Annotated in this window: 52 protein-coding genes and 4 pseudogenes (1 of these 56 running past the window's edge); 27 read left to right on the top strand and 29 right to left on the bottom strand. The window is 73.7% G+C overall.

Going from position 1 to position 56,687, the window contains the following annotated elements; genetic code table 11:
• A protein-coding gene (locus BJF79_RS61725; protein ID WP_262402615.1) for a hypothetical protein crosses the window boundary here: on the bottom strand, positions 1-402 show its 5' portion. It extends 114 nt beyond the left edge of the window; the window shows 402 of its 516 coding nt (coding positions 1-402); it begins with the start codon at positions 400-402; the stop codon falls past the left edge of the window.
• 92 nt (positions 403-494) lie between these two features.
• Here BJF79_RS61725 and BJF79_RS61720 point away from each other — a divergent pair, with 92 nt between their 5' ends.
• Positions 495-1,226 (top strand): SWIM zinc finger family protein, encoded by a 732-nt coding sequence (locus tag BJF79_RS61720; protein WP_262402614.1) that lies wholly within the window; start codon positions 495-497, stop codon positions 1,224-1,226.
• 385 nt (positions 1,227-1,611) lie between these two features.
• Positions 1,612-2,379: pseudogene (locus BJF79_RS67330) on the top strand (DUF6493 family protein); the annotation flags it as partial.
• Between the two features lie 1,448 nt (positions 2,380-3,827).
• Here BJF79_RS67330 and BJF79_RS26560 read toward each other — a convergent pair.
• Positions 3,828-5,306 (bottom strand): MFS transporter, encoded by a 1,479-nt coding sequence (locus BJF79_RS26560; protein WP_083733951.1) that lies wholly within the window; start codon positions 5,304-5,306, stop codon positions 3,828-3,830.
• Positions 5,307-5,392: 86 nt separating this feature from the next.
• On the opposite strand from BJF79_RS26560, the gene BJF79_RS26555 reads away from it, so the two are divergent.
• The 3 genes from BJF79_RS26555 (at position 5,393) to BJF79_RS26545 (ending at position 8,448) form a co-directional block, all read left to right on the top strand.
• A complete protein-coding gene (locus BJF79_RS26555; RefSeq protein ID WP_075901419.1) occupies positions 5,393-6,109 on the top strand; it encodes a TetR/AcrR family transcriptional regulator in 717 nt (238 codons plus the stop codon).
• 665 nt (positions 6,110-6,774) lie between these two features.
• Positions 6,775-7,878 carry a DUF6493 family protein gene (locus BJF79_RS26550; protein ID WP_143220182.1) on the top strand — a complete coding sequence of 368 codons (1,104 nt, stop codon included), beginning with the start codon at positions 6,775-6,777 and terminating at the stop codon, positions 7,876-7,878.
• A gap of 24 nt (positions 7,879-7,902) precedes the next feature.
• Positions 7,903-8,448 carry a methylated-DNA--[protein]-cysteine S-methyltransferase gene (locus BJF79_RS26545; RefSeq protein ID WP_075901415.1) on the top strand — a complete coding sequence of 182 codons (546 nt, stop codon included), beginning with the start codon at positions 7,903-7,905 and terminating at the stop codon, positions 8,446-8,448.
• A 4-nt stretch (positions 8,449-8,452) separates the two neighbouring features.
• Here BJF79_RS26545 and BJF79_RS26540 read toward each other — a convergent pair whose 3' ends face one another.
• From BJF79_RS26540 to BJF79_RS26515, 8 genes are all read right to left on the bottom strand, one after another.
• The gene (locus BJF79_RS26540) at positions 8,453-9,355 is read right to left on the bottom strand and encodes an oxidoreductase (protein ID WP_075901413.1); all 903 of its coding nucleotides are present in this window, start codon (positions 9,353-9,355) and stop codon (positions 8,453-8,455) included.
• Between the two features lie 130 nt (positions 9,356-9,485).
• Entirely contained in the window at positions 9,486-9,974 is a 489-nt protein-coding gene (locus BJF79_RS26535; protein ID WP_075901411.1) for a glutathione peroxidase, read from the bottom strand.
• Between the two features lie 74 nt (positions 9,975-10,048).
• Positions 10,049-10,213 carry a hypothetical protein gene (locus BJF79_RS57390; protein WP_187357063.1) on the bottom strand — a complete coding sequence of 55 codons (165 nt, stop codon included), beginning with the start codon at positions 10,211-10,213 and terminating at the stop codon, positions 10,049-10,051.
• Positions 10,214-10,491: 278 nt separating this feature from the next.
• Positions 10,492-10,650, bottom strand: a complete 159-nt coding sequence (locus BJF79_RS57385) for a hypothetical protein (protein WP_187357062.1) — start codon at positions 10,648-10,650, stop codon at positions 10,492-10,494.
• 85 nt (positions 10,651-10,735) lie between these two features.
• Positions 10,736-11,029 carry a hypothetical protein gene (locus tag BJF79_RS26530; RefSeq protein ID WP_075901409.1) on the bottom strand — a complete coding sequence of 98 codons (294 nt, stop codon included), beginning with the start codon at positions 11,027-11,029 and terminating at the stop codon, positions 10,736-10,738.
• A gap of 9 nt (positions 11,030-11,038) precedes the next feature.
• On the bottom strand, positions 11,039-11,968 hold the full coding sequence (locus BJF79_RS26525) for an LCP family protein (protein ID WP_262402613.1): 930 nt from the start codon (positions 11,966-11,968) through the stop codon (positions 11,039-11,041).
• 439 nt (positions 11,969-12,407) lie between these two features.
• Entirely contained in the window at positions 12,408-12,830 is a 423-nt protein-coding gene (locus BJF79_RS26520; protein WP_075901407.1) for a hypothetical protein, read from the bottom strand.
• Positions 12,830-14,296, bottom strand: a complete 1,467-nt coding sequence (locus BJF79_RS26515) for an AAA family ATPase (RefSeq protein ID WP_075901405.1) — start codon at positions 14,294-14,296, stop codon at positions 12,830-12,832. The genes BJF79_RS26520 and BJF79_RS26515 overlap by 1 nt, the downstream gene beginning before the upstream one ends.
• Before the next feature lie 214 nt (positions 14,297-14,510).
• Between BJF79_RS26515 and BJF79_RS26510 the strand changes: the two genes are divergently transcribed.
• Complete coding sequence (locus BJF79_RS26510) at positions 14,511-16,154, top strand: hypothetical protein (protein ID WP_075901403.1); 1,644 nt, start codon at positions 14,511-14,513, stop codon at positions 16,152-16,154.
• Positions 16,155-16,176: 22 nt separating this feature from the next.
• Here the strand turns inward: BJF79_RS26510 and BJF79_RS26505 are convergent, their stop codons facing one another.
• The 6 genes from BJF79_RS26505 to BJF79_RS26480 all read right to left on the bottom strand — a co-directional run bounded on the left by BJF79_RS26505 (position 16,177) and on the right by BJF79_RS26480 (position 22,040).
• Positions 16,177-16,983 (bottom strand): SGNH/GDSL hydrolase family protein, encoded by an 807-nt coding sequence (locus BJF79_RS26505; RefSeq protein ID WP_262402612.1) that lies wholly within the window; start codon positions 16,981-16,983, stop codon positions 16,177-16,179.
• 93 nt (positions 16,984-17,076) lie between these two features.
• Positions 17,077-17,706 carry a GTP-binding protein gene (locus BJF79_RS26500; RefSeq protein ID WP_075901437.1) on the bottom strand — a complete coding sequence of 210 codons (630 nt, stop codon included), beginning with the start codon at positions 17,704-17,706 and terminating at the stop codon, positions 17,077-17,079.
• A gap of 34 nt (positions 17,707-17,740) precedes the next feature.
• Positions 17,741-18,202: a DUF742 domain-containing protein gene (locus BJF79_RS26495; RefSeq protein WP_075901401.1), complete on the bottom strand. Its 462-nt coding sequence runs from the start codon at positions 18,200-18,202 to the stop codon at positions 17,741-17,743.
• A gap of 30 nt (positions 18,203-18,232) precedes the next feature.
• Positions 18,233-18,673: a roadblock/LC7 domain-containing protein gene (locus tag BJF79_RS26490; RefSeq protein ID WP_075901399.1), complete on the bottom strand. Its 441-nt coding sequence runs from the start codon at positions 18,671-18,673 to the stop codon at positions 18,233-18,235.
• 39 nt (positions 18,674-18,712) lie between these two features.
• Complete coding sequence (locus BJF79_RS61710; RefSeq protein ID WP_143220181.1) at positions 18,713-19,564, bottom strand: hypothetical protein; 852 nt, start codon at positions 19,562-19,564, stop codon at positions 18,713-18,715.
• Positions 19,485-22,040 (bottom strand): nitrate- and nitrite sensing domain-containing protein, encoded by a 2,556-nt coding sequence (locus tag BJF79_RS26480; protein WP_158079295.1) that lies wholly within the window; start codon positions 22,038-22,040, stop codon positions 19,485-19,487. The genes BJF79_RS61710 and BJF79_RS26480 overlap by 80 nt, the downstream gene beginning before the upstream one ends.
• A 722-nt stretch (positions 22,041-22,762) precedes the next feature.
• Between BJF79_RS26480 and BJF79_RS26475 the strand changes: the two genes are divergently transcribed.
• From BJF79_RS26475 to BJF79_RS26450, 6 genes are all read left to right on the top strand, one after another.
• Positions 22,763-23,740: an ABC transporter substrate-binding protein gene (locus BJF79_RS26475; RefSeq protein ID WP_075901393.1), complete on the top strand. Its 978-nt coding sequence runs from the start codon at positions 22,763-22,765 to the stop codon at positions 23,738-23,740.
• Positions 23,741-23,759: 19 nt separating this feature from the next.
• The gene (locus tag BJF79_RS26470; RefSeq protein ID WP_075901391.1) at positions 23,760-24,569 is read left to right on the top strand and encodes an ABC transporter permease; all 810 of its coding nucleotides are present in this window, start codon (positions 23,760-23,762) and stop codon (positions 24,567-24,569) included.
• Complete coding sequence (locus BJF79_RS26465) at positions 24,566-25,396, top strand: ABC transporter permease (protein WP_083733946.1); 831 nt, start codon at positions 24,566-24,568, stop codon at positions 25,394-25,396. The genes BJF79_RS26470 and BJF79_RS26465 overlap by 4 nt, the downstream gene beginning before the upstream one ends.
• A gap of 24 nt (positions 25,397-25,420) precedes the next feature.
• On the top strand, positions 25,421-27,025 hold the full coding sequence (mdlC, locus tag BJF79_RS26460) for a benzoylformate decarboxylase (protein WP_075901389.1): 1,605 nt from the start codon (positions 25,421-25,423) through the stop codon (positions 27,023-27,025).
• A gap of 30 nt (positions 27,026-27,055) precedes the next feature.
• On the top strand, positions 27,056-27,925 hold the full coding sequence (locus BJF79_RS26455; RefSeq protein WP_075901387.1) for an ABC transporter ATP-binding protein: 870 nt from the start codon (positions 27,056-27,058) through the stop codon (positions 27,923-27,925).
• A gap of 222 nt (positions 27,926-28,147) precedes the next feature.
• On the top strand, positions 28,148-29,407 hold the full coding sequence (locus BJF79_RS26450; protein WP_075901385.1) for a flavin-dependent oxidoreductase: 1,260 nt from the start codon (positions 28,148-28,150) through the stop codon (positions 29,405-29,407).
• A 4-nt stretch (positions 29,408-29,411) separates the two neighbouring features.
• On the opposite strand, the gene BJF79_RS26445 is transcribed toward BJF79_RS26450, so the two are convergent.
• The 5 genes and pseudogenes from BJF79_RS26445 to BJF79_RS26425 form a co-directional block, all read right to left on the bottom strand.
• On the bottom strand, positions 29,412-30,863 hold the full coding sequence (locus BJF79_RS26445; RefSeq protein WP_316043436.1) for a bifunctional 3'-5' exonuclease/DNA polymerase: 1,452 nt from the start codon (positions 30,861-30,863) through the stop codon (positions 29,412-29,414).
• 301 nt (positions 30,864-31,164) lie between these two features.
• A complete protein-coding gene (locus tag BJF79_RS26440) occupies positions 31,165-31,662 on the bottom strand; it encodes a DUF4234 domain-containing protein (protein ID WP_075901383.1) in 498 nt (165 codons plus the stop codon).
• A gap of 94 nt (positions 31,663-31,756) precedes the next feature.
• A complete protein-coding gene (locus tag BJF79_RS26435; RefSeq protein ID WP_075901381.1) occupies positions 31,757-33,259 on the bottom strand; it encodes a metallophosphoesterase family protein in 1,503 nt (500 codons plus the stop codon).
• A gap of 321 nt (positions 33,260-33,580) precedes the next feature.
• Complete coding sequence (locus tag BJF79_RS26430) at positions 33,581-34,462, bottom strand: diacylglycerol kinase family protein (protein ID WP_075901433.1); 882 nt, start codon at positions 34,460-34,462, stop codon at positions 33,581-33,583.
• A gap of 2 nt (positions 34,463-34,464) precedes the next feature.
• Positions 34,465-36,047, bottom strand: a pseudogene (locus BJF79_RS26425) (FAD-binding oxidoreductase).
• Between the two features lie 60 nt (positions 36,048-36,107).
• Between BJF79_RS26425 and BJF79_RS26420 the strand changes: the two are divergent.
• The 4 genes and pseudogenes from BJF79_RS26420 (at position 36,108) to BJF79_RS26405 (ending at position 39,785) form a co-directional block, all read left to right on the top strand.
• Entirely contained in the window at positions 36,108-36,716 is a 609-nt protein-coding gene (locus tag BJF79_RS26420) for a TetR/AcrR family transcriptional regulator (RefSeq protein WP_075901379.1), read from the top strand.
• A gap of 23 nt (positions 36,717-36,739) precedes the next feature.
• Positions 36,740-38,289: pseudogene (locus tag BJF79_RS26415) on the top strand (glycerol-3-phosphate dehydrogenase/oxidase).
• Positions 38,290-38,391: 102 nt separating this feature from the next.
• Complete coding sequence (locus BJF79_RS26410; protein ID WP_075901377.1) at positions 38,392-39,297, top strand: sucrase ferredoxin; 906 nt, start codon at positions 38,392-38,394, stop codon at positions 39,295-39,297.
• Between the two features lie 191 nt (positions 39,298-39,488).
• Positions 39,489-39,785 carry a WhiB family transcriptional regulator gene (locus BJF79_RS26405; RefSeq protein WP_075901375.1) on the top strand — a complete coding sequence of 99 codons (297 nt, stop codon included), beginning with the start codon at positions 39,489-39,491 and terminating at the stop codon, positions 39,783-39,785.
• A gap of 263 nt (positions 39,786-40,048) precedes the next feature.
• Here the strand turns inward: BJF79_RS26405 and BJF79_RS26400 are convergent, their stop codons facing one another.
• The 3 genes from BJF79_RS26400 to BJF79_RS26390 all read right to left on the bottom strand — a co-directional run bounded on the left by BJF79_RS26400 (position 40,049) and on the right by BJF79_RS26390 (position 42,783).
• A complete protein-coding gene (locus tag BJF79_RS26400) occupies positions 40,049-40,774 on the bottom strand; it encodes a phosphoribosyltransferase (RefSeq protein WP_083733941.1) in 726 nt (241 codons plus the stop codon).
• 68 nt (positions 40,775-40,842) lie between these two features.
• The gene (locus tag BJF79_RS26395; RefSeq protein ID WP_075901373.1) at positions 40,843-41,826 is read right to left on the bottom strand and encodes an aryldialkylphosphatase; all 984 of its coding nucleotides are present in this window, start codon (positions 41,824-41,826) and stop codon (positions 40,843-40,845) included.
• A gap of 39 nt (positions 41,827-41,865) precedes the next feature.
• A complete protein-coding gene (locus BJF79_RS26390) occupies positions 41,866-42,783 on the bottom strand; it encodes a YihY/virulence factor BrkB family protein (RefSeq protein ID WP_075901371.1) in 918 nt (305 codons plus the stop codon).
• A gap of 981 nt (positions 42,784-43,764) precedes the next feature.
• Between BJF79_RS26390 and BJF79_RS26385 the strand changes: the two genes are divergently transcribed.
• The 3 genes and pseudogenes from BJF79_RS26385 to BJF79_RS26370 all read left to right on the top strand — a co-directional run bounded on the left by BJF79_RS26385 (position 43,765) and on the right by BJF79_RS26370 (position 47,095).
• On the top strand, positions 43,765-45,432 hold the full coding sequence (locus tag BJF79_RS26385) for a nitrite/sulfite reductase (RefSeq protein WP_187357061.1): 1,668 nt from the start codon (positions 43,765-43,767) through the stop codon (positions 45,430-45,432).
• Positions 45,433-45,628: 196 nt separating this feature from the next.
• Positions 45,629-46,339 (top strand): phosphoadenylyl-sulfate reductase, encoded by a 711-nt coding sequence (locus tag BJF79_RS26375; protein ID WP_075901365.1) that lies wholly within the window; start codon positions 45,629-45,631, stop codon positions 46,337-46,339.
• A 20-nt stretch (positions 46,340-46,359) separates the two neighbouring features.
• Positions 46,360-47,095 (top strand): annotated as a pseudogene (locus tag BJF79_RS26370) (sirohydrochlorin chelatase).
• On the opposite strand, the gene BJF79_RS26365 reads toward BJF79_RS26370, so the two are convergent.
• Together BJF79_RS26365 and BJF79_RS61705 are read right to left on the bottom strand one after the other, a co-directional pair.
• Positions 47,092-47,736, bottom strand: a complete 645-nt coding sequence (locus BJF79_RS26365) for a DUF1177 domain-containing protein (protein ID WP_262402611.1) — start codon at positions 47,734-47,736, stop codon at positions 47,092-47,094. The pseudogene BJF79_RS26370 and the gene BJF79_RS26365 sit on opposite strands and share 4 nt — an antisense overlap.
• Positions 47,697-48,056: a DUF1177 family protein gene (locus BJF79_RS61705; RefSeq protein WP_262402610.1), complete on the bottom strand. Its 360-nt coding sequence runs from the start codon at positions 48,054-48,056 to the stop codon at positions 47,697-47,699. Before BJF79_RS61705 ends, BJF79_RS26365 begins: the two co-directional genes overlap by 40 nt.
• A 95-nt stretch (positions 48,057-48,151) precedes the next feature.
• Here BJF79_RS61705 and BJF79_RS26360 point away from each other — a divergent pair, with 95 nt between their 5' ends.
• From BJF79_RS26360 to BJF79_RS26350, 3 genes are all read left to right on the top strand, one after another.
• Complete coding sequence (locus BJF79_RS26360) at positions 48,152-48,949, top strand: IclR family transcriptional regulator (RefSeq protein WP_075901363.1); 798 nt, start codon at positions 48,152-48,154, stop codon at positions 48,947-48,949.
• 10 nt (positions 48,950-48,959) lie between these two features.
• A complete protein-coding gene (gene pepE / locus BJF79_RS26355) occupies positions 48,960-49,664 on the top strand; it encodes a dipeptidase PepE (protein ID WP_075901361.1) in 705 nt (234 codons plus the stop codon).
• Between the two features lie 89 nt (positions 49,665-49,753).
• On the top strand, positions 49,754-50,035 hold the full coding sequence (locus tag BJF79_RS26350) for a hypothetical protein (protein ID WP_075901359.1): 282 nt from the start codon (positions 49,754-49,756) through the stop codon (positions 50,033-50,035).
• Between the two features lie 69 nt (positions 50,036-50,104).
• Here the strand turns inward: BJF79_RS26350 and BJF79_RS26345 are convergent, their stop codons facing one another.
• Positions 50,105-50,719 carry an SDR family NAD(P)-dependent oxidoreductase gene (locus BJF79_RS26345; RefSeq protein WP_075901357.1) on the bottom strand — a complete coding sequence of 205 codons (615 nt, stop codon included), beginning with the start codon at positions 50,717-50,719 and terminating at the stop codon, positions 50,105-50,107.
• Between the two features lie 102 nt (positions 50,720-50,821).
• Between BJF79_RS26345 and BJF79_RS26340 the strand changes: the two genes are divergently transcribed.
• A complete protein-coding gene (locus tag BJF79_RS26340) occupies positions 50,822-51,652 on the top strand; it encodes a helix-turn-helix domain-containing protein (protein ID WP_262402609.1) in 831 nt (276 codons plus the stop codon).
• Positions 51,653-51,656: 4 nt separating this feature from the next.
• Here the strand turns inward: BJF79_RS26340 and BJF79_RS26335 are convergent, their stop codons facing one another.
• Entirely contained in the window at positions 51,657-52,343 is a 687-nt protein-coding gene (locus BJF79_RS26335) for a DUF1707 domain-containing protein (RefSeq protein WP_083733939.1), read from the bottom strand.
• A gap of 147 nt (positions 52,344-52,490) precedes the next feature.
• On the opposite strand from BJF79_RS26335, the gene BJF79_RS26330 reads away from it, so the two are divergent.
• The 4 genes from BJF79_RS26330 (at position 52,491) to BJF79_RS26315 (ending at position 55,743) form a co-directional block, all read left to right on the top strand.
• On the top strand, positions 52,491-54,143 hold the full coding sequence (locus tag BJF79_RS26330) for an acyl-CoA dehydrogenase family protein (protein WP_075901351.1): 1,653 nt from the start codon (positions 52,491-52,493) through the stop codon (positions 54,141-54,143).
• Between the two features lie 120 nt (positions 54,144-54,263).
• Positions 54,264-55,226, top strand: coding sequence for a serine/threonine-protein kinase (locus BJF79_RS26325; protein WP_075901349.1), 963 nt, complete (start codon positions 54,264-54,266; stop codon positions 55,224-55,226).
• The gene (locus BJF79_RS26320; RefSeq protein ID WP_075901347.1) at positions 55,187-55,615 is read left to right on the top strand and encodes a hypothetical protein; all 429 of its coding nucleotides are present in this window, start codon (positions 55,187-55,189) and stop codon (positions 55,613-55,615) included. The genes BJF79_RS26325 and BJF79_RS26320 overlap by 40 nt, the downstream gene beginning before the upstream one ends.
• Positions 55,597-55,743, top strand: a complete 147-nt coding sequence (locus BJF79_RS26315; protein ID WP_158079294.1) for a hypothetical protein — start codon at positions 55,597-55,599, stop codon at positions 55,741-55,743. The genes BJF79_RS26320 and BJF79_RS26315 overlap by 19 nt, the downstream gene beginning before the upstream one ends.
• Here the strand turns inward: BJF79_RS26315 and BJF79_RS26310 are convergent.
• The coding region (locus BJF79_RS26310) for a ferritin-like domain-containing protein (protein WP_075901343.1) at positions 55,736-56,687 on the bottom strand (952 nt) is incomplete at its 5' end. The genes BJF79_RS26315 and BJF79_RS26310 overlap by 8 nt on opposite strands.

The raw sequence follows: 56,687 nt of genomic DNA, 5'->3' as shown, positions 1-56,687 counted from the left end.
CACGCAGGCGGCCCCGGCCGCGGCGGCGCTGATCGGGCTGGCCGACGTCGCCCAGACCCGGTACCACCGGCCCCGGCCGACCGGATTCCGTGACCCGGTGGTCACCTGCAACGGCGACCGGCTCCGGCTGGAGTCGTTCTCGGCGTGCGGCGGCGTGTACGCGCGGCTGGACGTCCTGGAGGCGGCGATGGACGGCGAGGTGCACGAGCGCGGCACCACGAACGTGGACGTGAACGGGCCGCTGCGCGAGGCCCTCGCCCGGGTGGGCGGCTCCGACCCGCTGCACCTCGCGGTCGGCGAGGAGGAGCTGGCCGTCACCACCATGGACGGCGCCGTGGTCGAGAAGAAGGTGCCGCTGCCGGACCGCTGGCTCCGGGGGTTCGCCGAGGTGCAGGTGATCACGGCCGGTTTCGACCCGCGCGCCGAACTGTCCGGGCACGACGCCGTCCGGTTCCTGCGGTCGCTGCCGCGCGGCGCACCGGACGGCGTGGGCCGTGCCCGCCGGGCGGACGCTGCGGCTCGCGCCCCGTCCGGCACCGGGCGCGGTCTGCCTGGCCGGGGCGGACCGCCTGCGCACGATGCTCCCGCTACTGCGCTTCGCCCGCGCGCTGCGCGCCTATGGCCCGTCGGTCAAGAACGGAAGCGGACCCACGGCGAGCGTGTGGGAACTGGAGCTGCCGGGGATGCGGTACGTGCTCACGCTGTCCCCGGACGGCGCGCGCGGGTTCTCCGGCGAGGGCGCCGTGCTGGACGCGCTGGCCACCGACGAGGCCGCGGGGGACGCCGATCTCGTCGGCGCGCTCCTGTCGTTCGAGCCGCGCGTCGAGCCGGACCTGCTCGCCGAGCGCTCGGGGCTGCCGCTCGACCGGACGCAGGCGGCGCTCGTCCAGCTCGGGACGTCCGGCCGCGTCGGGTTCGACACGGCGGAAGCCGCGTTCTTCCACCGCGAACTCCCGTACGACCCGTCACGGGTGGCCGCGCTGAACCCGCGCCTGCGTTCCGCGCGCGCGCTGGTGGAGGACGGTTCCGTGCGGTTCACCGGCGACGACACCGCCGTGGTGACGACCGACGGGGGCGAACGGCACGTCCGGTTCGACGGCGACGGGGACGCCGCGTCGTGCACGTGCCCGTGGTGGTTCGACCACCGGGGCGGGCGGGGCCCGTGCAAGCACGTCCTCGCGGCCCGGATCGTCCGCCGCGACGCGTCCGTGGAGGTCGCGCGATGACCGCGTGGGACGGCGTCCGGGACGCGATCGACGCCAAGGACCCCGGACGGGTGATGGCGCTGGTGATGAAGCTGGACGACGCGGGCCGCCGCGAGGTCGCCGACGCGCTGCCCGGACGGCTGCGGGAACTGCGGGCGGCCGCCGAGTGGGGCATGCTCGAAGGCGGCCTGATCGAGCCGCTGCTGCTGGCGGGCGCCGCGCACGGCGGGGCCGCCGCCGCGGCGGCCTGGCTGTGCCGCCGGGAACTCGAGATCTGGCCCGACCGTTTGCAGCGTGGAGCGGCCAGGGACCTGGTCGAGATCACCGCCGCGCGCCCGCCGCGTGGCGCGCCGACGTGGGGCGCCGGATCGCCGACCGCATCCGCGTCTCCGACGACTGGGGCCGCATGGTGTCGCTGTGGCACATGTCGGCGACGCTCACCCTGTCCGCCGGGGCCGACGCCCCGGTGTCCGACGGCTTCGTCGTCGGCTGGACGCACGTCGCCGAGCCGTCCGGGCTCGCCGACGACCCGTTCCTCGACGCGCTCGTCCCCCGGCTGTTCGACGCGGACGGCGTCGGCCGGCACCTCGCCGAGGACGACGCCCGGGCCCGCTGGGGCGGCCGGGAGGGGCGGACCACCTGGATCGAGGCGCTCGCCGACCTCGCCCGCGCCGGACGGCTCGACCGCGCGGCGCTGCTCGACGGCTGCGTCGGCCGGTTCCTGCGCGGCGGCACGCCTCACGAACTGCGTTTCTTCGTCCACCTGCACGACCGGCTCGAACCGGCCGACGAGGACGCGGCGCGGCACGTCCGCGATCACGTGCGGCTGCTGCCGGCCGCGCCGTCCACCGTCGCCGACCTCGCGTTCCGGCAGGTCAAGCGGACGGACGAGACGGAACCGCTGGACGGGCCGCTGTTCGAGGAAGCCGCCGACGCGCTGCTCTTCCGGCCGGAGAAGAAGCTCGTCCGCGCGGGCCTCGGCTGGCTCGACCGGACGGCCCGCAGGCGCGGCCGCGTCGACGCGACGGTCCGTGCGGTCACGGCCGTCTTCGCGGCCGAAGACTTCGCCCTGCGGGAACGCGCCGTCAAGATCGCGGTGAAGCACGCGGGCCGCACCGGTGCGGCGACCCGCGACGCCGTCCGGGACGCCGCGTCCGGGTTGCCCGGCGAGCTGCGCGCCGCGATCGCCGCCGCGTACGGCGAGGTCGCCGCGACCGCCGAACCGGCGCCCGTATCGTCCGGCCCGCCCCCGTTCGTCCCGCGAACGCTTCCCGCCCCGATCGCGTCGCTCGCCGAGCTGGCCGAGGAGTTCAGGGCCCAGCGGAACTCGCCGTTCGACTGGGTCACGACGGAACGTTTCCTGGCCGCGCTCTACGAGTCCGCGTACACCGATCCCGACGGCACGCGCGAAGCCCTCCGCCCGCACGTCCCGCCCGCCGTACCGCAGCAGTACGGGACGCATTCGACGGTGCGCGTCTCCTACGGCTGGGCGAACCTCGCCGCCCAGATGCTGGTCATCCCCTTCACGGCCGCGCCCGCCGACGAGTGCTGGGACAGCACGCGCGGGACGAAGGTGGACGGCCCGGCGCTGCGGCGGTTCCTCATCTGGCGCAAGCGCGACATCGTCGAAAGCGTCGGCCGCACCCCCGTGCTGCTGGCCGCCCCGACCGAGGGCGGCGGCCACATCGCCCCCATGACGCTCGTCGAACGCCTCGAACGCCTTGAGGCGGCGGGCCTCGAACCGGGCCGCGCCGACCTTGCCCAGGCCCTGCTGCGCATCCCCCGCGACGCCGACTCGGGCGCCGCGATCCGCGCGAAGGCCCTGACCTCCGCCGCCGGGCGGACGGTCGCGCCGCTGCTGGCGTCCGGCGGGCTGCCCGACCCGGTCGTCGAATGCGGGCTGCTCGACGAGCCGCTGCGCACCGAGGGCGGGCGCGTCCTGAAGCTCCCGCCGAAGGGCGGCGTGACGCTGACCCCTGCCGGGGACGTCCCGGACGACCTCTCCGAGCTGCTGGGGCACGACGCGGATTTCGGCAGGCTCCACGCCTCCGGCGACACCGCGGCGTGGCCCGCGATGCTGCCGTCCCACCGCGAGGTCGCCGCCGCCCACGCGCTGCCCGACCTGCTCGGCCGGTACGCCTACGGCCACGGGCCCACGCCCTCGCGCTCGCCGAGGCGACGGCCCGGCGGGCGGGGCCATCGGCGCCGTCCTCGCCCTCGCGCTCGCGCAGGAGGAGGACGAGCGCGAGCGCGCCGACGCGGTCGAGGCGCTGCTCGTGCTGAGCGCCCGCGGCCACGCCCCGGCGGCCGAGACCGGCACCGACATCGCAGATTCTCCGAGACCGGCCGGATCAAGCCGAACCGCGCCGTCCGTTCCCTCACCGAGGCGGCCCGACGCGGGCGCGCACGCCGACGTGTGGAAGGCGATCGTGGCCGCGCTCCCGCCGCTGCTGCCCGAGCCCGGCACCCGCGCCCCGTCCGGCCTGCCCGACCTGCTCGCCCTCGGCACCCGCACCGCCGAGACCGTCCGCGCCCGCGGCACCGTCCCCGGCCTGGCCGACGTCGCCGCGCGCGGCGGCTCCAGCCGTCTCGTCGCCGAAGCCGCCCGCCTCCACCGCGCCCTCACCGAGGGCTGAACCGCCGGGCGCGGCGGCCCCTACGAGACGGCCTCCTCCTTGGACGCATCGGCCCGTTCCGGCGTCGGGACCGCCGCCGGGACGGGCCGCAGGACGAGCGCGACGAGCAGCCCCCGACGACGGTGACGGCCGCGGCCGTCCAGCCCGCCGCGTGCAGACCGTCCAGGAGACCGGCGCCGGTGCCCGGCCCCGCCGTGGCGACGGCGACGAACACCGCCAGGCCCATGGCGCCGCCGATCTCCTTGGCGGTGCTGGCCAGGCCCGAGGCGACGCCCTGCTCCTCGGCCGCGATCCCGGCCCCGGCCGACGCGAACAGCGCGACGAACGCGACGCCGCCGAAGACGCCCCAGACGACGCTGCCGGGCAGCAGCGTCCAGAAGCCGCCGCCGGCCGGCATCCCGGCGACCAGCAGCGCGATCCCCGCTCCCGCGCCCAGCATCCCGGTGCTGAGCGTCGTGCGGACGCCCCACCTGCCGAGCATCACCGGCGCGATCTTCAGGGCGGCGGCCATGCACACGAGGGTGAGGGGCAGGAACGTCAGCCCGGCCTCCAGCGCGCTGTAACCGAGGACCGGCTGCAGGTACGACGTCAGCACGTAGTAACCGCCGCCGAGCGTCCCCTGGAACACCGCGATCACGACCATGGTCGTCGCCAGGCCCCGGTCGCGCAGCAGCCGCAGCGGCACCAGCGGTTCGCGGGTGCGCGCCTCGACCACCGGCAGCGCCAGCAGGAGCAGGACGCCCGCGGCCAGCGCCCCGGCGTTGCGCGGCGAACCCCACCCCTGCTCCGGGCCGCTCGCCAGGCCGAGCACCAGGAGCGTCGAACCGGCCGTGGCCAGCAGCGCGCCCGGCACGTCGAACCCGCCCGTGCCGGACGTGCGGGGCGGATCGGCGGCGAGCAGCCGCGGCGCCGCGAGTGCGGCGCCGAGGGCCAGCGGGACGTTCACGAAGAACACCCACTGCCAGCCGAGGTAGTTGGTAAGGACGCCGCCGAGCAGGGACCCGGCGGCCAGTCCGGCGCTGCCCGCCATGCCCCAGGCGCCCAGGGCCCGGTTGCGTGCCGCGCCCTCCGCGAAACCGGTGTAGATCAGCGCGAGCGTCGCCGGGGTGAGCAAGGCCCCGCCGACACCCTGGACGGCGCGGGCGGCGATCAGCACGCCGGAGTCGGCGGCGAGGCCGCCGGCGAGGGAGGCGATCCCGTACAGCGCGAGGCCGAGCACGAACATGCGGCGCGGGCCGAGCCGGTCGACGGCCCGTCCGCCGAACAGCAGCAGCCCGCCGAGGCCGACGGCGTAGGCGCTGACCACCCACTGCACGGACGCGGCGGAGAAGCCGAGCGCATCGGCGATGTCGGGCAGCGCCACATAAACGATGTTGTAGTCGAGGGCGACGATGAGCTGGGTGAACGCCAGCAGCGCCAGCCTGAGGCCGGGGCGCGGCGGCGGGCCGGAAGCGGCTTTGTCCATGCATCTCTCCTATACGGCGTTGATTTACTACACGGCGTTCAAACTTGCCACGGCGTACAGTAACGGAACGCTGTAGAGTGTCAAGCGTGAGCGAGCAGACGACGAGCCGCCGCGGACGGCTGCGGGCGCAGACCAGCGGGGAGATAAAAGCCATCGCGCTGGAACTCATGGCGGACGGCGGCCCGGACGCCATCTCGCTGCGGGCCATCGCCCGGCGGATGGGCATGACCGCGGGCGCGATCTACAGCTACTACGCCACCCGCGACGACCTGGTCACCACGCTGATCGGCGACGTCTACACCGCGCTGGTGCGGGCCGCGGAAGACGCGCGCGACGCCGTACCGGCCGACGACCCCGGTGGCCGGATCCTCGCCTGGGCGCAGACCGTCCGCGAGTGGGCGCTGGCGAATCCCGAGGGTTTCCGGCTGATCTACGGCGATCCCGTCCCGGGGTACCGCGCGCCCGCGGACGGCCCCGCGCGGGAGGCCGAGCACCGCGCCTGCACCGGCCTCACCGGCCTCGTCGCCGCCGCGTGGCCCGAGGCGGAGTCGCTGCAGCCCGGCCTCCGCCGGTACACCTGGGAGGACTTCGACCCCGGCCTGGTCGCGCACCTCCGCGAACGGTTCCCCGAGCTCCGCCCGGCCGCGGTCGCGCTCACGCTCCGCGTGTGGGGCCGCATGCACGGCCTGGTGGCCCTGGAGATCTACGGCCACCTCCACACGCTCACCCGCGAACCCGCCGCCGTCTACCGCGACGAGATGGTCGATCTCATCGGGTCGCTCGGCCTCGCGCCGCCGGTCTGACGCCCCGGCGGAATGTCCGCAGCGCGGGCTACCGTCCCGGCATGACGAAGCCCTGGGACGGCGTCCGCGCCGCGCTCGACACCCGCGACCCGGGGACGGTCGCGGAGCGGGTCCTGGCACTGGACGGCGCGGAACGGCGCGAGGTCGCGGCGGAACTCAAGGAGTTGCTCTCCTCGTCCGGCGGGGCCGCCGCGGCGGCGTCCTGGCTGTCCCGGCGCGACCTGCGGACCCGGTCCCGCGGACGTCCCGTCCGCTGTGCGCCGCGCTGCGCCGGGTCACCGCCGGGCGTCCGGCCGGGTGGCGCGCCGACGTCGGCACGGCGTCGCCGCGCGGCTGCGCGTCGGGAACCACGCCTGGGGCGACGGGTCCCGGTGGCATATGGCGGCGACGCTGATCCGGTCGGCGGGGGCCGCGCCGCCCGAATCGGACGGTTTCGTCTACCACTGGGCGGACGGCGGCGCCGACCGTGCGGCGCTCGCCGACGACCCGTTCACCGCCGCGGAACTCGTCCGCGCGGGCCTCGGCCGGATCGACCGGGCCGCTCCCGGCCGGACGGACGCGGCGCTGCGCGAACCCGGGCGTCTTCGGCTCCGCGGCCCTCGACGTGCGGGAACGGGCGGTGAAGATCGCCGTGAAACACGCCGGGCGGGCATCGCCACGGACCCGTGCCGAGATCCGGAGCGCCGCCGCCGCGCTCCCCGCCGACCTGCGCGACGCGATCGCCGCCGCGTTCGGGCCGGTCACGCGACGCGACGGTGCCGGACGGGCCGCCGCCGTGCGTCCCGCGCGAGGCGCCCGAGCCGATCGGTTCGCCCGACGAACTGGCGGCGGAGTTCGTCGCGCAACGGCGCTCGCGGTTCGTGGCGTCGCCCGCCGACATCGAACGGTTCGTCGCCGCGACCGTCGAGCTCGCGTTCCGCAACCCGGCGGGGACGCGCGACGCGCTCCGCCGGGCCGCCGCCGAAGCCGCGCCCCGGCTGGCGGACGAGACCGCCCGGCACTCGCTCGGCGACGACCGGCTCTCCCTCGCCGTCCGCGCCGTGCTCGCGCCGCACGACCCCGACCGCAGCGACGCGATGCGGAAATCGTTCCTCGAAGGCGGGACTTCGACGTCCCGCACGGTGTTCCGTCCCCCGATCGAACGGTTCCTCGCCTGGCGCGGCCACGAGGCCGCCGCGTCCGTCGGACGGGTGCCCGTGCTGCTCGCGACACCGACCTCGTTCGCCGGGCACATCGCCCCGGACGTCCTGGTCGATCGGCTGGAGCGGCTGCAGGCGGCGGGCGTCGAACCGGGCGAGGCCGACCTGCTCCAGGCGCTCCTGCGCATACCCCGCGATATCGCCCCGAACGCCGTGACCCGCGCCGAGGCGCCGACCTCCCGCGCCGGACGAACGGTCGCCGCCGCCCTGGGGTCCGCCGGCCTGCCCGACCCCACCGTCACCTGCGAAATTCACGACAACCACGAACGCCGCGGAAATCACGAGACACCCGGCGAACACAAGACACCCGGCAAGCACCAGACACCCGACAATCATGAACGCCCCGGCGAACACGAACGCTGCGACGAACGCGGAGGCCGCAGCAAACAAGAACCCCACGCCGACCACGAACCCCCCGCCGGACAGGCGGAGGGCGAGGGGGCGGGGGCTGTGGGGTTCGGGCGGCGTGCGGTCTTTGTGCCTCGCGGGGCGGGTCCGGCCGCCTGGTCGCGGAGGCCGCCCGCCTGCGGCGCGCGCTCACCGCAACGTGAGCGCCCCCGGCGGTGTTGAATACCGGGAGGAAAGGAGCACCCAGTGGACGACACCCTCGCGTTCGGCACGGTCGGCACCGTGCTCGGGCGCCTGCTCGTGGCCGTGACCGGGACGGGAGTCGTCTCGCTCGACTTCCGCGACTCGCCCGGTGCGCGCGCACGCGTCACCAAGGCGGCGGGGCTGCCCGTCGTGGACGACCCCGACCGGACGGCCCCCGCGCTCGAAGCCCTGCGGGCGTACTTCGCGGGCGACCTCGAGAGGTTCGGCCTGCCGATCGACTGGCGGCTGACCTCGGATGTGCAGCGTGCGGTGCTCGCCGCCCTGTACGAGGGGGTTCCGTACGGGACGGTCGTGACCTACGGGGAGCTCGGCGACCGCAGCGGTACGGGCGTGCACGCGCAGGTCGTCGGGCAGGTGATGGGCGCGAACCCGATCCCGCTGATCGTCCCGTGCCACCGCGTCGTGGCGTCGAACGGGCTCGGCGGGTACAGCGGGGCGTGCGGCGTCGAGGGCAAGCGGTGGCTGCTCACGCTGGAGGGCGCGGTGCCCGCGACGCTCGACTGGGACATCGGACGCGCGCCGGTGTGACCCGTCAGTCCTCGAAGGAGACGCCGGTCAGGGACTCCGACACCTGCCAGAGGCGGGCGGGGACGCCGGGACGGGTGGCCTGCGGGGGCGTGACGACCTCGGTGGGCGCGCCGCGGTACTGCAGGATGCGGGGGCCGTAGCAGGCGCCGCCGCGCACGTCGGGCGCCGTCGCGGCGTACAGCAGCGGGAGGGCGCCGTCGCGGGCGGGCTGGGCGACGACGGCGTTGGCGATGCCCATGACGCGGTCGCCGATGCGGTCGCCGGACAGCCGGGGACCGGCCTGCTGCAGGTTGGTGGCGGCGTAGCCGGGGTGCGCGGCGACGGCGGTCAGCCCGGGGACGCGCCGGTCGAGCTCGGCGGTGAAGGAGAGGTTCGCGAGCTTGGACTGGCTGTAGGCGCCCCACTTGCGGTAGCGGCGCTCGCTCTGCAGGTCGTTCCAGCGGAAGCGGCCGCTCCAGGCGAAACCGGACGTGACGTTGACGACGCGGGGGGCCTTCGCGGCGCGGAGCGCGGGCAGGAGCAGGGCGGTCAGCGCGAAGTGGCCGAGGTGGTTGGTGCCGAACTGCATCTCGAAGCCGTCGGCGGTGGTGCGGTGCGGGAGGGCCATGACGCCGGCGTTGTTGACGAGGACGTCGAGGGGTTCGGGGTTGCGGTCGGCGAAGGCGCGGACGGACGCCAGGTCGGCGAGGTCGAGGGAGCCGAGGGCGACGTCGGCGTCCGGTGCGGCGGCGCGGATCCGGTCGTGGGCGCTCTGCCCGCGTTCGGCGCTGCGGCAGGCCAGCACGACGGACGCGCCGTGCCGCGCCAGTTGGAGGGCCGTGTGGTAGCCGAGGCCGCTGTTGGCCCCGGTGACGATCGCGCGGCGTCCCGTCAGGTCGCCGATGTCGTCCGCGGTCCAGCCTCGCATGGGAACCTCCACGTCCTGGCGCGTCATATCGCGAGTTGCCCCAACGTAGACCCGTCATCGAATAGACGACAACCGGGCGGCGGTGTGGCGCGATTCACACCGCCGTCCGTGTCGCCGTCCGGTGCGCGGTTCAGGCCGGGAGGGCCTTTTCGATGGCCGCGACGACCTCGGCCGACTCGGGCTCGGCCTGCGGCGCGAAGCGCGCGGCGACCGTCCCGTCGGGGGCGACGAGGAACTTCTCGAAGTTCCAGCGGATGTCGCCGGTGTGGCCCTCGCCGTCGGCGGTGCCGACGAGCCCTTCGTAGAGGGCGTGCCGGTCGTCGCCGTTCACGTCGACCTTCGCGGTCAGCGGGAACGTGACGCCGTAGGTCGTCGAGCAGAACTCGGCGATCTCCTCGTGGGTGCCGGGCTCCTGGCCCATGAACTGGTTGCAGGGGACGCCGAGGACGGTGAAGCCGCGCTCGGCGAACCGCTCCTGCAGCCGTTCCAGGCCGGAGTACTGGGGGGTGAGGCCGCACTTGGAGGCGACGTTGACGACGAGCACGGCCTTGCCCCGGTACTGCGCGAGGTCCGCGGAGCCGCCCCGCAGACCGTCGATCTCTACATCGAAGACAGACATGGGGCCGATCTTAGGAGATGACCCGTCCCCGGCCGCAGGACGGCCGGGGCGGCCGCGGTGTCAGGGTGCCTGCGTCACGGAGCGAGGTCCAGGCCGTCCACGAAGGCCGAAACGGAGCTGCCCGCCCGCCCGAGCTGCGTGAACACGTTGTTGACGAAGCCCGCCGCCTCGTTGGGGGAACTCAGGAGGTAGAAGATGACGAACGCGATAGCCACGTATTTCATGTTCTTCTTGTTCATACGCCCAATCCCTGTCCATGCGCCGTGACACAATGACCCGCTTTAGTTGTGCCCAGGCGTGTCCGCCCGCAAAGCGCGATTTTACTGTGACCGGAGCGTCAGCGCTTGGTGGCCATGCCAAGGAGCCCCGTACCGCCGGAGGCACGGGGCCGAACAGGAATCGGGACGGTGGCCGGGACCGCCGTTTCAGCAGGCCGCCGCCCGGACGGCCGCCGCTTCGACGGCCGCCGCACCGCGCGAACGTCCGGGCACGACGGCCGGACCGACACGCCCGGGATTTACGCCGGGATCCCGCTCATGAACGTCGACAGCGACTCCGCCGCGCTGCCGAGGCCGCTCAGGGCGTTGTTGACCATGTGGGCCGCCCCCTCGGGCCGGCTGACGACGTACCACGCCAGGAACGCGATGGTCGCGATCTTCAGGTGCTTCTTGTTCACTTCAACCACCCTCTGCGGTCTGATGCCTACGCACAGTGATTCCCTAGGGTGGCCGAACGGAGATCAACGCGGGCCTAAGACGCGGTCAAGCCCGCTTTGCGTGCTCGGTGAGGTAGTCGAGGTAGAAGGGTCGGAGGGCGTCGCCGAGGTCGCCCTCCCCCGCGTGCGTGAACTCTTCGAGCAGCGACAGCCCGTGCAGGAGGTCGAACTCGGCGCGGTCCGTCTCGCCGAGGGACGCGGCCGCCGCCGGGATGGCGCGCAGCAGCTCCCACAGGAAGCCGACGTCGCGCTCGTCCTTCGCGGTCTGCATCGCGCGGTCGTACAGCTCCTTGGACGACAGCTGGTCCAAGTTCTCCTTCTCGGGCGTCGCGTCCGGCATGTTCCGACTCTAACCCGCGTTCTTCTCGGAGACGCTCGCCGGGATCGGCCGGTCCTGCTTGAGCGCGTCGAACAGCGCCCCCGCCTGCTGCTTGTCCCACGTGATGTAGGACCCGGCGGCGGCCGAGCTGCCCGACCCGCCGATCGGGACGGTCGTCATCACGCCGTCGCCGCCGCTGACGCCCTTCATCGCCCACATCATCCGGGCCAGGTCGTGAATGTGGTCGTCCTGGTCGACGAGGAAGTTACTGGCGCCGTTCGTCGCGAGCGGGATGCTGCGGAACGGGTTGATCAGCGTCCCGGGGCTCGACGCCTTCTTCATCAGCGCCCCGAAGAACTCCCGCTGCTTCTCGACGCGTTCGAGGTCGGCGCGCGCGTAGTTGCGGCTCCGGACGTAGCCGAGCGCGTGGGCGCCGTCGAGCGTCTGGCAACCGGCCGGGAGGTCGAGCCCGGCCTTCGGGTCCTTCATCGGCTCCTTGGGGCACATCTCGACGCCGCCGACGGCGTCCACGACGCCGACGAACCCGGCGAACCCGATCTCGGCGTAGTGGTCGATGCGCACGCCGGTCGTCTCCTCGACCGTCCGGACGAGCAGCTTCGGCCCGCCGATCGCGAACGCGGCGTTCAGCTTGTTGCTGCCGTGCCCCTCGATCGGGACGTAGGAGTCGCGCGGGAGGCTGACGAGCGACGTGCCGCCCTCGCCGTAGTGCAGCAGCATCATCGAGTCGGTGCGCCGCCCGGCCGCCTTGCCGGTGGCCATCTTGTTCCGCTGCTCCTTCGACAGCCCCTCGCGGCTGTCGGAGCCGACGATCAGCCAGTTCGTCCCGGGGGTGTCGGCGACGCGGCCGGCGTAGTCGACCAGGACGTCCTCGCGTTCGAGCTTGGAGTCGAGGTAGAAGTAGCCGCCGACGACCAGCAGCAGGACGAGGACGAGGAACACGCCGAACCCGCGCCCCCACCGGCGCTTGCGGCGCCACGGCGGGCGCGGGCGGCGGCCCGCCGCGCCCCTCCGGCCCCCCCGGGCCCCATGGGCCCCGCGAGCTGGTCGCCCGCATACGGGTCGTCGTAGGGGTCGGAGTAGCGCGCGCCGTACGGGTCTCCGCCGTACGGATCCCGTCCGCCGCCCGCGTGGGGCCGCCCCGCTCCGGCGCCTTCGTACCCGCTGCGCCCCACGAGGCGGCCCTCCTCACGTCCCCGGCCCTGCGGCCAGCCGTCATTCATGCCGTAGACCATAGACAAAACGGGGCGTCCCTCGCTTCCATCCCCCGCATGATTGTCCACAGCTCCAAATCACCATGCCGAGGGACACGTCGTCGCGATCAGGTCCACCCAGGTCGCAGCATGCCCGGCCGGACGTCCCCCAACCGGCGCCGGGACGGTCACAGGTACGGGCCGTAGCCGCCGTCCCGTTCGGCGGGCGGCGCCTCCGGCAGGTCCTCGGGACGGAGCGTGCCCGCCTCGGCGGGCGGCAGTTCGCCCTCGACGGAGGTGATGCGGCGCGCCTGCCGGGAGATCGCGGCCTCCAGCAGGTTCCGAACGAACCGGGCGTTGCCGAACGTGTCGCCGCGCGGATGCCCGGCGACGAGCGCGCGCAGCGCGTCCGTCGTGCCCGGCGCGAGGACGAACCCGTCCTCGCCCGCCATGAACTCGAAGATCGCGACGAGCTCGTCGTCGGAGTAGTCGGGGAAGTGCAGGACCTTCGGGAAGCGGGACTCCAGGCCCGGGTTGGCCTTGACGAACCGGTCCATCTCCGTCTTGTAGCCCGCCGCGATGACCACCAGGTCACCGCGGTGTTCCTCCATCAGCCGCAGCAGCTCGGCGATCGCCTCGTGACCGAAGTCGCGGCGGTCGCGCCCGCCCCCGCCAGCGCGTACGCCTCGTCGACGAACAGCACCCCGCCGAGCGCCCGCTCCACCGCGCCGCGCACCCGCGGCGCCGTCTGGCCGATGAACTCGGCGACCAGGTCGGCGCGCGTCACCTCGACCAGATGCCCGGACGACAGCAGCCCGAGCTGCGCGTACACGGCGGCGACCAGCCGGGCGATGGTGGTCTTGGCGGTGCCGGGGTTGCCGGTGAACACCATGTGCCGCGCCGGCGCGCCCGGCGCGATCTTGGCGTCCAGGCGGAGCCGCCCGGCGCGGGCCTCGGCGACCAGCGCGCCGACCTCCCGCTTGGTCGCGTCGAGGCCGATCAGCCGCTCGATCTCGGCGAGCGGGTCGCCGGGCACGCCCTCGCGGCCCCGGGCGAGCGCGTCCGGGACGTCCTCCAGCAGGATCTCGTCGAGCGACTCGGTCTCGTCGACGACGCCGTCGGCGAGGACGCGGCGGCCCTGCAGCGCGACGGCGCGGTCGAGGAGGTTGACCATGCCGCGGGCGCTGCCCGTCCCGGCGCCCTGCGGCGCGGCCCGCAGCAGCGCGCGGACCTTGTCCAGGACGCCGTCGGCGAGCGCGAACCCGGCGTCGGCCGCCTTGCCCGCGAACACCCGCACCAGCTCGTCCTCGGTGAGGCTCGGGAACCGGACCGTCCGGGGGAAGAACGCGGCCAGCTCGGAGTGCGCCTTCAGCAGCCCGTTCAGCTCCGCCTCCGGCCCGGTCAGCACCACCACGAGGTCGTCGGTGTGCGCCTGCACGGCGGTGACCAGGACGTCCAGCACCTCCCGGCCGCGCGCCGGGTCGCCGGACGAGACGAGCGCGTGCGCGTCGCGGACGACCAGCACCCCGCCGAGCGCCTGCTCGACCGCCCGCCGGACGCGCAGCGCGCTCTCGGTCGCGTACTCGCCGAGCAGGTCGGCCCGCTCCACCTCGGTCAGGTGCCCCGACGACAGGACGCCGCGGTCGGCGTAGATCCGGCCGAGGATCCGCGCGACGGTCGTCTTGCCGGTGCCGGGCGCGCCCGCGAACACCAGGTGCCGGGCGCGGGCGGCGGCCCCCATCCCGGCCTCCCGGCGCAGCCGGGCCGCCTCGGCCTCGGCGACCAGCGCCTCGATCTCCCGCTTCGCGGGTTCTATCCCGACGCAGGCCGCCAGCTCGGCGAACGGGTCGCTCTCCGGCGGGCGGCCGGGGATGAGCCGCTCCGGCAGGTCGTCCTCGACGATCTTCGGGGTGACGCCGGTCTCCGGCGCGTCCCCGGCCGCGGCGAGACGCGCGCGGGCGGCGTCGGCGCAGCGTTCGGTCCAGGTGCTCGGCGCGGTGGGCGCCGCGCAGGTTGAGCAGCGCCGGGGTGCGGGCGAGCCGCCCGCCCGCGGCGGCGGCGACGTCGCCGGGCACACCGAACCCGCGCCGGGCCGCGGCCCGGATGAATAGTTCGGCGAAGTCGTCCGCGCCGAAGTCGCCGCGGGCGGCGCCGAACGCGCCGACCAGCGCCGGGTTGGCGTCGAACAGCCGCCGGTCGCCGCCGGGCCGGCACAGCGCGACGACGTCCAGCGCGGGCGAGCGGGCCATCAGCCGCCGCAGCTCCTCGACGGCGGCGGCGCCGCACCGCTCGTGCGCCGCGAGCCGCTCCAGGTCGTCCACGACCAGCAGCATCCGGGCCTCGACGCAGTCGCGGACGCGCGCCTGGAGCCAGAGCACGGCGTCGCTGACGCCGAGCGACGCGAACACCTGGTCGGAGATCCACATCGCCTCGCGGACGGCGCCGCCCATGGCCAGCCGGCGCTCCACCAGCTCGGCCGCGGTGCCCTTGCCGGTCCCCGCCGGTCCGGTGATCAGCAGCCGGACGGGCCGCTCCCCCGCCAGCCGCGCCCCCACCGCCTCCCGAACCGCCCGCGCGAGCTCCGGCTGCCCCACCAGCTCGTCACCCTCGTCCCGAGGGCCCCCTGGGTCGCCCGCACCACGCTCGTCACCGAGATCGCCCGCGTCGTGCCCGTCGCCGGACCGGTCGGCCGCGCCGGGGCGCGGGGGCTCGGCTCGCGAGGCTCCGCTCCGCGAGGCGTCGGGCTGCGGGGGTTCGGCGGGGCGGGCGGTCGGGAACAGCCGGTCGCCCAGGGGGTTGAGGACGCGGCGGGCGGTGAACAGCCGCCGGACGTCGGCCTGGAACGCGCGGACGGGTACGCGGTCGCGCGGGGCCACCGGGGCGCCCGGCAGGCCCTGCACGGCGCCGGTGATACGGACCGCCATGTCGAGCCAGGCGCGGGCGGCGTCGGCCTCGCCCGCGACGAGGGCGAGCGCGAGCCGGTCGCGCACGTCGTGCCGCCAGGGGTCGATGGCGAAGTCGGCGCGCAGGGCGTGCAGCCGGTCCCGCAGGTTCGCGTGCCGGTCGGTGCCGAGGAGCACGGCCAGCTCGGCGGGGACGGCCGTGACCTCGGCCGCGAGCAGCAGCCGGGCGAGCGCGTCGTCGGGTCCCTCCGCGGCGCCGAGGACGCCGCCGATCCGCTCGTGCGCGGCCTCGAAGCCCTCGCAGGCCCAGCCGAGGTACGCGACGGGCCCGGCCAGCTCCGGCAGGACGGCGAGTTCCTCGTCCGTCAGGCCCGCCGTCCAGGCGTCCTCCAGCAGCGGCTTCGGGACGGTCAGGTCGCACTCGCGCAGGGCGGGGTCGGCGGCGCGGCGGTCGAACACGCCGATCAGCGCGCGGCGGCGCCGCTCGACCGGTTCGAGGCCGTCGAACACGTCCAGTCCGGCGCGCGCCAGGTCGAGCATGACGGCGCGCAGCGCGGGGTCGTCCCCGGCGGGTTCGGCGAGCCACAGGCCCGGCGGCCGCCACCGGCCCGCCTGCGAGAACCAGGCGAGGGGGTCGCGGACGCTGGGTTCGGGCGTGGCCATGAAGTCCGCCAGCACCTCGTAGTCGACGTCGCCGCGCGAGCCGCCGCGCAGCGCCGACGCGCCGAGCAGGAAGGTGAGCAGCGACCACAGTTCGGCCCCGGCCGCCGTGGTGCCCTCGTTGTAGAAGTCGCCGTGGCGGCGCGGCAGGTCGGCGACGCGCGGGTCGTCGTTGAACGCGACGGCCCGGGCGCGCAGTTCGCCGTACAGCCCGTCCGGGACGCGCCAGGGCCCGTGCGCGTACACGTCGAGCACGGGCTCCTCGGTGAGCAGCACTTCGAGATGGTCCGGCAGCCGGGGGGAACTCACCTGTGGGTCCTTCTCCTACGCGAGCGGGCGGGCACGTCCAGTCAGCACCCTACGACCCCGTGACGTCCGCCACACCGGTCGCGGCTCAGAGCGGGAGGGGCGTGGGCCGCTTGGGGTCGCGGCCGTCGCCGGACGAGCGCCGGGTGACCCGCCGGCCGATCCACGGCAGCAGGTAGGCGCGCGCCCAGTGCAGGTCGTCGCGGCGGGAGGCGAGCCAGTCGGCGGGGTCGGCCGGCGGCCACGGCGCGCGCCAGTCGTCCTCCACCGGCAGTCCGATCACCTCGGCGACGCGCAGCGCCATGCGGCGATGCCCCTCGGACGACAGGTGCAGCCGGTCCTCGTACCAGGCGCGGGGGTCGTCGAAGACGCGCAGCGCCCACAGGTCGACGACCGTGCACCCGCGCCGGTCGGCGATGGCCCGCAGGTGCATGTTGTAGGTGGCGCCCTTGCCCCGGATCCGCCGCCCGTTGCGCAGCCCGCGCGGGTCGAACCCGGTGAAGACCACCACCCGCGAGCCCGTCGACCGCAGCCGCCGGACGGCGTCGTCGAACAGCACCGCGAGCGCGTCCGGGTCGGCGCCCGGACGCAGGATGTCGTTGCCGCCCGCGCAGAACGTCACGAGGTCGGGGGCCATCTCGACGGCGCGCGGCACCTGGTCTTCGACGACCTGCCGCACCAGTTTGCCGCGCACCGCGAGGTTCGCGTACCGAAGCCCCGGGTGCCGCGCGGCGATGTGCTCGGCGAGCCGGTCCGCCCAGCCGCGGAACCGGTCGTCCTCGCCGGGGTAGGGGTCGTTCAGTCCTTCGCTGAAGCTGTCCCCGAGGGCGACGTACGTGCGGATCGGCTCCGCCGCCGCCCTCGGCGCTGAATCACGTTCGATCACGTCGAACAATGATGCATCGTACACACGACCTACGCGACCGTAGGTAACGAGATGTGAGGAACCAGTCTTTCCGGGCCCTCGGCCGCTACGCCTTCCCCGACGTCACGTCCAGGAGGGCGAGGACGTGCCGAGGGGTCCGGCCGGCGGCGCGGGCGGGGCGGGCGGGGCCGCGGGCTGCGCGTGGGCGCCGGCCGTGGCGTGCACCGTCATCGCGTGCTGCACCAGCGTGATCAGCACCTGCTTCGTGGACTCGCGGCTGCGCGCGTCGCACTGCAGGATCGGGACGTGCGCGCTGATCGACAGGGCGTCGCGGATGTCCTCGATCGCGTACTGGAACTCGCCGTGGAACCCGTTGACCCCGACGACGAACGGCAGGCCCAGCTCCTCGAAGTAGTCGACCGCGGCGAAGCAGTCCTCGAGGCGGCGGGTGTCGACGAGCACCACCGCGCCGATGGCCCCGCGGACCAGGTCGTCCCACATGAACCAGAACCGGTGCTGCCCGGGCGTGCCGAACAGGTACAGGATCAGCTCGCTGTCGAGCGACACACGGCCGAAGTCCATCGCCACGGTCGTGGTGGTCTTGTCGGGGACGGCCGACAGGTCGTCGACGTCCGCGGACGCGGCCGTCATCACCGCCTCGGTGGTGAGCGGCATGATCTCCGAGACCGAGCCCACGAAGGTCGTCTTGCCGACCCCGAACCCGCCGCCGACGACGATCTTGACCGAGGTCAGCTCGGTCTCACCGCCTTGCGGCGGCGGGGCCTGGTCAGAGCTTCCGAAGGCCACTGAGCACCCTTTCTAGCAAGCGGATGTCCGGCTGACCGCCGGAGGTGGTGGAGGGCTGCGACTGGTGCAGGCGCAGCAGCCCCTCAACGGCCATGTCGGCGACCAGCACCCGCGCCACCCCCAGCGGGATGCGCAGCAGCGCCGACACCTCGGCCACCGAACGGGCCTGCCGGCACAGGTCCATGATCGCCCGGTACTCCGGGGTCAGCACGGCCACGTCCCGCGGCGGGTAGGGGGCGGCGGTGACCAGGGCCTCGATGGCCAGGTCGTACCGGGGCTTCGTCCGCCCGCCGGTGACGGCGTAGGGCCGCACCAGCGAGCTGGCCTCGCCGTCGTCCTCCTGCGCGGGGGCACGCCCCGGCACCGGATGCGGTTGCCGGGGGGCGCCCGGCCAGCCGCCGGGGCCCCCGGGGCCGCCTCCGTAGGGACTGCCTCGATCCATGTCGCTGACCTCCGTCAGAGTCAGTCAGGGTCAATAGCGGGCGGGCCCGGCGCCCGTCCCGGTCACGGACGGCCCGTGCGGGTCGGCTCCACCGCGCAACGCCGGGCTCAGCACGCGTCCGACCCGCTCCACCAGGAGCGTCATCTCGTACGCGACCAATCCAAGATCGCAGTCCGGGGCCGCGAGGACCGCGAACACCGACCCGTTCGTGATCGACATCACGAACAGCAGCCCGCGGTCCATCTCGACGACCGTCTGGTTCACGCCGCCCGCGTCGAAGATCTTCGCGGCGCCCTGCGTGAGGCTCATCAGGCCGGACGCGATCGCCGACAGCTGGTCCGCGCGCTCCGGCGGGAAGCCCGCCGAGTACGCCATCGGCAGACCGTCCGAGGAAACCACGACGGCGTGCGCGACCTTCGGGACACGGTCAGCGAAGTTCGTCACCAACCAGTTGAGATCCTGCCCGCTCACCGGGTGCCTCCTGTCTCGCCGTCGTCCTGGGACGGCGCCTCACCTGACGTGCCGCCGCGAGTTTCGGTGCGGCCCCGATTGACGCCGCGCTGCAGGCTCGCGAAGCGGTTTCGCCGGACGTCGGCCGACTGGCCGGGTCCCTGCTGCTCTTCCGGCCGGCCCTGCGCCGGCGCGTCCTGTCCTTGCGTGCCCTGTGCCTGGACGCCCTGGGCGGGTGCGGCCTGCGGCCGCTGCGGCAGGCGACCCGGCGGCCGGGTCCGCCGCCGGCACGGTGGGCGGCTGCGCCGTCCCGCCCGGCTTGCCGACCGCTCCCGGCACGCGGTTCTTGCCGGGCACCCGCTTGGGCAGCCCGACCGACGTGCGCTTCTCCGCAACGGGCTCGCGGGCGGCCTCGGCGGCGCGGAACCCCGCGTCCGCCGGGGACTCCCAGCCCTTCACCGGATCCTCGTTCACCGTCTCCCCCGACCTGCGCTGGAACCATTCCGACTGCATCGCGTCGAAGATCGGTGAGCGCTCGGGCATCCGCGGCGGCCCGGCCTGGGCCTGCGGCGGTGCGGGCGGGGCCGGCGGCGGTGCCGCGGGCATCTGCGCCGGCCGGTCGAACATCGACGGTTCCGGGGCGGGCCGCTCGGGAACGTCGTCGACCTGGTGGCCCGCGAATCCCTGCGGTGCCGCGGCGTCCGGCCGCACGGGCTCCGCGGGGGCGGCGGTCTCGCTCCATCCGCTTCCGGACCATCCCGGCTCGGCGCCGTGCGCCGCGCCGTTCAGGGAACCGTCCGCGATGGTCTGGTCCGCCGGTGCGCCGGTCTGCTCACCGTACTGATCGCCGAGCTGGTCGAGCGGGCCCGTCTCCCAGGGGATGTGCCGTGCCGAACGAGGTTCGGGCACCACCGGCTGCGCCTCGGGGACGACGGGCTCGCCGCCGGGACGGCCGAAGGCGCCGCTCCCCGGCTCGTCCGGCCGCTCGTGGGTCTGTTCCGGCTGCTCGTTGCGCGGCTCGAACAGGCCGTTCGAACCGCCGTCGTCGCCGGGACGCGACGGCAGCTGGGCCCCCGGCTGCCGCACCGGCAGCTCGCCCGGACGGCGCGTCGACGCGCCCTCGTCCGGACGCCACTCCTCGGTGGGCCGCTCGGCCGGGTGCCTGGCCGGTTCGTCCGCCGGGACCCGCGGCAGCGGGCCGGTGGCGGGGCGGGCGGCGTGCGCGCCGGTCCCGCCGGGGGCGCCGAACGGGCCGGAGTCGTTCATGGTCGGCTGGGGGCCGGTGACACCGCGCAGCGGGCGCAGCGGGCCGGTGCCGCCGATCGACGGGCCCGAGCCGAGCGCCGGCATCCCGGCCGTCCCGGGTGTCGTCCTGCTGGACCGCGCCGGTGGCACCGATCGCGGGCGCCTCGGCGGGCGCGGTGAGGGTGGCCAGCGGTCCCTGCTCGGCGGCTTCCCGGCCGGGCAGGCCGCGAGCGCCGATACCGCCCGACTCGCCCGCGCTGACGACGGCGTCCGGCAGGACGACGAACGCGGTGAGGCCGCCGCCCTGTGCGGCGCGCAGCTCGACGCGGATGCCGTGCCGGACGGCGAGGCGGCCGACCACGAACAGGCCCATGCGGCGGGCGGCGCCGAAGTCGATGACCGGGGGGTTCACCAGCCGCCAGTTGGCCTGTTCGAGTTCCTCGGGGGCCATCCCCACGCCGTTGTCGGTGATCTGCAGCATCGAGCCGCCGCCGCTGAGCAGCTGCCCCGACACCGTCACCTTGGTGTGCTCGGAGGAGAACGTCGTGGCGTTCTCGACGAGCTCGGCCAGCAGGTGGACGAGGTCGTTGACGGCCGGTCCGGCGACGGTCATGTCGCCCTGGACCCGCAGCGAGACGCGCTCGTACTGCTCGACCTCCGACAGCGACGCGCGCACGACGTCGATGAGCGGGACGGGCTTGCGCCACCGCCGGACCTGCTCCTGGCCGCCGAGGACCAGCAGGTTCTCGTTGTTGCGGCGCATGCGGGTGGCCAGGTGGTCGAGGCGGAACAGGTTGGCGAGCTGTTCCTCGTCGCGCTCGCTCTGCTCCAGTTCCTCGATGAGGCGCAGCTGGCGCTCGATGAGGGACTGGCTGCGGCGCGACAGGTTGACGAACATCGCGTTGATGTTGCCGCGCAGGACGGCCTCGTCGGCCGCCAGCCGGACCGCTTCCCGGTGGACCTCGTCGAACGCCCGCGCCACCTGGCCGATCTCGTCGGTGGAGTCGATGTCGATCGGCTCGACCTCGATGCCGCCGACGGCGGCCTCCGGGTCGCGGAGCCGGTCGACCAGGCCGGGCAGCCGGGCGCTGGCCACGTCGAGCGCGCCGGACTGCAGCCGGCGCAGCGGCCGCACCAGCGACCGGGCCATGACGATCGTGAGCAGGAGCACGAGGGCCAGCAGGACGACGACGGTGACCACGTCGATGATCATCGACTGCCGGGCGGCCGCGCCGCCCTCGTCGCTCTGCGCCTTGATGTCGTCGGCCAGGTCCTGCTCGACCACGCGCATCTTGTCGATCATGCTGGTCATCGCGGTGCGGATGAACTCGGCCGAGCGGGCGGTGCCGAGCGAGCGGGGCAATGTCCCGTTGGTCACCTCGACGGCGGAGATCACCCGCTGCCGCACCACCCGGGCCTGGTCGACCTCGGTGCCGACGACGGTGTCCTCGAACAACTGGTTCTGTTCCACGCTCGCCGAGCCGCGGAAGGACGCGAGCTCGCTGTCCTCCTGCGCGCGCGCCGCGGTGAGCGCGGTCATCTCGGCCGGTTGCAGCGCCCCGACCCGCGCGCCCACGAGAAGCAGCGCCCGTTCACGGGAGACGGCCTCCTTGGCGCGGGCGAGGGCGCCGAGCGCCCGGCTCGATTCGGCCAGGGCGCCGTCCGCGACGTTCTGCGAGATACCGTCGAGGATGCCGATCATTTCCTCGGCGGCCTCGGTGTACTTCTGCAGCACGATGTACGCGGGGACCCGGCTGCCGACGACGAGCGAGCGCAGCGCGGTGACGCCGTCGAGACGGCTCTGCACCGCCCGGGCGTCGCGGACCGCCTCCGCGCCGTAGGAGCCGTCGATGGCCGCCGCGGCCTCTTGCACCGGCTTGAGCTGGGCGTCCGTCCGCTTCTGCTGGGCCTCCAGGTCCGGCAGCAGCACGGCGGCCCGGCCGGCCGCGCTGTACTCGACCGACAGGTCGCGCTCGGCGGTGAACTCCTGGACGAACCGGGTGATGCCGACGCCCAGCTCCGCCATGCGCTCCACGCGCCCGTACGCCTCCGTCTCGCTCACAGAGCTGGAGATACGTACTCCGGCGAGCGCGACGGCGGCGATCGTCGGGACCAGGATCAGCACGATGAGCCGCTGTGGCACACGCCAGTTCCGCAGGCTCAGCCGACCGCCCGACCGTGTCGAATGATCCGACTGCACCTCGACATTACCGGGTCGAGGACCGTCGCGACCTTCGTCGCTTGGTTGCATCCGCCGTTAACACCCTCTCCACACGATGTTGCACTCTCCGTAGCCTCACCGACGCGAAGGGTTAAAGCGGCATCAGCTCGCCCCTCGGCGCACGCCATTGCAGCACATCCACGGGATAGGCCGCAAAGGACCATAGAACAGGGGATATCCCACAAAGCAACGATTGGCGTTTCATGCCCATATGTCTGATTTGCCGTACACACTTGATCACTCACGGTGCGAGGACCCTCCGCGACCGGACGGCACCGGTGCGTGATACCGGGCCGCTCGCGCGGCCTTCGCACCCGGCGGACCGCCGGAGAACGCGCACCGCGGCCCCGAACCGGCGATTACTCTCCGAATTGGAGTGGCAATGCATAGCGACCGCCCGCACATGTGCCGCGACGGCGACCGGAATGAGTTACTCACCGGTCACCTCGTGGACACCAAGCTCCAGGACACAAGAGAGTCACACAATTCGTACTCAAACCACCCAAGTCACTCGGATCACGGTACTCTCCGGTCGCAGTGATCTTCAGGCGCGGCGATGGGGTGACTTCGGTCGTTCCCCCTGGCTCACGAGTCCCGCCCAGCAGCCCTGCCGAACAACTTCCCCCGTGAGTTAAGGAGCGCCCATGCGGCAATCCCTTCGTCTGTCAGCGCTCGTCAGCGCCGCCGCCCTCGTCGTATCCCTCACCGGCTGCGGAGACTCCGAGTCCTCCGGTGGCGCCAACGGTCTCGAAAAGGACACGATCACGGTGGCCGCCATGCCCCTGGCGGACAACGTGGCGGTGTACATCGCGCAGAAGGAGAAGCTCTTCGAAAAGGAGGGGCTGGAAGTCAAGATCGAGCCCGTCCAGCAGAGCACCAAGGCCATCCCGGCGCTCGTCAAGGGCGACGTGAACGTGATCGCCGGCGCCAACTACGTGTCCTTCCTCCAGGCGAACGAGAAGGGCACGCTCAAGCTGAGCGTCCTGGCCGAGGCCGCCTCGATGACGTCCCACATGATGGACGCGCTCGTGATGCCCGACTCCGACATCAAGACCCCCAAGGACCTTGAGGGCAAGAAGGTCGCGGTCAACATCCTCAACAACATCCAGTCGCTCACGCTGAACGCCATCCTGAAGGCCAACAACGCCGACCCGTCCAAGGTCGAGTACGTCTCGGTGCCCTTCCCGCAGATGGCCACGGCGCTGGAGAAGGGGCAGGTCGACGCGATCCACACCGTCGAGCCCTTCACCTCCGCCACGGAGAAGAACCTCGGCGCCCGCGTGGCCGTGGACGGCGGCACCGAGCCGGTGACCAACACCCCGATCGCCGGCTACATCAGCACGCAGGAGTTCGCGTCGGAGAACCCGAAGACGGCCGCCGCGTTCCAGCGGGCGATCTTCGCCGCGCAGAAGATCGCGTCCGATGACCGCAAGAAGGTCGAGGACATCCTGCCGACCTACACCAAGATCGACGCCAAGGTCGCCTCGGTGATCACCCTGCCGGGCTACCCGACCTCGCTGAACACCACCCGTATGCAGCGGGTCGTCGACCTCATGGAGGCCGACAAGCTCCTCAAGGAGAAGCCGGACCTGAAGACGATCCTGTTCCAGCCGTCGGCCTGATGACGAGGCACTGACGTATATGGCTGACCAGACGACGCCGCCCCGCGGCCTCTCCCGCCCCGGCAAGTGGGCGCGAGGGGCCGCCGGGGTGGCGGCCCTGTTCCTGGCGAGCGAGATCCTCGGCAGGGCGGGGATCGTGGACCGTTCCTATCTGCCTCCGGCGTCGAGCATCGTGACCCGCGCCGTCGAGCTGTTCGGCGACACCGACTTCCTCTTCAACGTCCGCGTCACCCTCACCGCGTGGGCCCTCGGCCTGCTGATCGCCATCGCGATCGCGGTCCCGCTCGGGCTGCTGCTCGGCAGCGTCCCCGCGGTGAACACCGCGGTCCGGGCGATCGTGGAGTTCCTGCGGCCGATCCCGTCGGTCGCGCTCATCCCGCTGGCCGGGCTGCTGCTCGGCTCCGGGCTCAGCATGGAAGTGCCGCTCATCGTCTACGCCGCCTGCTGGCCCATCCTGTTCAACACCATGTACGGGCTGCACGACGTCGACCCCACGGCTAAGGAGACGCTGCGCACCTTCGGCTTCGGCCGGATCCAGATCCTGCTGCGGGTCTCGCTGCCGAGCGCGGCGCCGTTCATCGCGACCGGCGTGCGGCTGTCCGCGTCCATCGCCCTCATCCTCGCCGTCGGCACCGAGATCCTCTCCGGCTTCGGCGACGGCCTCGGCATGTTCATCGCGCAGGCCGGCACCGTGCCGGACGGCACCGTCGACGTCCTCGCGGGCACCGTGTGGGCGGGCTGCATCGGCCTGATCATCGACAGCCTGATGGTGCAGGGCGAGAACCGCGCGTTCCGCTGGCACAAGGCCCAGAGGAGTGGTGCATCGTGACGACGGCCGCCCTTCCCGCGCGGTCGGCGCGGACCGTGCGTCCCGGCGCCTTCGCGTTCCGGCTGGTCCGCGGGCTGCTGCACCGCCTGCTCCCGCTGGCGATCCTCATCGCGGGCTGGGAGGCGGCGACGCGCGCCGCCGACAGCCCGTTCTTCCCGCCGCCGTCCGAGATCGTGCAGCGGATGCGGGAGATGTGGTTCGCCGGTCCGGCGAGCCACCTGTTCCTCAGCTCCGGTGTCCGCGAGGACATCGTGCCGAGCCTGTACCGGATGGCGCTCGGCCTGCTGCTGTCGGTCGTGGTCGGCGTCGTCCTCGGCATGTGGCTCGGCAGGTCGGAGCGCGTCCTGGCCTACCTGGAGCCGGTCCTGCAGTTCGCGCGGGTGATCCCGCCGCCGACGATGGTGCCGGTGTTCATCGTCCTGTTCGACATGGGCACGCAGATGCAGGTGGCCTCCATCGTCTTCGGCGCCGTCTGGCCCGTCCTGCTCAACACGGCGGACGGGGCGCGGGCCGTGGACTCGACCCAGATGGCGACGGCGGAGGTGTTCCGGCTCTCGGGCTACCAGCGGATCCGGTACCTGATCATCCCGTCCGCGCTGCCGAAGATCTTCGCGGGACTGCGCCTCGCGCTGTCCCTGTCCCTCATCCTGATGATCTTCGCCGAGCTCCTCCCGGGCACCTCCGACGGGCTCGGCTTCCAGCTGACGAACGCGCAGAGCATGTCCGACCTGTCGACCATCTGGTCGATCATCGTGCTGCTCGGCATTCTCGGTTACCTGTTCAACACGATTCTGCTCGCGGTGGAGCACCGGGTCCTCTCCTTGTGACCGCGGGGCGCGAAGGGCATAGTCATGACGACAGAGTTCACGGTCAGAGACGCGGTGTTCGACTTCTGCAGGCGCGTGGGAATGACCACGGTCTTCGGCAACCCCGGCTCCACCGAGCTGCGGATGTTCCGCGACTTTCCCGAGGACTTCTCCTACGTGCTGGGGCTGCAGGAGATCGTGGCGGTCGGCGCGGCGGCGGGCCACGCCATCGGCACCGGCAACGCCGGGCTGGTCAACCTGCACTCCGCCGGGGGCGTCGGGCACGGGCTCGGCGCGGTGTTCAACGCCTACCGCGACCGGGTGCCGGTCGTGATCGTCGCGGGGCAGCAGACCCGCGCGATGCTGCCGACGCGTCCGTTCCTCGGCGCCGACGAGCCCGCCCAGTTCCCCCGCCCGTACGTGAAGTGGAGCAGGCAGACCGAGCGCGCCGAGGACGTCCCGGCCGCGTTCGCCGAGGCGTACCGGGTGGCCATGACGCCGCCGCGGGGCCCGGTGTTCCTGTCGGTGCCCGAGGACGACTGGGACCGGCCGGCCGAGCGCGTCCCGCACCGCGAGATCCGGGCGGGCTTCGCGGCGGACCCGGCGGCGCTGCAGGAGACCGCGGACGCGCTCAACGACGCGAAGAACCCGGTCATCATCGTCGGGCAGGGCGTCGAGGACGAAGGCGCGACCCCCCTCGTGGTGAACCTCGCCGAGCGCACCGGCGCGCCCGTGTGGATCAGCCCGCTGTCCGGCCGGTCCGGGTTCCCCGAGGACCATGCCCTGTTCCAGGGCTTCCTGCCGCCCGTCCGGGACCTGCTCGCCGCGCGGCTGGCGGGCCACGACGTGATCCTGGTGCTCGGCGCACCGGTCTTCAACTACCACGTGCACGCCGAAGGCCCCTACATCCCCGAGGGCTCCCGGCTGTTCCACCTCGACTGCGACCCCGACCAGATCGCGTGGGCCCCGGTCGGCACCAGCATCCTCAGCACCGTCCAGGCGGGCGTGTCCGGCCTGCTGGAACTGGTCGACAAGGCCGACCGGCCCGCGCCGGAGCCGCGGCCGCGGCTCGCCGCGCCCGCCGTCGCCGACCCGATCGACCCGGCGCTGGTCATCGAGACGCTGCGGGAGCGGATGCCCGAGGACGGGATCCTCGTGGAGGAGATCCCGAGCCACCGCGACCTGTTCCACTCCCGGTTCCCCATCACCCGTCCCGGCTCGTTCCTCACCATGGGCAGCGGCGTCCTCGGCTGGAGCCTGCCGATGGGCGTCGGCCGCGCGCTCGCCGGTTCCGGCGAGCGGATCGTCTGCGTCCTCGGCGACGGCGCGATCATGTACTCGGCGCAGGCGCTGTGGACGGCCGCGCAGCACAAGCTGCCGATGACCGTGATCGTCATGAACAACGGGGGCTACGGGGCCATCCGGTCGCTCGGCCGCCGGATCGGCATGGACTCGGTGGTCGGCGCCGACATCGCCGGCATCGACTTCGCCGCCCTCGCCCGCAGCATGGGCTGCGGCGGACGCACCGTCGGCACCGCCGCCGAACTGGACGGCGCGCTGGCCGAGGGCCTCGCGCACGACGGGCCGTTCCTCATCGACGTCGGTGTCGCGGCCAACGACGCGGCGATGTACGAGCCGTGGGCCCAGTGACGGTACCCGGACACAGGAAAGGTGGCCGAAATGCTTGAGATAACCGGCCTGACGCACTCCTACTCCGGCGATCACGGGGTCCTGGACGGCCTCGACCTCACGGTCGCCGACGGCGAACTGCTCAGCATCGTCGGCCCATCCGGCTGCGGCAAATCCACCCTGCTGCGCTGCATCGCCGGACTCATCCGACCCACCGGCGGGAAACTCTCCCTCAACGGCAAACCCATCGACGGCGTCCCCGACGACCTCGCCGTCGTCTTCCAGGACTACAGCCGATCACTGTTCCCCTGGCTCACCGTCCGCGACAACGTCGCACTGCCGCTACGGCGCCGCGGCAAATCCCGCACCCAACGCCGGGAGGCGGCACAAGAAGCCCTCGAATCGGTGGGGCTTCCCGACGCGGGCAAGAAGTTCCCCTGGCAACTGTCGGGAGGCATGCAGCAACGCGTGTCCATCGCCCGCGCCCTGGCCTACCGGCCCTCCCTCCTCCTCATGGACGAACCCTTCGGCTCCGTCGACGCACAAACCCGCGAAGACCTCGAAGACCTCGTCCTCAAAGTCCACCGCGACGCCAAAATGACGATCCTCCTCGTCACGCACGACATCGACGAAAGCGTCTACGTCGGCGACCGCGTCGTCGTCCTCAACCGATCCCCCGCACGCGTCCACGCCGACCTCCCCGTCGACCTGCCCACCGAACGCGACCAGATCGAAACCCGCTCCCACCCCGACTTCATCACCCTGCGCGCCGAAGTCGGACGACTCGTACGCGGCGGCGCCAAGGTCCCCGGCGCCGCACCCGCCACCGGCAAGGGCGCCGAGAAGGTCGAAGTCGGCGCCGAGAGCGGCGGTTCCGTCGCCGAGGCCGCCGCGAAGAAGGGCGGCGAGACCGCCGGGTAGCCCTCGCGGGCGCCCCTGCCGGAATCGGACAACAGTTCGAGATCGTCCATCGAGTCGGTGATGATGACATGGCGGGCCGGAGGCGACATCCGGTTCGCCGGTCGTGTCCACGGTGATCCGGCCGCTCATGATCGCCGCCCGCACGGCGGCGATGACACGACCCCGGGGGCGCGGTCGTCCACCGCGGTCTCTCCGCTCCCGGGGACCGACGAAGGGCGATTCATGCGCGTACTCATCGTGGGGGCCGGGATCGGCGGGCTCACCACCGCGTTGAGCCTGCACGAGGCGGGGGCGGAGCCGATCGTCGTCGACGCCGTCCGGGAGCTGCGCCCGCTCGGCGTCGGCATCAACCTGCTGCCGCACGCCGTCCGCGAGCTGACCGAGCTCGGGCTGGGCGGCGACCTCGCCGAGACCGGGATCCCCACCGCCGAGATGGTGCATTTCGACCGGTACGGCGGCCGCATCTGGGGCGAGCCGCGCGGCCGCGACCTCGGCTACAACTGGCCGCAGTACTCGATCCACCGCGGCGAGCTGCAGATGATCCTGCTGGACGCGCTCCGCGAACGGCTCGGCGGCCGTGCCGTCCGTACCGGCACCGTGTTCGAGGGGTTCGAGCAGGACGGCTCCGGCGTGCGGGTCCGGCTGTGCGACCGGGCGTCCGGCGAGGTCCGCACCGAGACGGCCGACGTGCTCGTCGGCGCGGACGGGCTGCACTCGGCCGTCCGCGCCCTGCTGTACCCGGACGAGCGGGCGCCGCTGTGGAGCGGCATCCGGATGTGGCGCGGCGTCACCGAGGGCGAGCCGTTCCTCGGCGGCCGGACGCTGGCCGTCGCGGGCAGCAACGCCGCCGCGAAGATCGTCGTCTACCCGATCTCCATGCGCGCCGAGCGTCGCGGGAAGGCGCTGCTGAACTGGGTGGCCGAGGTGCGGCAGGACGACGACCGGCTGGACCGGACCGCCGACTGGAACCGGAAGGGGCGGCTCGAAGACGTCCTGCCCCACTTCGCCGACTGGACGTTCGACTGGCTGGACGTCCCGGCGATGCTGCGGGCCGCGGCGGAGATCCTCGAATACCCGATGGTCGACCGCGAACCCCTCGAACGCTGGACGTTCGGCCGCGTCACCCTGCTCGGCGACGCCGCCCACCCGATGTACCCGGTCGGGTCGAACGGCGGCTCGCAGGCCGTCCTGGACGCCCGCGTCCTGGTGCACGAACTGGCCGCGGCCGGGCCCGTCGCGGGCCTGGCGGCGTACGAGCGCGAACGCCGCGAGGTCGCCAACTCGATCGTCCTGGCCTGCCGGGACATGCCCGCCGACCGTGTCCTGCACACCGTCAGCCGGCGCGCCCCGAAGGGGTTCGCGGCGATCGAGGACGTGCTGGAGCCCGAAGAGCTCACGACGATCACCAGCGCGTACCGGCGGACGTCGTTCTCGGACGTCGACGCGCTGAACTCGCGCCCGTCCTACACGACCGGGCGCTGACGGCTCACTTCGCCTCGGAGTACCGGTCCACGACCGCGATCTCCATGGGGAACACGACGGGCGTGCCGCCGAACAGCAGGCGGCGCGCCTCGTCCGCCGCCTCCCGCACCGCGTCCGCGACGGCTTCGGCCAGCTCGGCGGGCGCGTGCACGATCACCTCGTCGTGCTGGAAGAACACCAGCCGGGGCGGGCCGAGCGCGGTGAGCCTGCGGCGCAGCTCGCCGAGCAGCGCCAGCGCCCAGTCGGCCGCCGTCGCCTGCACGACGAAGTTGCGGGTGAACCGGCCCCGGCTGCGCAGCTCCCGCGCGCCCCCGTCGTCGGAGGTCAGCGCCCGCCAGCCCGCGGACGGCGGCGGGCACGTCCGGCCGAGCAGCGACCGGACGAGCGCGCCCCGTTCGCCCGCGCGGGCGGCCTCCTCGACGTAGCCGAACGCCTCGGGGAACCGCTGCTTCAGCACCGCGAGGAGCTGCACGGCCTCGCCCGTCCCGCCGCCGTACATCGCCGACAGCAGCGCGATCTTCGCCTTGTCCCGGGCGGCGAGCCCGTTCGGGTCGGCGGTGAACGCCTCGGCGAGCGCGGCGTACAGGTCGCCGTGGGCGGCCGCGTCGGCGAACGCGCGGTCGCCCGCGAGCGCCGCCAGGACGCGCGGTTCCAGCTGGGCGGCGTCCGCGACGACCAGCCGCCAGCCGGGGTCGGCGACGACCGCCCGCCGCAGCACCCGCGGGATCTGCAGGGCGCCGCCCCCGCTGGTGGCCCACCGCCCCGACACCACGCCGCCGACCACGTACTCCGCGCGGAACCGCCCGTCGCGCACCCACGTGTCGAGCCACGCCCACCCGTGGGCCGTGTGCAGCCGGGCGAGTTCCTTGTACTCCAGCAGCAGCGGCACGGCCGGGTGGTCGACCCGTTTCAGCACGTGCGCCCGCGTCGACGGCACCGGCCGCCCCGCCGCCGCGAACGCCTTGAGGATCTGCGCGGGCGAATCGGGGTTGACGTGCACGCGCGGGCCGAACGCGGCGCCGATGCGGTCGGCGAGGTCCTGCAGCCTGCGCGGCCGCAGCCCGCCGGACGGCCGCGGCCCGAGCAGCTCGGTCAGCAGCGCGTCGTGTTCCGCGGCCGACCACGGCAGCCCGTCGTGGCCCAGCTCCGCCGCGACCAGCGAGCCCGCCGACTCGGCCGCCGCGAGCAGCCCGAACCCGTCCAGCCCGGCCATCGCGCTCCGCTGCGCCGCATGCACCTCGACGATCTGGGCGAGGTCGTCCGGCACGTCGTCGCCGGAGTCGCCGAACAGGGACGCCTGCGTCGTCTCCCGCACGGGCGCCGGATCGGGCGGGACGGGCGCGCCGTGCAGCCGCGCCCACGCCGCCGCGACCGCCCGCGGCTCGCCGTACCGTCCGGCGTGCCCGAGCAGCAGGCTCTCGACGAGCTCCAGGTCGTGGCATCGGGCCACCCGCACCCGGCGTCCAGCAGCCGCGGATACAGCCGCGCCGTGGACGGCCACACCCAGCGCGGCGCCTCGGCCCGTTCGGTCTCCGCGATCGCGGCGACCAGATCGGGCACGTCCCGCGCGGGGCCCGCGGGCGCGCCGTCATCGGCGAGGGGCCGCAGCACTCCCCCGCCACCGGCCCCCGCGGCCGCCGCCATCCGCACCCGTCCATTCTGGCGGCGCCCACCGACAGAACGGACCCCTCCGCGACGGGTGGGCGCGGAGGGGTCCGGGTGGGCCAGGGCCGTGGCCCCACTGGTCGGGCGACCGGTCAGGCGACGAGCGAGACCTGCTGCTCGGGCGGCGTCCCGCCGTAGCGGTCGACGACCTTGTTGAGCTGGATCTGGTAGTACAGCACCCCGAAGCCGAGGATGCCGAGCAGGAAGCCGAGGCCGACGCTGCAGGTCGAGGTCAGGCCCGCCGCGCGCTGCGCCTGCCGGATGCGGCCGCCGAGCTTGATCCACATCACCAGCGGCCAGATGCCGAAGGTGACGGCGCCGAACAGCATCGACAGCAGCGCGTTGAGGGCGGAGTCGCCGACCCTCCGGTCGTAGCGGTACAGCTCGGCGTGGACCTTGAAGAACCACACCAGGCCGTAGATGCCGAACGTGATGATGGGCAGGCCGAGCCAGACGCCGACGGGGTTGCGCCGCTTCATGTTGGCGCCGGTGCCGGTGGCGACGGGCGCCGGCTGCTGCGCCGGGGCGGGGGCGTAGCCGCCCTGCTGGTACTGCTGGGGTTGGCCCTGCCCCTGCTGGGGGTAACTCATGTATCGCTCTCCCGAGACGTGATCACCCGTACGATGATCAAGAACTGTAACGTCCCGGGCACCCATCGTGCGACGGAAACGACGAATCTCGCATTCATCGCAACGGAATGCGCACCTCGTCCTCGATCGGCGGGAACGCCTCGTGGTCGCCGCACCCGGTCGCGGCGTGGCATCGGATGCGCAGTTCCTCGGCGGTGACGTCCAGGCGCAGGAAGCTCTTGAAGAACGGCGGCTCGTCCCAGTCGGCCAGCTCCGACCGGAACCGCTGCGGCAGCTTGCGGACCGGCAGCCGCAGCGCGCCGCGCCGCCGCTTGTCCCCGCGCGGCACCCCCAGCGCGAACGCGACGAACCGCGCCCGCAGCGACACGTCGCTCGTCTCGTAGCCCCGGCCGGGCTCGATGCCGAGGCGCCGCCGCACCGCCGCCGTCGCCTCCTCCGGCGTGAGGTCGAACAGTTTCGGCAGCCGCAGCCACCTCCCGTACAGCCTGCTGTAGCGCGACAGGGAGTCCCCCCGCAGCGGGTAGCAGCGGAACTCGTCCTCCCGGACGGAACGCGTCCGCGGAATCGTGTGCGTGGCGTGCATGAACGCGCCCCCGCCGCCCGCGACGATGTACTGCAGCGTCCGTCCGTCTCCGCGGCTCATCGGGTACCGCTGGTAGTTGTGGATGTCGCCGCCGATGGCCGCCACGTAGTTGTGCGCCGGGTCGCGGACGACGTCGTCGACCGTCCCGCCGCCCTCGACCGGGCACGGGCGGTGTTCGTCGTCCACGTACAGGGGCTTGCCCGTGACCAGGAGTTTCGGCTTCGGTCCGGCCGACACCTCCCGCAGCCACTCCCCCTGGTCGCGGTCGATCCCGCCCTCGATCCCCGTGTCGATGCCCACGATCCGCAGGGACGGAGTGTCGATCACCCAGTACGGCCCGGGCTGGCCCGTCCGCTGCCCCGCACCGCCCCGGTACGTCCGCCGCGCCTCCGCGACCGCGCCCGCGTCGACCTCCCCGGCCTCGCGCCACGCCAGCCGGGCGAGCCACCCGAACGGCCCGCCCCACTTCGGGGGCGAACAGTCCATGTCCAGCCCGCAGAACACGTGCAGGAAACCCCGCAGGCCGTCGTACCAGTCGTGGTTCCCCGGCACCGCGTACACCGGCCCGGGGAAGTCCTTGTAGGGGCGGAAGAACTTCTCCGGGTAGTGCGCCGCTTCCCCGGCCGGGTAGATGACGTCGCTCGCGATGATCATGAAGTCGGTCCCGGCGGCCGCGTTCAGCAGCGGCGGCACCACCGCGTACTGCGAGCGGTCGCCCTCGCCGGTGTCGCCCAGCAGGACGAACGAGAACTCCGGCGCCGGCCGGTGCACGGTGAACGCCGCGGGGGTGCCGCGCTCCCGCAGCGCCGCGACGCACCGCCGCCGGATCGCGTCCGACGGATCCCCGAACCACTTCGCGATGACGTCGTTGCGGGACCGCCACAGCACCCGCGGCCGCCGCCAGGAGAAGTCCGGTACCCGCTCGGGCAGCAGTTCGTTGAACGTGCCGGGCCGCCCGCACCCCCACCCGGCCCCGGCCTCGGACGTCCGCGAGTTCCCGTCGCCCCCCGCCATGCCGTCCGAACCGTCCGATTCCTCAGCACGCACAGGGGACCTCCGGGGGGAAGGGGCAACACGAGGATTCTAATGACGATCTCGTGCCGCTCCAGGAAAACACAGCAGCGCCGGCGCCACCCCCAGAGACGCCGGCGCTGCCACGTGGAGGGCGTCCGCGGGAATCATGAGTCCCCCCAGAACGGCGAAGAATCGCCTTCTCATGATGCGTCCGCAGACGGCCCCAAGGTCCCTTAGCGGGACGTATACGACGCTATCCGGATGGCCGTAATGGCCGCGTAAATCACCCCAAACGCGGGGGCCAAATCTCATATCCGCAGCTCAGAGCCCCACGACGCGCAGGGCGCCCGGGAGGACGCGGGCGGTGACGGGGAGGGTGCCGGGGAGTTCGCCGTCTGCGCCGTAGGGGAGGGTGCGTCCGGGCGGACCGGCGAGCTCGATGCGGACCTCGCGTCCGCGCAGGACCTCGACCTGGGGGCGCCGGACGTGCGTGCCCGCTTCGAGTTCGCGCATGACGGCGAAGAAGAGCGGCTTCGGGGCCGAGCGGATCAGGACGACGTCGAGGAGGCCGTCGTCCACGCGGGCGTCCGGGGCGATGTGCTTGTTGAAGCCGTAGTAGCCGGAGTTGGCGGCGATGACGCTGTACCCGCGGAACCGGTGCTCGGCGCCGTCCACGGTGACGCGGTAGTCGGCGGGGCGCCACGCGGCGATGGCGCGCAGGGCCCCGGCGTAGTAGGCGGCGGAGCCGCGCAGGACGCGCGACCGGTTGGCGTTGGCGTTGGCGACGGCGTCGACGCCCGCGTAGACGCTGCCGAGGACGGTCGTGCCGTCGGCCTTGATCGCGTCGACGGCGCGCGGTTCGCCGTCCAGCAGGAGGCGGGCGAGGGCCGCGGGGTCGGCCGGGACGCCGAGCTGGCGGGCGAAGTCGTTGCCGCGCCCGGCGGGAACGATGCCGAACAGCGCGTCCGTCCCGGCGAGGGCGCCGCCGACGCAGCCGACCTGCCGTCGCGCCGACGCCGAGGACGACGCGTCCTCGGCGGCCGCGTGACGGGCGAGGTCGGCGGCGTGCGGCAGGCCGCGGCTGTACTCGACGGCGAGGTCGGCGCCCGCGTCGCGCAGCGCGCGGGCGAGCGGGACGAGCGAGGCGGCGGACGCCGAGCCGCCCGCGGCGGGGTTGACGATCGCGGTGAACGCGCGCGGCACGGTCACTCCCCCGGGACGAGGACGCCGGGGTTGAGGATCCCGGCCGGGTCGAGGCGGTCCTTGACGGCGCGCAGGACGGCCGCGCCGAGGGGGCCGATCTCGCGTTCGTACCAGTCGCGGTGGTCGGTGCCGACGCCGTGGTGGTGGCTGATCGTCCCGCCCGCGTCGGCGATCGCGTCGGACGCGGCGTGTTTCGCCTTGTCCCAGTGCGGGAGCGGGTCGTCGCCCTGGTCGGAGACGACCGTGAAGTAAAGGGACGCGCCGGAGGTGTACACGTGCGAGATGTGGCACATCACGAGGGGCGGCGTGCCGGCGCCGGACAGGGTGCCGATGAGCGCGTGCCGGACGGCCTCGTACAGCTCGGGGATCCGCGACCAGAACCCGGCGGTCTCCAGCGTCTCGACGAACGCGCCGACGTCCAGCAGCGAATCGCGCAGGTACGGGGCGTTGAAGCGGCCGTGCGCCCACTTCTCGCCGGGTTCGGCGCCGAGCGGTTCGCCGCCCGCGTCGAGCAGCGTCCCGGCGGCGCGGGCGCGCCGGTCGGCGACCTGCGCGGGCGTCCCTCCGAAGCCGAGCACGGCGAGGCAGCCGGCGGCGCCGGAACCGGCGCGAGGGCGGCCGGGTCGGCGAGGCCGATCATGGTCTCGGTCTCGTCGGAGAGCCGCAGGACGGCCGGGAGCGGGCCGTCCTGGGCGAGGCGGCGGAGCGCGGCGGCGCCCTCGGCGAAGGACGCGAACCGCCAGCCCTCGTAGGCGCGTTCCTCCGGGATCGGGTGGATCCGGACGGTCACCGAGGTGATCACGCCGAAGGCGCCCTCGGAGCCGAGGACGAGCTGGCGCAGGTCGGGACCGGCGGCGGACTTGGGCGCGCGGCCGAGGTCGAGGGGGCCTTCGGGGGTCGCGACGGTGAGCCCGACCACCATGTCGTCGAACCGGCCGTACCCGGCGGACGCCTGGCCGCTGGAGCGCGCGGCGGCGAATCCGCCGATCGTCGCCCATTCGTACGACTGGGGGAAATGTCCGAGCGTGTACCCGTGTTCGGCGAGGAGCGCCTCGGCGTCCGGTCCGCGCAGGCCCGGCTGGAGGACGGCCGTGCGCGACTCGGCGTCGACCGAGACCAGCGCGTCCATCCGGCGCAGGTCGAGCGCGACGAACCGGCGGGCGCCCTCGGGGGCGAGGCCGCCGACGACCGAGGTGCCGCCGCCGAACGGGACGACCGCGATCCGGTGGGCCGCGCAGGCCCGCAGCACCGCGAGGACCTCGTCGTGCCCGCCCGGCAGGACGACCGCGTCGGGTGCGGCGGACGTCTCGCCCGCGCGCACACGCAGGAGGTCGGGCGTCGACTTGCCGCGCGTGTGCCGGACGCGCGTCTCCGCGTCCGTCCGGACGTGTTCGGCGCCGCCCGCGGCTTCGGCGAGCGCGCCCAGTTCGTCCGCTTCCAGCCGGGGTTCGGCGGGCGTGACGCCCGCGAGGTCGACCGGGGGCGCGTCGCCCGTCCGCACGCCGAGCAGGTCGCGCAGCAGGCCGACGACCGCCTCGGGCAGCGGCGCCGCCCGGTCGGGGTCGCCCCAGCCGCTCCACAGCATGTCGCGCGTCTCCACCCTGCCTCCCGGCTCGTCGTCCCATGGGGGCTTACACTGTGACACATGACGTCGAACCGTCACAATGGGACCGGCGCCCGAACCGCCGACGACACCGTCCTGGACGCCGCCCGCGACTGCGTCCTCGCCGTCGGGGTGCGGCGGACGACGCTGACCGACATCGCCCGCCGCGCCGGCGTCTCGCGGATGACGCTGTACCGCCGCTGGCCGGACGTCCGGACGATCGTCGCCGACCTGATGACCCGCGAGTGGGTCCGGATCGGCGCCTCCGTGCAGCCGCCGGACGACGGCCGTCCGGTCCGCTCCCGGCTGGTGGACGGTCTGGTCGAGGGCGTCCGTACGTTCCGCGACCACCCGCTGCTCCGCAAGATCGTCGACGTCGACCCCGAACTGCTGCTCCCGTACGTCCTCGACCGGCTCGGCGCCAGCCAGCGGGCGTTCCTGGAGCTGTTCGAGGACGCGATCACCGCCGGGCACCACGACGGGACGATCCGTCCCGGTCACCCCGCACGCCAAGCGCGCGCGCTGCTGCTGGTCGTCCAGTCCTACGGCCTGTCGGCACGCACCGTGATCGAAGAGGACGACCCCGAGCTCACCACCGCCGCGTTCGACGCCGAACTCCGCGAAACCCTAGACCGGCTCCTGGCCCCGTGACCGCCCGAAGGAGAAGCCACGCAATGACTGATGCACCCGGACGGTCGTCGCTGAACCGGGCGCGGCGCGAGCGCGAGCTGGCGGCGCTGCCCGACGAGGTCGTGGACGTCCTGGTCGTGGGGCTCGGCGCCACGGGGGCCGGGGCGGCGCTGGACGCGGCGACGCGGGGGCGGGCGGCTCTCGGTCGCCGCGATCGACGCGCACGACCTGGCGTTCGGGACGTCGCGGTGGAGTTCGAAGCTGATCCACGGGGGGCTGCGGTATCTCGCGTCCGGGCAGGTGGACGTGGCGCACGAGAGCGCCGTCGAGCGCGGGACGCTGCTGACGCGGACGGCGCCGCACCTGGTGGCCGCGCAGCCGTTCGTCCTGCCGCTGACGCCGCTGGTGCCGCGCTCGCACGCGCTGGCGACGCGGGCCGGGCTGCACGCGGGGGACGCGCTGCGGCTGGCCGCGCGGACGCCGCGGGCCGCGCTGCCGCGTCCTGCGCGGGCTGTCGGCGGTCGAGACGCTGCGGGCCGCGCCCGCGCTGCGCCGGCTGGGGCTGCGCGGCGGGCTGCTGTCCTGGGACGGGCGGCTGGCCGACGACGCACGGCTGGTCACCGCGATCGCGCGGACGGCCGCCGCGCACGGCGCGCGGATCCTGACGCGGTGCCGCGCGGTGACGCTGGCCGGGGACGGCGCGCTCGTCCGGGACGAGGAGTCCGGCCGGGAGTTCACCGTGCGGGCGCGCGCGGTGGTCAACGCTGCGGGCGTGTGGGCGGGCGGCCTCGTGGACGGGGTGCGGCTGCGGCCGTCGCGGGGGACGCATCTGGTGGTGCGGCCGGAGACGATCCCGGGGCGGGCGGGGATGCAGATCCCGGTGCCGGGCGAGTTCGGCCGGTTCCTGCTGGTGCTGCCGCAGGAGGACGGCCGGGTGTACGTGGGGCTGACCGACGAGCCCGCCGACGGGCCCGTCCCGGACGTGCCGGAGCCGACGGCGGGCGAGATCGGGTTCCTGCTGGACGTGCTGGGTGCGGCGCTCGAAGTGCCGGTTCGGCCGTCGGACGTCGTGGGCGCGTTCGCCGGGCTGCGCCCGCTGCTGGACACGGGCGCGGACGGCGGGACGGCGGATCTGTCGCGGCGGCACGCGGTGCTGACCTCGCGGGACGGGGTGGTGACGGTCGTCGGCGGGAAGCTGACCACCTACCGGCGGATGGCGCAGGACGCCGTGGACGCCGCCGTGCGGGGCCGCGGGCTCGCGGCGGGGCCGTGCCGGACGGCGCGGATCCCGCTGGTCGGGGCGGCGGCCCCGGACCTGCTGGCGCGGCTGGACGCCCCGCAGCGGCTCGTCCGCCGGTACGGGGCGGAGGCTCCGCTGCTGGCAGCGCTCGGCGCGGCCGATCCGGCGCTGCTGGAGCCGGTCGTGGCGGGGCTGCCGGTGCTGGGCGCCGAACTGGCGTGGGCCGTCCGGCACGAGGGGGCGCTGGACGCGGGCGACGTGCTCGACCGGCGGACCCGGATCGGGCTCGTGGCCGCCGACCGTGCGGCGGCGCTTCCGGTCGCGGAGGCGCTGACCAGGGCTTCCGTCATGTGAGGAGAGGGATTCGGCGGGTATGACTTTTGCCACCATCGCTGGTCCCGCGGCACTCTGTTAGGTTAACCTAACCTAAGATGCCAAGATCGGCGGGGGGTTTCTGTGACGCGCGGCAAGGGCTGCGGGCATTGCCCGGGCAGCCACACCGGCGAGCGGCCGTGCCTGGCGAGCGCCACCACGAAGGCCCGCTCCTGGCTGCTCATCGAGCACCCGGGTCCGTGGCCGGTGCGCGTCGAGGACATCACCGGCCCGGCACCGGTCGTGCAGGCCCTGCACGCCGCGCTGCGGGCGGGCGTCCGGCCGCAGCTCATCCGCCGGACCGGCCGCCGCCGCCCGACGCCCCCGATGCAGGTCTACGCGGCGTTCTCGCAGGGCGACCGGGTGTGGATCGAGGGACGCAAGCTGGCCGATCCGGGCGAGCTGGCGGCGCTCGATCTGGACGCCCTCGCGGCGGGGCGCTCGCCGGGCCTGGGGGCGCCCGTCGTCGACCCCGTCCTGCTGGTGTGCACGCACGGCAAGCGCAACGCGTGCTGCGCGCGCACGGGTGCTCCCCTCGCGCGGGCGCTGTCGTCACGTTTCGGTCCGCTCGTGTGGGAAACCACCCATGTCGGCGGTGACCGATTCGCGGCGAATTTGGTATGTCTCCCTCACGGCTTGTACTACGGCGACCTCGGCGAGACCGAGGCGACCGCCGCCGTGCACGCCTACCTCCGGGGCGAGGTCGTCCTGGAGCGGCTGCGCGGACGGGCGGGGACGCCGGAGCCCGCGCAGGCCGCCGAGCACTTCGTCCGGGCGCACACGGGACGGCTCGAACTGGACGCCGTGACCGTGGAATCGCTCACAGGGACATCCCGGTACGAAGCGCTTGTCACCGTTCGGGAGAGCCGTTACCGGGTCGTCTTCGAGGCCGTGCAGCAGGCGGCCCCGTGCGGACCGGAGTGCGGAGAGAACCTCGAAACCTACATTGTTAGGGACCTCACCCTTCTCAACGCGGCGGCCCTCGTGTAATCTCACGGAGGCCCCATTCGAGGGCCTCCGTGTCGCACGTCCCCAGGATTCCGGAGTAACCGGACGGGGAACAGAGCGGCAACTCCAGACGTTGGACCTTTCGGCGCTTCGCTTCTGACAGTCGTCACGTGAAGCACGTTGAGCGTCCATGTCCTTTGTTCAGTACGAACCAATCTCAAGGTGGGTGTTCCATGGCTCAGGTACGTCGGCAGGCAAACCTCCCTCGTCCCAGCTGGGGCTGGCAGGACGCCGCGGCGTGCCGGGGGGAAGACCTCGTCCTCTTCTTCGGTCCCGACGGCGAGCGCCAGCCCGAGCGCGAGATCCGCGAGCGCAAGGCCAAGCAGATCTGCATGGGCTGCCCGGTCCGCACGGATTGCCTGGACTACGCGGTGTCCCGGCCCGAGAAGTACGGCACGTGGGGCGGCCTCAACGAAGACGAGCGCGCGTCCGAGCGCCGGCGCCGTATGCGTCGCGCCAACGCCGCCTAGCCGACCGCGAACCGGGCGGCCCGCCCCGCGAGACGAACGCCTCGCGCGAAACGGCCGCCCCGACGCTCCCAGAACCACCCCGGCACGCCACCGAGAAACGTCACGCCCCGCACCCGGCGGGGCCGTTCGCATTGCCCGTACCCGGTCCCGATGGACCGGGTACGGGTGTTTGCGGCACTCTTGACCCCTTCCGGGATTCCCGAATTACCGGGCGGCCGCCTTTTACCGCACCGAGCGGTGCCGTGAGAGCAATTTTCGGAAATTCATCTGGATCCATTGTCCGGGGTCGACACTCGCCCGGCGCGTTCCAGCCAGCCGATCACGTCGCGGTCGGTGAGCTGATCGAAGTCCCGGTACCACTGCCCGACGGCGCGGAAGTCCCACGGCGCCGCCGGCACCACGAGATCGTCCACTTCCGGCTCCAGCCGCTCGACGGTCTCGGCGGCGCCCACCGGCACCGCCAGCACCAGCCGCGACGGGCTCCGCTCCCGTAGCGCCCGCACGGCCGCGCGGGCCGTCCCGCCGGTCGCCAGGCCGTCGTCGACCACGACGACGGGCCGTCCGGACGTCCGCGGCAGCGGCCGCCCGCCCCGGTACGCCTTCACCCGGCGGTCCAGTTCGGCGCGCTCGGCCTCGATCGTGGCACGCAGGTCGTCCTCGGTCAGCCCGAGCCGCCCCAGCAGCCCCTCGTCGTACACCGGAGCGCCGCCCTCGGCGATCGCCCCCACGCCCAGCTCGGGCTGCGGCGGGTAGCCGATCTTGCGGGTCACCAGGACGTCCAGCGGCGCGTCCAGCCGCCGCGCGATCTCGTACCCGACGGGGACGCCGCCGCGCGGCAGCGCCAGCACCGGGGCGCCCTCCAGCCCGAGCGGCGCCAGCCGCTCGGCGAGCACCCGGCCCGCCTCGGTCCGGTCCGCGTACGGCAGCCGCACCGTCTCGTCCCGCTGGATCTCCTCGCGCGTCCTGTTCTTGGTCCTGTCCCAGGGCATCGCGCACACCCCCTCCGGGGTCGCTTGCACCTTCACCCCGGAGCCCTACCCCGCCCGGCGGGGATTTGTCAGGAAGAGAGCCACCTGAGCGGGTTGTCGTGAAGGATCCCGTCAAGGGTGGCGTCGTCGGCCCCGGCGGCGCGCAGCGCGGGCAGGAACGTCTCGAACAGGTAGCCGTACCCGGCGCCGCCGTAGCGGCCGACCTGCGTCATGCGGGACACGCCGGTGCTCAGCAGCACCCGGTCGGCGTGCCCGGCGTCGAGCATGTCCATGACGGCGCGGACGCGGGCGCCGAGGACCGTCTCGTCGTCGCCCGCCAGGCCCAGCGTCCCGAACGAGACGTACGCGCCCGCCTCGGCGATCTTGCGGTGCTGCCCCGGGTCGTCCACCCGGTCCTGCTGGCCGACGGCGACCCGCTCGGGCGCCAGCCCGGCCACGGTGAGGATCTCCAGCTGCGCCAGGCCCGCGCGGCCGTAGGTGGCGACCGGCAGCCCGGAGTAGCGGGCGGCGCGGGCGGCGGCGCGCAGGCACAGCTCCTCGGTCTCGGTGGGCGCCTCGCCCCACGTGCCGATCTCGCCGATCACGCCGGGCAGCGCGTTCGTCCCGTCCATGCCGAAGCCGATCTCGGCCAGCAGCCGCTCGGCGAGCCGGTCCACCGCGGACGGGCCGGTCCCGGCCTCCGCCGCGGCCAGCGCCTCGCGGACGAACGCGGGGTGGAACGGCTCGGTGAACACGCCCGTCGCGGCGACCACCGCGACCCGGGCGGCGGCCGCGACGCGGGCGAGCGACGCGGCGTCGCGTCCCATGCCCGAGCAGGTCAGATCGACGACGAGGCCGAGCCCGTGCTCCGCGCGCAGCGCCGCCAGCTCGTGCTTGACGGCCTTCTCCTCGTCCAGCCAGCGGCGGGGGTCGGAGCCGACCAGCGCGGGCCGCGACGGCCACCGCAGATCGAGGCGCAGATGCTCGTGGGAAAGCACCGGACCGGTGATGTCGGACGTCGCGATCGTGCCGGTCACGGTCCGGATCCGGCGGGTCTCCTCACGAAGGGTCATGTACGCCGAGGTTACGACATGTTTAGCCTTTTCATGGGTTTAACCGGCGGAGTTTTTACCCTCCGTTGCATCACCCTCACCTGCGTCCTCGCCGTCCTGCGCTTCCCGGACGGCCCGCGCGCGCGCCGTCCCCGCGCTGGGCCACAGCCGGTCGATCTCCGCGTTCAGCGCCGCGCCGATCAGCACCGCGAACGCCGCGACATAGAGCCAGGCGAGCACGGCGATCGCCGCCGCGAGCGACCCGTACACCGACACCCCGCGCAGCGACCCGGCCAGCCAGATCCGGAGCGAGAAGCTGCCCGCGATCCAGATCAGCAGCGCCAGCACCGCGCCCGGCACCTCCCGGTACCAGGCGGTCCGCACCGGGACGCTCATGTGGTACAGCAGCGCGAGGAACACGATCGACCCCGTCACCACCACCGGCCAGTACAGGATCCGGACGAAGTCGGCGCTCTCCGGCAGCACGTGCGTCACCAGCGTCGGCCCCAGCACCAGCAGCGGGATGACGACCAGCATCACCAGCAGCCCGACCAGGTACAGGAAGAACGCGCGCAGCCGCGTCCGGATCACCCCGCGGACGCCCGACAGCCCGTACGCGATCGTGATCGTGTCGACGTACACGTTCGTCGCCCGCGATCCCGCCCACAGCGAGATCAGGTACCCGATCGACACGATGTTGGCGTTGCCGCCCTCGATCACGTCGTCGATCAGCGGGACGACCACCGAGTCGACCGACGGGCCGGTCAGCACCGTCCGGGCCTGCTCGATCGCCCACGAGCGGATCTCGCCGACCGTCCCGGCCCCGAGCGCGCCGCGCAGGTGCCCCATCGTGCCGATCAGGCCGATCACCAGCGGCGGCAGCGACAGCAGCGCGAAGAACGCCGCCTCGGCCGCGAGCCCGGTGACCCGGTGCCGGAACGCGGTCACGGTCGTCCCCTTGACCAGCAGCCACGCCACCCGCGGGACGGCCCGCGCTCCGCGGACCGCGCCGCGCCGCTCACGCGCGCGCCGCCCGTCCGGGCAGGCCGCGCCGCGGCCCCGAGGGGCCCTCGTCTGGTTCCGCGTCCCCGGCCGAGGGGACGTCCTCCGCGTCGGAGACGGTCGTCACACCGCCTCACCGTAGAGCGTGCGCCGCCCGCGACGTCCCGGACCGCCCGATTTTCCGCCCCGCTCCGCGCCTCGCACGACTCCCCCGTTCGACCGTCCGTCCCGTCCCGTTCCGCCGGATGACTCCTCTGACGCAGCCGGGCACCGGCCCGCCCAAGATCATTGCAGCCGCCGCGTTCCCTCCCCCGAACTCACCTACCCCCGGGCGAGCCGCCCCTCCCGGACGCGCCGGGCGGGGAGCGTGGCGCGGGGCACAGGGGACGGGGGGGTGAGCATCGCGATTCATCGGGGACAATGGAACCGTGATATGCGAGCCGTGCCGTGATCGCCGCCACGAGGAGTGCCGTGGCGGTTCGTGGTGCGACTGCCAGCACCGGGACGGACCGGCGACGCGCGAGCCGACGACGCGGTCGGACGCGCGGGGCGACCGGAGGCCGGGCACCGGCGAAGACTCCGGTCCCGGCGCGGGAACGGACTCCGGGACCGACGCGGGGAAGAGCGAGCCCGCCGTGAACTGGCGGCGGCAAGGGTGAGAGCGGAAACGATGACTCTTCTCACGCGTCCGCATCCTGGACGTAACTGGACAGGCCGCGAGACGTCATGTCAGAGTTCAGGTATGACTGCTGCGGACCCGTTGCTGGCCAAGCGCCGGCACGTCGACTTCCTGCGCGTCCGCAGCGCGATCTGTCGGTGACGCCCCGACCACGCCCCCGCACATCTCCAGCTCCAGCCGGGCGCGTGGTGCATCGGCGTCACCTTTGACTTCTCCCGCTCAGCGTCGAGCCGGCCGAACGAGACTGCCGGTGCGCTACGCGTCCCTCACGACCACAGATGAGGACGCGCGCCGTGCCACCCGCGATCAAGCGCAAGAAGGGCGAGGGCCAGTGGGCCCTCGGCTACCGGGAACCGCTGAACAAGAACGAAGAGAACAAGAAGAACGATGACGGGCTGAACGTCCGCCAGCGGATCATCGACATCTACTCCAAGTCCGGCTTCGACTCGATCGACCCCGCCGACCTGCGCGGACGGTTCCGCTGGATGGGCCTGTACACCCAGCGCAAGCCGGGCATCGACGGCGGCCGGACCGGTGCGCTCGAAGACGAGGAACTCGAAGACAAGTACTTCATGCTGCGCGTCCGGATCGACGGCGGCCAGCTCAGCGGCCCGCAGCTCCGGACGATCGCCGACATCTCCACGCGCTACGCGCGGAACACCGCCGACATCACCGACCGGCAGAACGTGCAGTTGCACTGGGTGCGGATCGAGGACGTCCCCGCGATCTGGGAGAAGCTCGAAGCGGTCGGGCTGCACACGACCGAAGCGTGCGGCGACACCCCGCGCACGATCATGGGCTGCCCGCTGGCCGGGATCGCCGAGGACGAGATCATCGACGCGACGCCCGACCTGCGCGGCATCCACGACCGCTACATCGGCTCGCCCGAGTTCTCGAACCTGCCGCGCAAGTACAAGACGACGCTGTCCGGCTGCACGTCGCACTGCACCGTCCACGAGATCAACGACATCGCGTTCGTCGGCGTGCGGAACGACGAGGGCGAGGTCGGCTACCAGATCTTCGTCGGCGGCGGCCTGTCGACGAACCCGATGTTCTCGCAGAGCCTCGGCGTGTTCGTGAAGCCGGAGCAGACGCACGAGATCTGGCACGGCGTCACGTCCATCTTCCGCGACTACGGCTACCGGCGGCTGCGCAACCGCGCCCGGCTGAAGTTCCTCATGAAGGACTGGGGCCCGGTCAAGTTCCGCGAGGTGCTGGAGAAGGAGTACCTCGGGTACGCGCTGCCGGACGGTCCGGAGCCGGCGGCCCCGGTCGCGACCCGCGACCACGTCGGCATCCGCCGCCAGCAGGACGGCAACTTCTACGTGGGGTTCGCGCCGCGCGCCGGACGGGTGAACGGCGAGCTGCTCGGCGTCATCGGCGACCTCGCGGAGAAGTACGGGTCGGGCCGCGTCCGCACGACCATCGAGCAGAAGATGGTCATCCTGGACGTCCCGGAGAAGAACACCGAGGCGCTCGCGGCCGAACTGGCGGAGCACGACCTGCAGGTGCGCCCGTCCACGTTCCGGCGGCACACGATGGCCTGCACCGGCATCGAGTACTGCAAGCTCGCGATCGTCGACACCAAGCAGCGCGCGATGGACCTGATCGACGAGCTGGAGAAGCGGCTGCCCGACTTCGACGAGCCGCTGTCGATCAACGTCAACGGCTGCCCGAACGCCTGCGCCCGCATCCAGGTCGCCGACATCGGCCTCAAGGGCCAGCTCGTCGTGGACGAGAACGGCGACCAGGTCGAGGGCTTCCAGATCCACCTGGGCGGCAAGCTCGGCGCGACGTTCGGCAAGAAGGTCCGCGGGCTGAAGACGACCTCGGCCGAACTCGGCGACTACGTCGAGCGGGTCGTGCGCAGGTTCGACGAGCAGCGCACCGACGGCGAGGCGTTCGCCGCGTGGGTGCAGCGCGCCGACGAAGCCGACCTCAAGTAGCGGAAACCGAGCAGCGGATCCGAGTAGGAGCACCCATGAGCGAGCGGATGGCGCCGTTCTACTGCCCGTACTGCGGCGAGGAGAGCCTCGAGCCCCGGGAGGAAACGGGCTCGTGGTTCTGTCCCGACTGCGTCCGTTCCTTCAGTTTGAAGTTCCTCGGCGTTGGAGCCCCCCGCACAACCAAGGAGAACTCCCGGTGACACTCCTGGAGACCGACAGACCGGCCCTAGATCTCGAAGACGTCGTCGAATCCGCCGCCGCGGCGCTGGACGGCGCGCCCACCCTGGAGGTCATCCGGTGGGCCGCCGCCACGTTCGGCGACCGCATCTGCCTCACCTCGTCCATGTCGGACGCGGCCCTGATCCACCTGGTGTCGAAGGTCAAGCCGGGCATCGACGTCCTGTTCGTCGACACCGGCTACCACTTCGCCGAGACGATCGGGACGCGCGACGCCGTCGAGGCCGTCTACCCGGTGAACGTGATCAATGTGACGCCGTCGCGGACGGTCGAGGAGCAGGAGGCGGCGCTCGGCCCGCGGCTGTTCGGCCGCAACCCCGACCTGTGCTGCCACCTGCGGAAGGTGGAGCCGCTGGGCCGCGCCCTGGAGGGCTACATGGCGTGGTTCAGCGGCATCCGGCGGGACGAGACCGCCAGCCGCCGCGACCGCAAGGTCGTGGAGTGGGACCGCAAGCGCGGCATGGTGAAGGTCAACCCGATCCTGGACTGGTCCCAGGAGGACATGGACAACTACATCGAGGACAACGGGGTGCTGGTCAACCCCCTCCACTACGACGGCTACCCCTCGATCGGCTGCGCGCCGTGCACCCGTCCGGTCGCGCCCGGCGAGGACCCGCGCAGCGGCCGCTGGGCCGGAATGGGCAAGACCGAGTGCGGCATTCACCTGTGACCTTCCCGACGACCCCGCCGATGGTCGCGGTGGCGCACGGGAGCCGGGACCCGCGCGCCGCCACGACCGTCACCGAGCTGCTCCGCGCCGTCCGGGTCCGCCGCCCGGACGTGCCGGTGCTGCCGTCCTTCCTGGACCACGCCGCGCCCGCGCCCGGCCGGGTGCTGGACGGGCTGGCCGGGGACGGCGTGGAGGACGCGGTGGTGCTGCCGCTGCTGCTCACCGCCGCGTACCACAGCAAGACCGACATCCCGGGCGTGCTGGCCCGGGTCCGGTCCCGGCATCCGCGGCTGCGGCTGCGCACCGCCGGGACCCTCGGCCCGCACCCCCTACTGACGGCCGCGCTGGAGCGGCGGCTCGCGGAGGCGGACGTGCGGCCCGGCTCCCCGGACACGGCCGTCGTGGTGGTGTCGGCCGGTTCCAGCGACGCCGTCCGGCGAACGCGACCGTCGCCGCGCTGGCCGGCCGGTGGCGGGCCCGCGGCTGGTGGGACACCGCCGCCGCGTACGCGTCCGCCGCGAGCCCGACGCCCGCCGAGGCCGGTCGCGGCGCTGCGCGAGGCGGGCGCCCCGCGCGTCGTCGTCGCGTCCTACTTCCTGGCGCCCGGCTACTTCACCGACAAGGTCCGCGACGCGGCCCTGGCGGCCGGTGCCGACGCCGTCCGCGCGGCTGGGCGCGGCCCCCGAGGTCGCCGAACTGGTCGTGCGGCGCTACGACGAGGCGCTGCTGACGGCGCGCGAGGCCGCCGCGGTCTAGCCGTCCGTCCGGCCGTCCGTCCGGTCGTCCCGGCCGAGGGTCTGCAGGTGGGCCAGGGAGCCGTAGCGCGCGACGAGCGCCTCGTACTCGTCCCGGTCGTGGAAGGCGAGGGTGCCCGCGCCGAACGCCTTGGCCGCCTCCACCGCGAACCGCGCGGCGGCCGCGATGTCGGTCTCGTGGCTCGCGCCGGTGGCGCAGCCGGGCACGGCGGACGCGGCGGTGACGGCGAGGCCGACGACGGGCGCGTCCGTCGCGGTCGCGGGCTGCAGGATCGAGTTCAGGTGGTAGACCCCGTTGCCGTACGGGGTGATGTCCTGCGTGGTGATCGGGTAGGTCACGGCGGGTTCGCCGGTGACGACCGCCAGCAGGGCGGCCAGGGCGTCGCTGACGCGCAGGATGTAGCCCTGCTTGACGGTCGGCGACAGCGCCAGCCCCCGGTGGTTGATGATCGTGTTGCCCTTGGTGGTGTCGATGGACAGCACGGCGTCCATGTCGGAAGTCACCTCGTGCTCGTTCATGACGGCGATGTCCACCGGGGAGTCCATGAACGGGACGGGGTCGTGGGGCTGCGTGGGCGCGTCCGGGCAGACGTGCGTGGCGATCACGACGTCGCCGTCGAGGACGTCGCCCCGGTAGCGCATCTCCAGCAGCTTGGCCGCCGCCGCGAGCGCGGCCGCGCCGTCGCCGTCACCTGAACCCGAGGACCTCGGGGCGGGCGCCGACGCCGCCGAGCACGCCCGACGATCCCGAGCGTGGGGGCGTCCCCGCCCGCCGCGCGGCCCCGGCGGCCCGGGACGCGCACGCGCACGAAGTCCGTGGATCCCTTGCCGCCGCGGACGGTGACGATCTCGGCGCCCGAACCGGCGGGGCCCGCGGCGGCGTCGAGGAACTGGGCGAGCGAGCGGCCGGACGCCGCCGGGTCGTCGAGGCGGTCGATCACGGCGAGGACGTGCTTGAGCATGGGCGTTCCTTGCTGGCGAGGAGCATGTTTCCCCAGGTTGCAGCCCTGTTATCGTTATCGGCAACTTTGTCCCGCTATTCACAACGGGAGGACGGATGCCGGGTTCGGGCTTCGCGGCGGACCGCGACACCCCGCGCGGCCTGCTGCAGACGGCCGATCGGGCGCTGCTCGTCCTGCTGGGCTTCGACCGGCACCGCACCGACTGGGGCGTGACGGAGGTGGCGGAGGAGTTCGGCTGGGACAAGTCCGTCGCCCAGCGGGTCCTCGCGACGCTCGCGCACCGCGGTTTCCTCGTCGCCGACCCCGACACGCGCCGCTACCGGATCGGCCCCGCCGCGCTGCACCTCGGCCGGACCTGGGAGCGCTCCGGCTCGCTGCGGATGCTGGTCCTGCCGATCCTGGCGGACCTGTCCCGGCAGACCGGCGACACCGCGCTGCTGTCGGTCCCGGACGGCTTCCACATCCGGTGCGTCGCGGCGGTCGACGGCCCCGAAGGCCCGCTGCGCTACTACCCGCTGGTCGGCGAGCTGTACCCGGCGCACGCGGGCGCGACGGCCCAGGCGTACTTCGCGTTCGTCCCCGAGGAGCTGCGGCGCCGGCTGTTCCGCGACCGCCCCACGGCCCGCTTCACCGGCCGCACGCTGACCGACCCGGACGCGCTCGAACGCCGCTTCCACCGCGTCCGCGAACTCGGCTACGCGTTCACGATCGGCGAGTACGACGCCCACGTCGCCGCCCTCGCCGTGCCCGTCCGGCTGCACGGGGAACCGTACGGGAGCCTCAGCCTCGGCGGCCCCGAGGCCCGCTTCGAGGCCCACGCGGACCGCCTCCCCCGCCTCCGCCGCGCCGCCGAGCAGGTGGAACGGCTGCTGACCGGCGCCCGCCGCCACTGAAAGGAGCACGATGGACCTGCTGCTGCTGTCGAACTCGACGAACCACGGCCGCGCCTACCTCGAACACGCGCTCGACACCGTCACCGCGTTCGTCGGCGCGGGCTCGACGCTCGCGTTCGTCCCGTACGCGCTCGCCGACCACGACGCCTACACCGGCACCGTCCGCGCGGCCCTCGAACCCCGGGGGATCACCGTGCGCGGCGTCCACGCCTCGGGCCTGACCGGCGCCGACGCGGTGTTCGCGGGCGGCGGCAACTCGTTCCGCCTGCTCCGCGACCTGTACCGGACCGGCCTGCGGGACGAACTGCGCGACGCCGTCCGCGGCGGGCTGCGCTACATGGGCGCGAGCGCCGGGACGAACATGGCCTGCCCCACCCTGCGGACCACGAACGACATGCCCATCGTGCAGCCCCCGAGCTTCGACGCCCTCGGGTTCGTCCCGTTCCAGATCAACCCGCACTACATCGACCCGCGTCCCGGCGACACGCACATGGGCGAGACGCGCGAGCAGCGGCTGGCGGAGTTCCTCGAATGCAACGACGTGCCCGTCCTCGGCCTGCGCGAGGGCACCTGGCTGCGCGTCGCGGACGGCACCGCGACGCTCGGCGGCCCCCTGGACGCCCGCCTGTTCCGCCGCGCCGACCCCCCGCGCGACCTCCCGGCGGGCTCCGATGTCTCGCCCCTCCTGCGAGCCCCCGCCAGCTTCGACACCTGACCCGCGAAGCCGGAACCGGCGGGGCCGTCCGCCCGTTGGCGGGCGGCCGGTCGCGTTCCGGGGCGGGTGCGGTGGGTATGCGAGCATTTATGGACGAACGCGACTACTCCGAAGATTCCGGGCATGAGCCCCGTGAGACGCACGACCGCGCGTTCGCACCCGTGAACCAGGGCGCGGACGCACGGGGGCGCACGCGTCCGGGCACGCCCGTCCCGCACCACGTCCCGGACGGCGAGGAGGCCGAGACGAACGGCGGCGACACCGAGATCAGCGGCACCGGGACCCCCGGCGTGAAGCGGGAGCACCCCGACGCGCTCCCGCCGGACGAACGCGGCGTGACCGAGGCCGAACGGCACGACGACAGCCGCTGACGCCCCGCCCATACCGAGGGGCGCCGGGTCGCCGCCGAACGATCCGACCGGTGGCGCGCGCCCCTGGGCTTATTGGGCGGTCCAGCCGCCGTCCACGGCGACGAGCGCGCCGGTGATGAAGCCGGCTGCGTCGGACGCGAGGAACGCGACTGTCTCGGCGACCTCCTCGGGGCGGCCGATCCGGCCGATCGGGTGGGCCGGGCCGAACGAGGCGAGCATCTCGCGGCCGTTGTCGACGACGCCCTCCATGATGTCGGTGTCGATGACCCCGGGCAGCACGGCGTTGGACCGGATGTTCTTCGGGCCGCCCTCGATGGCGAGCACGCGGGTGATCTGGGCCAGCGCGCCCTTGGACGCGGCGTAGGCGGTCTGGGTGTCGAAGGCGACGACCGACGAGACCGAGGCGATCGAGACGATCGCGCCGCCGCCGGCGGCCGCCATGACGGTGGCGCGCCCGAAGCGGTCGCGGGCCGTCCGGACGAACGCGTCGACGTCCGCGCGGTCGGTCACGTCGAGACGCACCGGATGCACGCCGTCGGCGCGGTCGGCCAGCGCGTGCAGCCGGTCGAGGCGGCGGGCGCCCGCGACGACCCGGTGGCCCTCCCCCGCGAGACGCGCGGCGACGGCCTCGCCGATACCGCTGCCGGCCCCCGTCACGAGGACGATCTTGGAGTCGGTGTTCATGGCGTCGAGGCTGCCCGCGCCGGCCGGCGGGTGGCAGTGCGGGCTCTTCCTGGGAGCGACGCACCCAGGAAGACCGTGGGAAGCCGACCTACGATGGGCGGTATGTCACGTTCCGAGCTCGGCGTCTACCTCACCGCCCGGCGGGCCCGGGTCACGCCGGACGACGCCGGGCTGATCGGCACGGGGCACCGGCGGGTCCCCGGCCTGCGGCGCGAGGAGGTCGCGATGCTGGCGGGGGTCAGCGCCGACTACTACGTCCGGCTGGAGCAGGGCCGCGAGCGCTCACCGTCCGCGCAGGTGGTCGACGCCCTCGCGGGCGCGCTGCGGCTGGACGACGACGCCCGGCCGCACCTGTTCCGGCTGGCCGGGCTCGGCCCGCGCGACCGGAACGCCGGCGTGCCCGGCCGCGTCGACCCGAGCCTGCTGCAGCTGATGAGCGCGTGGCCGAGCAATCCCGCCATCGTCTACAACCGCGCCTACGACGTACTGGCCTCCAACGTGCTCGCGGACGCGCTCTTCCACGACTGGGCCCGCTCGCGCAACCTGATGCACGTCGTGTTCACCGACCCGGCCGCGCGGGAGTTCTACCGGGACTGGCACGACGTCGCCCGCAACTCCGTCGCCGGTTTCCGGCTCGGGCACGGCCGTGCGCCGGACGATCCGCGCGTCCGGCGGGTGCTGGCCGAACTGCTCGCGCAGAGCCCGGAGTTCGCGGAGCTGTGGGCGCGGCACGACGCGCGCGGCAAGGCGCTCGAAAGCAAGCGCTTCGCGCACCGCGACGTCGGGCCGGTGACGTTGACGATGCAGACGTTCGACGTCCGTTCGAGCCCGGGGCAGGAACTGGTCGTCTACCACGCGGAGCCGGGGTCCGCGAGCGCCGAGGCCCTCGCCCTCCTCGGCTCGCTCGCCGCGACGTCGCGCCGGGACCGCTGAGCCGTCAGGACTCGCGGCCGCGCCACCAGGCGGAGAGGGCGCGGCGGACGGGCGCGTGGTGCTCGTCGTCCACGATCTTGACGTCGCCCATGACGACCCGGGCGGTGACGCGGACGACCGGGACGCGGGCGCCGCCGCCGGACTCGCGGACGGCCACCTTGCGATCGCCGAGGAAGGCGTAGCCGTCGAGCTCGACGGCGATCCCGTCCGGGACGATGATCTTCACGTCGCCCATGACGGCGGTGGCCTGCACACGGACCTCGCCGGTGGGCACCTGGGCGCCGCGCAGGTCGAGTTCGACGTCGCCCATCACCGACACGGCCTCAAGCGGCTCGTCGATGCGGCCGACGATGCGCTCCTTGCAGTCGCCCATGATCGCGCTGAACCGGCGCTTGACCTGCAGGGGCGCGGGTTCGGCGCCGGGCGCGCCCATGCCGGGCAGGTCGGTGGTGATGCGTTCGAGGTCGTCGCGGGTGACGGCGGCGTAGGCCGCCTCGGTGCGCTCGGTCAGTTCCTCGAAGGTCAGCCGCCCCTCGACCGAGGCGACCCGCAGCCGTTCGACCACCGCCTCGCGCTCGGCGTCCGACGCGCGTACGCCGGGGCTCGCGGGACGGTCGGGGCGCGGGGCGGGCACCGGATCCTTCGGCCCGCCGGGGGACGACGATCCCGGCTGCGGGGTGGACTGACTCATGGTTCCGAAGGTATGCCCCCCGGGGCTTTGTACAATCCGCCGCGCGGACGAGATGCCCCCACCACTTGAGTAGGACTCCCCGCGCCCCGGGCTCCCCGCATGATCATCTTCCGGGCCGAATACTGTTCGGTAGGGTATGTACAGACGATGTGCCCGCAGGTAGGGAGCAGTGCCGTGACCCACGAGGTGTTCAACCAGGTGCCGCCGCTCACCGGCCACGACGTCTCCGACGAGGCGGCGCTGCTGGACGGCCTGGCCCGCGAGGGCGCCGGGTGGGCGGCCGGCGAGGTGCACGAACTCGGCCGCCTGGCGGGCACCGAGCGCGCGCAGGAGCAGGGACGGCTGGCGAACGAGCACCCGCCCGTCCTGCGCACCCACGACCGCACCGGCCACCGCATCGACGAGGTCGAGTACCACCCGGCGTGGCACGAGCTGATGACCGTGGCCGTCACGCACGGCCTGCACGGCTCCGCCTGGACGGACGGACGCGCGGGCGTGCACGTCGCGCGGGCGGCGAAGTTCTACGTGTGGCGGGTCGACGCGGGGCACGGCTGCCCGATCTCGATGACGTACGCGGCCGTCCCGGCCCTGCGGCAGGCGCCCGAACTGGCCGCGCAGTACGAGCCGCTGCTGACGAAACCGGAGTACGACTACGGGTTGCGTGCGCCGCTCACCAAGCGCGCGCTGCTGGCCGGTATGTCGATGACCGAGAAGCAAGGCGGTTCGGACGTCCGCGCCAACACCACCCGCGCGACGCCGCAGGCCGACGGCACGTACCGTCTGGTCGGGCACAAGTGGTTCACGAGCGCGCCGATGTGCGACGTATTCCTCACCCTCGCGCAGGCGCCCGGCGGCCTCACGTGCTTCCTGGTGCCGCGCGTCCTGCCGGACGGCACGCTCAACCCGCTGCGGCTGATGCGGCTCAAGGACAAGCTCGGCAACCGGTCCAACGCGTCCTCGGAGATCGAGTACGACGACGCGGTCGCCTGGCGCGTCGGGGACGAGGGACGCGGCGTCCGCACCATCATCGAGATGGTGAACATGACCCGGCTGGACTGCGTGATCGGCGCGGCGGCCGGGATGCGGCACGGGCTGACGACGGCCGCGCACCACGCCGCCCACCGCGCCGCGTTCGGCCGCGCCCTGATCGACCAGCCGCTGATGCGCAACGTCCTGGCCGACCTCGCGATCGAGTCGGAGGCCGCGACGACCCTGATGCTGCGGCTCGCCGGTGCCACCGACCGGTCGGTGCGCGGCGACGAGACCGAGGCGGCCGTCAAGCGGCTCGGCCTCGCGGTCGGCAAGTACTGGGTGTGCAAGCGCTGGCCCGCGCACGCCGCCGAAGCCCTCGAATGCCTGGGCGGCAACGGCTACGTGGAGGAGTCCGGAATGCCCCGGCTGTTCCGCGAATCGCCGCTGAACAGCATCTGGGAGGGCTCCGGCAATGTCGCGGCGCTCGATCTCCTGCGCGCGACGCTGCGCGAGCCGCACGCGCTGCAGGCGTTCTTCGACGAAGTCGATCTCGCCCGGGGAGCCGACCCGCGCCTCGACGCCGCCGTCAAGGAGGCCAAGGACTCCTTCGCCGACGCCGCGACGATCGAGTTCCGCGCCCGCCGCGTCGCCGAACTGCTGGCACTCGTCCTGCAGGCGTCCCTGCTGGTCAGGCACGGCCACCCGGCCGTCGCGGACGCCTTCTGCGCGTCCCGCCTCGGCGGCGGCCGGGGAGCCGCCTTCGGCACGCTCCCGCCGGGACTGGACCTCGCCCCGATCATCGACCGCGCCGTCCCGAAGGTCGGCTGATCCGTTCGGCTTCACCAACGCCTTGGAAGAGCGTGCGGCGTCTGGCACAGTGATCGCGATCAAGGTTCGCGAGAGCCGGTTCGGCACGGCCCTGTCCGTTGGCCACCGTGGAGGACTTCGATGCCGCAGGTCGCTTCGCTCCGACCGGACGACCCGCCGCGGCTGGGCGACTACACGCTGGCCGGACGGCTCGGCGAGGGCGGGCAGGGCGTCGTCTACCTCGGGCACGGCCCGGACGGACGGCCGGTGGCGGTCAAACGGCTGTGGGGGCGGCTCGACCCCGACGGCAAGGCGCGGACCCGGTTCGCGCGCGAGGTCGAGATCGCCGGGCGGGTGGCCCCCTTCTGCGCCGCGCGGGTGATCACCGCCGACCTGGACGGGGCGGCCCCGTACGTCGTCAGCGAGTACGTCGAGGGGCCCTCCCTGCAGGCGAGAGTCCGCGACGACGGACCGCTCGCCGGTGCGGCGCTCGACCGGCTCGCGGTCGTGACGGCCACCGCCCTCGCCGCGATCCACGAGGCGGGCATCGTGCACCGGGACTTCAAGCCCGGCAACGTGCTGCTCGGCCCGGACGGCCCCCGCGTGATCGACTTCGGCATCGCCCGCGCGCTCGACACGACCTCGACCATCACCAGCCGGATCATCGGCACGCCCGCGTACATGTCGCCGGAACAGATCAACGACGAGGCGCTCGGCCCGCCCAGCGACATGTTCGCGTGGGCCGGGACGATCGTCTACGCCGCGACCGGCGCCGCACCGTTCGACGGCGGCACCTTCGGGGCGGTCATGAACCGGATCTTGCACCACGAGCCGGACCTCGGAGCGCTGGGCGAGCCGCTGCGCGGCGTCGTCGCGGACGCGCTGAGCAAGGACCCCGCGCGGCGCCCCACGCCGCGCGACGTCCTCGACCGCATGGTCGGCGGCGGTGCCGCGCCGGACGTCACCGAGCCGCGGCCGAGCGCGCCGCCCGTCCCGTCCGTCCCGCTCGCGCCCACCCTTCGGCGCCCGCCCCGCGACGGGCCGGTCTTGCCCTCGCCGCGCCCGTGCTGGGCGGCCTCATCGGCCTCTACCTGCTCACCGTGACGCTGGGCCCGCGCCTGATGGAGTCGGTCAGGATGGACATGGGCCTGCGCGACGGCATGACCGACACCCTGGACTGGATGATGCTGCTCTACTACCCCGGGGCCGCGGCGCTGACCGCGCCCCTCGGGGCGTTGCTCGGCAAGCGGCGTCCGAACGCGGTGGCCGCGGCGGCCCTGGGAGTCCTGCTCGCGGGAGCGGCGCTGAGCGGGCTGGCGGGCGACCCCGGGCAACTGCTGACCGGGCGGGTCGTCTCCGGCCTGGGCGCGGGCGCGCTCCTCGCGGGCGCGTCATGCTCGTCCGGCGCGACGGCCCGGTGCGGGCGGCCGGACCCGCCGCCGGGCTCGGCGCGCTCGCCGCCCTGCTCGGAGCCGTGCTCGGCTGGGCGCTGACGACGTCGCTCGGGTGGCGGACGGCCTTCCTGCTGGCCGTCCCGCCGACGTTCGCCGCGCTGCTCCTCGCCGTCGCCGGCGGCATCGTCGCGGTCGGTGCCCGCTCCGCGCCCCGCCGGGTCACATGAAGTTGCGGGTGTGCAGCGCGGACAGTTCCGCCGCCTCGTCCGGCGGGAACCCGAGCCGCTCCAGCCGGTGCCGCCGCCCCTCGTCCATCTCCTCCCGCAGGCGCCGCACCGCGCGGTGACCCGACGCGATCGCGGCGGGCGTCCACTCCCCCGCCGCGAGGACGACGAGCGAGTCGAACACGTCCGCGTTCAACCCGGCGGTGTCGAGCAGCGCGTCGTGCCGCCGCTCGACCGCGCCCCGCAACGCGCCGCGGAAGCCCGGGTCGAGCCTGCCCCGGTGCTCCAGGTGGGCGACGCCGAACGCCACGTGGCGCGCCTCGTCCTGCCTGGCCAGCCGGACGGCCGCGCGCGTGACGGGGTCGGGCGCGTGCCGGTCGAGGAACCCCAGCAGGTTCAGGAACGCGCCCTCGCCGAGGACCGACAGCAGGAACGACGCGAGCGAGAAGTCCGGCTCCGCGAGCAGCGTCGCCAGCGACGCCCGGCCGCCCGCCGACGACGTCCCCGGCTCGCCGCCGCGCAGCGACGCCCGCCGCGCGAACACCTCCACGTGCCGCGCCTCGTCGGCGGCCTGGACGGCCAGCAGCTGCAGCACCTCGCGGAAGTGCGGGTGGACGCGGGCGAGCAGCCGCGCCAGGACGACCAGCGCGGCCTGCTCGTTCTCGACCAGGTACGTCATCACCTGGACGACGGCCGCCTCGACCTCGGCCGGCACCTCGGACTCCGCGTCCCAAGGCACGGCCGCCGCCGGGTCCCACTGGGCGGACGCGGCGTGCGCGTAGAGGCGCGGCGCGATGTCGGCCCACACGACGTCGCGGTCGGCGAGGTCGACGCGAGCGCCGGGCCGCCGGGCTCGACGAGCTCCCCGCGCGCCGCGAGCCCCCCACCGGGGGTCGGGCCGCCGGACGATCCCGCCCGGCCCGGCCCCGCCGGCCCGCTCCGCGCCC

Origin of the sequence: Actinomadura sp. CNU-125, from assembly GCF_001942465.1 — a bacterium.
Classification (GTDB): Bacteria; Actinomycetota; Actinomycetes; order Streptosporangiales; family Streptosporangiaceae; genus Spirillospora.
The sequence above is the reverse complement of the archived record's forward strand: the minus strand, read 5'-3'. Positions and strand labels throughout refer to the sequence as shown.

What these genes read in the sequence shown, in the direction of transcription:
- BJF79_RS26560 (WP_083733951.1), bottom strand. Translation starts at nt 5,306, where the DNA reads ATGGACAAAGCCGCTTCCGGCCCGCCGCCGCGCCCCGGCCTCAGGCTG.
- BJF79_RS26540 (WP_075901413.1), bottom strand. Translation starts at nt 9,355, where the DNA reads ATGCGAGGCTGGACCGCGGACGACATCGGCGACCTGACGGGACGCCGC.
- BJF79_RS26535 (WP_075901411.1), bottom strand. Translation starts at nt 9,974, where the DNA reads ATGTCTGTCTTCGATGTAGAGATCGACGGTCTGCGGGGCGGCTCCGCG.
- BJF79_RS57390 (WP_187357063.1), bottom strand. Translation starts at nt 10,213, where the DNA reads ATGAACAAGAAGAACATGAAATACGTGGCTATCGCGTTCGTCATCTTC.
- BJF79_RS26530 (WP_075901409.1), bottom strand. Translation starts at nt 11,029, where the DNA reads ATGCCGGACGCGACGCCCGAGAAGGAGAACTTGGACCAGCTGTCGTCC.
- BJF79_RS26520 (WP_075901407.1), bottom strand. Translation starts at nt 12,830, where the DNA reads ATGGAGGAACACCGCGGTGACCTGGTGGTCATCGCGGCGGGCTACAAG.
- BJF79_RS26495 (WP_075901401.1), bottom strand. Translation starts at nt 18,202, where the DNA reads ATGGATCGAGGCAGTCCCTACGGAGGCGGCCCCGGGGGCCCCGGCGGC.
- BJF79_RS26475 (WP_075901393.1), top strand. Translation starts at nt 22,763, where the DNA reads ATGCGGCAATCCCTTCGTCTGTCAGCGCTCGTCAGCGCCGCCGCCCTC.
- BJF79_RS26470 (WP_075901391.1), top strand. Translation starts at nt 23,760, where the DNA reads ATGGCTGACCAGACGACGCCGCCCCGCGGCCTCTCCCGCCCCGGCAAG.
- mdlC (WP_075901389.1), top strand. Translation starts at nt 25,421, where the DNA reads ATGACGACAGAGTTCACGGTCAGAGACGCGGTGTTCGACTTCTGCAGG.
- BJF79_RS26455 (WP_075901387.1), top strand. Translation starts at nt 27,056, where the DNA reads ATGCTTGAGATAACCGGCCTGACGCACTCCTACTCCGGCGATCACGGG.
- BJF79_RS26450 (WP_075901385.1), top strand. Translation starts at nt 28,148, where the DNA reads ATGCGCGTACTCATCGTGGGGGCCGGGATCGGCGGGCTCACCACCGCG.
- BJF79_RS26440 (WP_075901383.1), bottom strand. Translation starts at nt 31,662, where the DNA reads ATGAGTTACCCCCAGCAGGGGCAGGGCCAACCCCAGCAGTACCAGCAG.
- BJF79_RS26435 (WP_075901381.1), bottom strand. Translation starts at nt 33,259, where the DNA reads ATGGCGGGGGGCGACGGGAACTCGCGGACGTCCGAGGCCGGGGCCGGG.
- BJF79_RS26420 (WP_075901379.1), top strand. Translation starts at nt 36,108, where the DNA reads ATGACGTCGAACCGTCACAATGGGACCGGCGCCCGAACCGCCGACGAC.
- BJF79_RS26405 (WP_075901375.1), top strand. Translation starts at nt 39,489, where the DNA reads ATGGCTCAGGTACGTCGGCAGGCAAACCTCCCTCGTCCCAGCTGGGGC.
- BJF79_RS26400 (WP_083733941.1), bottom strand. Translation starts at nt 40,774, where the DNA reads ATGCCCTGGGACAGGACCAAGAACAGGACGCGCGAGGAGATCCAGCGG.
- BJF79_RS26395 (WP_075901373.1), bottom strand. Translation starts at nt 41,826, where the DNA reads ATGACCCTTCGTGAGGAGACCCGCCGGATCCGGACCGTGACCGGCACG.
- BJF79_RS26385 (WP_187357061.1), top strand. Translation starts at nt 43,765, where the DNA reads ATGAGGACGCGCGCCGTGCCACCCGCGATCAAGCGCAAGAAGGGCGAG.
- BJF79_RS26365 (WP_262402611.1), bottom strand. Translation starts at nt 47,736, where the DNA reads ATGCGCTACCGGGGCGACGTCCTCGACGGCGACGTCGTGATCGCCACG.
- BJF79_RS61705 (WP_262402610.1), bottom strand. Translation starts at nt 48,056, where the DNA reads ATGCTCAAGCACGTCCTCGCCGTGATCGACCGCCTCGACGACCCGGCG.
- BJF79_RS26360 (WP_075901363.1), top strand. Translation starts at nt 48,152, where the DNA reads ATGCCGGGTTCGGGCTTCGCGGCGGACCGCGACACCCCGCGCGGCCTG.
- pepE (WP_075901361.1), top strand. Translation starts at nt 48,960, where the DNA reads ATGGACCTGCTGCTGCTGTCGAACTCGACGAACCACGGCCGCGCCTAC.
- BJF79_RS26350 (WP_075901359.1), top strand. Translation starts at nt 49,754, where the DNA reads ATGGACGAACGCGACTACTCCGAAGATTCCGGGCATGAGCCCCGTGAG.
- BJF79_RS26345 (WP_075901357.1), bottom strand. Translation starts at nt 50,719, where the DNA reads ATGAACACCGACTCCAAGATCGTCCTCGTGACGGGGGCCGGCAGCGGT.
- BJF79_RS26340 (WP_262402609.1), top strand. Translation starts at nt 50,822, where the DNA reads ATGTCACGTTCCGAGCTCGGCGTCTACCTCACCGCCCGGCGGGCCCGG.
- BJF79_RS26335 (WP_083733939.1), bottom strand. Translation starts at nt 52,343, where the DNA reads ATGAGTCAGTCCACCCCGCAGCCGGGATCGTCGTCCCCCGGCGGGCCG.
- BJF79_RS26330 (WP_075901351.1), top strand. Translation starts at nt 52,491, where the DNA reads ATGTGCCCGCAGGTAGGGAGCAGTGCCGTGACCCACGAGGTGTTCAAC.
- BJF79_RS26325 (WP_075901349.1), top strand. Translation starts at nt 54,264, where the DNA reads ATGCCGCAGGTCGCTTCGCTCCGACCGGACGACCCGCCGCGGCTGGGC.